This window comes from Paracoccus fistulariae (genome assembly GCF_028553785.1).
Classification (GTDB): Bacteria; Pseudomonadota; Alphaproteobacteria; order Rhodobacterales; family Rhodobacteraceae; genus Paracoccus; species Paracoccus fistulariae.
Map to the genome: position 1 here is coordinate 3,474,970 of NZ_CP067136.1, position 56,876 is coordinate 3,531,845.

The 56,876-nt window shown below is 63.7% G+C and carries 52 protein-coding genes and 2 tRNA genes (2 of these 54 only partly in view); 33 read left to right on the top strand and 21 right to left on the bottom strand.

What is annotated here, in order from left to right; genetic code table 11:
• Window positions 1–261: the 5' portion of an ATP phosphoribosyltransferase regulatory subunit gene (locus JHX87_RS17160; protein WP_271883576.1), read on the bottom strand. The gene continues 801 nt to the left of window position 1, outside the view; the window shows 261 of its 1,062 coding nt (coding positions 1–261); it begins with the start codon at window positions 259–261; its stop codon lies off the left edge, out of view.
• Window positions 258–1,739 (bottom strand): histidine--tRNA ligase, encoded by a 1,482-nt coding sequence (gene hisS / locus JHX87_RS17165; RefSeq protein ID WP_271883575.1) that lies wholly within the window; start codon window positions 1,737–1,739, stop codon window positions 258–260. The genes JHX87_RS17160 and hisS overlap by 4 nt, the downstream gene beginning before the upstream one ends.
• A 52-nt stretch (window positions 1,740–1,791) precedes the next feature.
• Here hisS and JHX87_RS17170 point away from each other — a divergent pair, with 52 nt between their 5' ends.
• From JHX87_RS17170 to JHX87_RS17195, 6 genes are all read left to right on the top strand, one after another.
• Window positions 1,792–2,025 (top strand): SlyX family protein, encoded by a 234-nt coding sequence (locus JHX87_RS17170; protein ID WP_271883574.1) that lies wholly within the window; start codon window positions 1,792–1,794, stop codon window positions 2,023–2,025.
• Between the two features lie 182 nt (window positions 2,026–2,207).
• On the top strand, window positions 2,208–3,500 hold the full coding sequence (locus JHX87_RS17175; RefSeq protein WP_271883573.1) for an adenylosuccinate synthase: 1,293 nt from the start codon (window positions 2,208–2,210) through the stop codon (window positions 3,498–3,500).
• A 96-nt stretch (window positions 3,501–3,596) separates the two neighbouring features.
• Entirely contained in the window at window positions 3,597–3,809 is a 213-nt protein-coding gene (locus JHX87_RS17180; RefSeq protein ID WP_271883572.1) for a DUF2842 domain-containing protein, read from the top strand.
• Window positions 3,806–4,471 (top strand): thiamine diphosphokinase, encoded by a 666-nt coding sequence (locus JHX87_RS17185; RefSeq protein ID WP_271883571.1) that lies wholly within the window; start codon window positions 3,806–3,808, stop codon window positions 4,469–4,471. The genes JHX87_RS17180 and JHX87_RS17185 overlap by 4 nt, the downstream gene beginning before the upstream one ends.
• Before the next feature lie 77 nt (window positions 4,472–4,548).
• Window positions 4,549–5,676: a flavodoxin-dependent (E)-4-hydroxy-3-methylbut-2-enyl-diphosphate synthase gene (gene ispG, locus JHX87_RS17190; RefSeq protein WP_271883570.1), complete on the top strand. Its 1,128-nt coding sequence runs from the start codon at window positions 4,549–4,551 to the stop codon at window positions 5,674–5,676.
• 69 nt (window positions 5,677–5,745) lie between these two features.
• Window positions 5,746–6,084, top strand: a complete 339-nt coding sequence (locus JHX87_RS17195) for a hypothetical protein (RefSeq protein WP_271883569.1) — start codon at window positions 5,746–5,748, stop codon at window positions 6,082–6,084.
• Between the two features lie 17 nt (window positions 6,085–6,101).
• Here JHX87_RS17195 and moaA read toward each other — a convergent pair whose 3' ends face one another.
• Window positions 6,102–7,115 (bottom strand): GTP 3',8-cyclase MoaA, encoded by a 1,014-nt coding sequence (gene moaA / locus JHX87_RS17200; RefSeq protein ID WP_271883568.1) that lies wholly within the window; start codon window positions 7,113–7,115, stop codon window positions 6,102–6,104.
• 120 nt (window positions 7,116–7,235) lie between these two features.
• Here moaA and JHX87_RS17205 point away from each other — a divergent pair, with 120 nt between their 5' ends.
• On the top strand, window positions 7,236–7,754 hold the full coding sequence (locus JHX87_RS17205; protein ID WP_271883567.1) for a hypothetical protein: 519 nt from the start codon (window positions 7,236–7,238) through the stop codon (window positions 7,752–7,754).
• On the opposite strand, the gene JHX87_RS17210 is transcribed toward JHX87_RS17205, so the two are convergent.
• The gene (locus JHX87_RS17210) at window positions 7,742–8,416 is read right to left on the bottom strand and encodes a DNA alkylation repair protein (protein WP_271883566.1); all 675 of its coding nucleotides are present in this window, start codon (window positions 8,414–8,416) and stop codon (window positions 7,742–7,744) included. The genes JHX87_RS17205 and JHX87_RS17210 overlap by 13 nt on opposite strands.
• 115 nt (window positions 8,417–8,531) lie before the next feature.
• Here JHX87_RS17210 and aroA point away from each other — a divergent pair, with 115 nt between their 5' ends.
• Window positions 8,532–9,863 carry a 3-phosphoshikimate 1-carboxyvinyltransferase gene (gene aroA / locus JHX87_RS17215; RefSeq protein WP_271883565.1) on the top strand — a complete coding sequence of 444 codons (1,332 nt, stop codon included), beginning with the start codon at window positions 8,532–8,534 and terminating at the stop codon, window positions 9,861–9,863.
• Between the two features lie 6 nt (window positions 9,864–9,869).
• Here the strand turns inward: aroA and JHX87_RS17220 are convergent, their stop codons facing one another.
• Together JHX87_RS17220 and JHX87_RS17225 are read right to left on the bottom strand one after the other, a co-directional pair.
• Entirely contained in the window at window positions 9,870–11,759 is a 1,890-nt protein-coding gene (locus JHX87_RS17220) for a propionyl-CoA synthetase (RefSeq protein ID WP_271883564.1), read from the bottom strand.
• Window positions 11,760–11,883: 124 nt separating this feature from the next.
• A complete protein-coding gene (locus tag JHX87_RS17225) occupies window positions 11,884–14,163 on the bottom strand; it encodes an NADP-dependent malic enzyme (RefSeq protein ID WP_271883563.1) in 2,280 nt (759 codons plus the stop codon).
• A 127-nt stretch (window positions 14,164–14,290) separates the two neighbouring features.
• On the opposite strand from JHX87_RS17225, the gene JHX87_RS17230 reads away from it, so the two are divergent.
• The 6 genes from JHX87_RS17230 (at window position 14,291) to JHX87_RS17255 (ending at window position 19,808) form a co-directional block, all read left to right on the top strand.
• A complete protein-coding gene (locus JHX87_RS17230) occupies window positions 14,291–14,683 on the top strand; it encodes a cytidine deaminase (RefSeq protein WP_272833943.1) in 393 nt (130 codons plus the stop codon).
• The gene (locus JHX87_RS17235) at window positions 14,683–15,963 is read left to right on the top strand and encodes a thymidine phosphorylase (protein ID WP_271883561.1); all 1,281 of its coding nucleotides are present in this window, start codon (window positions 14,683–14,685) and stop codon (window positions 15,961–15,963) included. Before JHX87_RS17230 ends, JHX87_RS17235 begins: the two co-directional genes overlap by 1 nt.
• A gap of 9 nt (window positions 15,964–15,972) precedes the next feature.
• A complete protein-coding gene (locus JHX87_RS17240; RefSeq protein ID WP_271883560.1) occupies window positions 15,973–17,160 on the top strand; it encodes a phosphopentomutase in 1,188 nt (395 codons plus the stop codon).
• The gene (locus JHX87_RS17245; protein WP_377775983.1) at window positions 17,157–18,116 is read left to right on the top strand and encodes an adenosine deaminase; all 960 of its coding nucleotides are present in this window, start codon (window positions 17,157–17,159) and stop codon (window positions 18,114–18,116) included. Before JHX87_RS17240 ends, JHX87_RS17245 begins: the two co-directional genes overlap by 4 nt.
• Before the next feature lie 53 nt (window positions 18,117–18,169).
• Window positions 18,170–18,745 carry a uracil phosphoribosyltransferase gene (upp, locus tag JHX87_RS17250; protein WP_272833944.1) on the top strand — a complete coding sequence of 192 codons (576 nt, stop codon included), beginning with the start codon at window positions 18,170–18,172 and terminating at the stop codon, window positions 18,743–18,745.
• 67 nt (window positions 18,746–18,812) lie between these two features.
• Window positions 18,813–19,808 (top strand): SPOR domain-containing protein, encoded by a 996-nt coding sequence (locus JHX87_RS17255; protein ID WP_271883558.1) that lies wholly within the window; start codon window positions 18,813–18,815, stop codon window positions 19,806–19,808.
• Between the two features lie 68 nt (window positions 19,809–19,876).
• On the opposite strand, the gene JHX87_RS17260 is transcribed toward JHX87_RS17255, so the two are convergent.
• Complete coding sequence (locus JHX87_RS17260) at window positions 19,877–20,029, bottom strand: hypothetical protein (protein WP_271883557.1); 153 nt, start codon at window positions 20,027–20,029, stop codon at window positions 19,877–19,879.
• Between the two features lie 124 nt (window positions 20,030–20,153).
• Window positions 20,154–21,398: a tyrosine--tRNA ligase gene (tyrS, locus tag JHX87_RS17265; RefSeq protein WP_271883556.1), complete on the bottom strand. Its 1,245-nt coding sequence runs from the start codon at window positions 21,396–21,398 to the stop codon at window positions 20,154–20,156.
• A gap of 59 nt (window positions 21,399–21,457) precedes the next feature.
• On the opposite strand from tyrS, the gene JHX87_RS17270 reads away from it, so the two are divergent.
• The 4 genes from JHX87_RS17270 to JHX87_RS17285 all read left to right on the top strand — a co-directional run bounded on the left by JHX87_RS17270 (window position 21,458) and on the right by JHX87_RS17285 (window position 24,429).
• Window positions 21,458–22,552, top strand: coding sequence for an anhydro-N-acetylmuramic acid kinase (locus tag JHX87_RS17270; protein WP_271883555.1), 1,095 nt, complete (start codon window positions 21,458–21,460; stop codon window positions 22,550–22,552).
• A 126-nt stretch (window positions 22,553–22,678) separates the two neighbouring features.
• Window positions 22,679–22,755: transfer RNA gene (locus JHX87_RS17275), tRNA-Asp, on the top strand.
• 27 nt (window positions 22,756–22,782) lie between these two features.
• A tRNA-Asp gene (locus JHX87_RS17280) sits at window positions 22,783–22,859 on the top strand.
• A gap of 304 nt (window positions 22,860–23,163) precedes the next feature.
• A complete protein-coding gene (locus JHX87_RS17285; RefSeq protein ID WP_271883554.1) occupies window positions 23,164–24,429 on the top strand; it encodes a glutamate-5-semialdehyde dehydrogenase in 1,266 nt (421 codons plus the stop codon).
• Here JHX87_RS17285 and JHX87_RS17290 read toward each other — a convergent pair.
• The 11 genes from JHX87_RS17290 to JHX87_RS17340 form a co-directional block, all read right to left on the bottom strand.
• Window positions 24,426–25,967: a PhnE/PtxC family ABC transporter permease gene (locus JHX87_RS17290; RefSeq protein WP_271883553.1), complete on the bottom strand. Its 1,542-nt coding sequence runs from the start codon at window positions 25,965–25,967 to the stop codon at window positions 24,426–24,428. The genes JHX87_RS17285 and JHX87_RS17290 overlap by 4 nt on opposite strands.
• On the bottom strand, window positions 25,948–26,610 hold the full coding sequence (locus JHX87_RS17295; protein WP_271883552.1) for an ATP-binding cassette domain-containing protein: 663 nt from the start codon (window positions 26,608–26,610) through the stop codon (window positions 25,948–25,950). The genes JHX87_RS17290 and JHX87_RS17295 overlap by 20 nt, the downstream gene beginning before the upstream one ends.
• 4 nt (window positions 26,611–26,614) lie before the next feature.
• A complete protein-coding gene (locus tag JHX87_RS17300) occupies window positions 26,615–27,430 on the bottom strand; it encodes a putative selenate ABC transporter substrate-binding protein (RefSeq protein ID WP_473087570.1) in 816 nt (271 codons plus the stop codon).
• A 217-nt stretch (window positions 27,431–27,647) separates the two neighbouring features.
• A complete protein-coding gene (locus JHX87_RS17305) occupies window positions 27,648–28,703 on the bottom strand; it encodes a Gfo/Idh/MocA family protein (RefSeq protein WP_271883550.1) in 1,056 nt (351 codons plus the stop codon).
• A complete protein-coding gene (locus JHX87_RS17310) occupies window positions 28,703–29,488 on the bottom strand; it encodes a ThuA domain-containing protein (protein ID WP_271883549.1) in 786 nt (261 codons plus the stop codon). Before JHX87_RS17310 ends, JHX87_RS17305 begins: the two co-directional genes overlap by 1 nt.
• Window positions 29,489–29,568: 80 nt before the next feature.
• Window positions 29,569–30,576, bottom strand: a complete 1,008-nt coding sequence (locus JHX87_RS17315) for an ABC transporter ATP-binding protein (RefSeq protein WP_271883548.1) — start codon at window positions 30,574–30,576, stop codon at window positions 29,569–29,571.
• A 4-nt stretch (window positions 30,577–30,580) separates the two neighbouring features.
• Entirely contained in the window at window positions 30,581–31,414 is an 834-nt protein-coding gene (locus tag JHX87_RS17320; protein ID WP_271883547.1) for a carbohydrate ABC transporter permease, read from the bottom strand.
• Window positions 31,414–32,373: a carbohydrate ABC transporter permease gene (locus tag JHX87_RS17325; protein ID WP_271883546.1), complete on the bottom strand. Its 960-nt coding sequence runs from the start codon at window positions 32,371–32,373 to the stop codon at window positions 31,414–31,416. Before JHX87_RS17325 ends, JHX87_RS17320 begins: the two co-directional genes overlap by 1 nt.
• Window positions 32,374–32,464: 91 nt before the next feature.
• Window positions 32,465–33,730, bottom strand: coding sequence for an ABC transporter substrate-binding protein (locus JHX87_RS17330; RefSeq protein ID WP_271883545.1), 1,266 nt, complete (start codon window positions 33,728–33,730; stop codon window positions 32,465–32,467).
• Between the two features lie 164 nt (window positions 33,731–33,894).
• Window positions 33,895–34,923, bottom strand: coding sequence for a LacI family DNA-binding transcriptional regulator (locus JHX87_RS17335; RefSeq protein WP_271883544.1), 1,029 nt, complete (start codon window positions 34,921–34,923; stop codon window positions 33,895–33,897).
• 230 nt (window positions 34,924–35,153) lie between these two features.
• Window positions 35,154–36,050, bottom strand: a complete 897-nt coding sequence (locus JHX87_RS17340; RefSeq protein WP_271883543.1) for a lipase family protein — start codon at window positions 36,048–36,050, stop codon at window positions 35,154–35,156.
• Window positions 36,051–36,638: 588 nt separating this feature from the next.
• Here JHX87_RS17340 and JHX87_RS17345 point away from each other — a divergent pair.
• Window positions 36,639–39,215 carry an Rne/Rng family ribonuclease gene (locus JHX87_RS17345; RefSeq protein ID WP_271883542.1) on the top strand — a complete coding sequence of 859 codons (2,577 nt, stop codon included), beginning with the start codon at window positions 36,639–36,641 and terminating at the stop codon, window positions 39,213–39,215.
• 131 nt (window positions 39,216–39,346) lie between these two features.
• On the opposite strand, the gene JHX87_RS17350 is transcribed toward JHX87_RS17345, so the two are convergent.
• The gene (locus tag JHX87_RS17350) at window positions 39,347–40,111 is read right to left on the bottom strand and encodes a hypothetical protein (protein WP_271883541.1); all 765 of its coding nucleotides are present in this window, start codon (window positions 40,109–40,111) and stop codon (window positions 39,347–39,349) included.
• Between the two features lie 161 nt (window positions 40,112–40,272).
• On the opposite strand from JHX87_RS17350, the gene JHX87_RS17355 reads away from it, so the two are divergent.
• Together JHX87_RS17355 and JHX87_RS17360 are read left to right on the top strand one after the other, a co-directional pair.
• Window positions 40,273–41,016 carry a cytochrome c biogenesis CcdA family protein gene (locus tag JHX87_RS17355; RefSeq protein WP_271883540.1) on the top strand — a complete coding sequence of 248 codons (744 nt, stop codon included), beginning with the start codon at window positions 40,273–40,275 and terminating at the stop codon, window positions 41,014–41,016.
• 101 nt (window positions 41,017–41,117) lie between these two features.
• Window positions 41,118–41,990, top strand: coding sequence for an urea carboxylase-associated family protein (locus JHX87_RS17360; protein ID WP_271883539.1), 873 nt, complete (start codon window positions 41,118–41,120; stop codon window positions 41,988–41,990).
• Here the strand turns inward: JHX87_RS17360 and chrA are convergent.
• A complete protein-coding gene (gene chrA / locus JHX87_RS17365; RefSeq protein ID WP_271883538.1) occupies window positions 41,976–43,157 on the bottom strand; it encodes a chromate efflux transporter in 1,182 nt (393 codons plus the stop codon). The genes JHX87_RS17360 and chrA overlap by 15 nt on opposite strands.
• A gap of 175 nt (window positions 43,158–43,332) precedes the next feature.
• On the opposite strand from chrA, the gene ftsW reads away from it, so the two are divergent.
• From ftsW to recN, 12 genes are all read left to right on the top strand, one after another.
• Complete coding sequence (gene ftsW / locus JHX87_RS17370) at window positions 43,333–44,496, top strand: putative lipid II flippase FtsW (protein WP_271883537.1); 1,164 nt, start codon at window positions 43,333–43,335, stop codon at window positions 44,494–44,496.
• On the top strand, window positions 44,496–45,581 hold the full coding sequence (gene murG, locus JHX87_RS17375) for an undecaprenyldiphospho-muramoylpentapeptide beta-N-acetylglucosaminyltransferase (protein ID WP_271883536.1): 1,086 nt from the start codon (window positions 44,496–44,498) through the stop codon (window positions 45,579–45,581). Before ftsW ends, murG begins: the two co-directional genes overlap by 1 nt.
• Window positions 45,578–47,005 (top strand): UDP-N-acetylmuramate--L-alanine ligase, encoded by a 1,428-nt coding sequence (gene murC / locus JHX87_RS17380; RefSeq protein WP_271883535.1) that lies wholly within the window; start codon window positions 45,578–45,580, stop codon window positions 47,003–47,005. The genes murG and murC overlap by 4 nt, the downstream gene beginning before the upstream one ends.
• On the top strand, window positions 47,002–47,271 hold the full coding sequence (locus JHX87_RS17385) for a DUF2484 family protein (RefSeq protein WP_271883534.1): 270 nt from the start codon (window positions 47,002–47,004) through the stop codon (window positions 47,269–47,271). Before murC ends, JHX87_RS17385 begins: the two co-directional genes overlap by 4 nt.
• A gap of 591 nt (window positions 47,272–47,862) precedes the next feature.
• Window positions 47,863–48,810, top strand: a complete 948-nt coding sequence (gene murB / locus JHX87_RS17390) for a UDP-N-acetylmuramate dehydrogenase (protein WP_271883533.1) — start codon at window positions 47,863–47,865, stop codon at window positions 48,808–48,810.
• Window positions 48,811–49,043: 233 nt separating this feature from the next.
• Window positions 49,044–49,979, top strand: a complete 936-nt coding sequence (locus JHX87_RS17395) for a D-alanine--D-alanine ligase (RefSeq protein WP_271883532.1) — start codon at window positions 49,044–49,046, stop codon at window positions 49,977–49,979.
• A complete protein-coding gene (locus JHX87_RS17400) occupies window positions 49,967–50,902 on the top strand; it encodes a cell division protein FtsQ/DivIB (protein ID WP_271883531.1) in 936 nt (311 codons plus the stop codon). The genes JHX87_RS17395 and JHX87_RS17400 overlap by 13 nt, the downstream gene beginning before the upstream one ends.
• Before the next feature lie 4 nt (window positions 50,903–50,906).
• A complete protein-coding gene (gene ftsA, locus JHX87_RS17405) occupies window positions 50,907–52,241 on the top strand; it encodes a cell division protein FtsA (RefSeq protein WP_271883530.1) in 1,335 nt (444 codons plus the stop codon).
• 220 nt (window positions 52,242–52,461) lie between these two features.
• A complete protein-coding gene (gene ftsZ, locus JHX87_RS17410; protein WP_271883529.1) occupies window positions 52,462–54,084 on the top strand; it encodes a cell division protein FtsZ in 1,623 nt (540 codons plus the stop codon).
• A 230-nt stretch (window positions 54,085–54,314) separates the two neighbouring features.
• Entirely contained in the window at window positions 54,315–55,244 is a 930-nt protein-coding gene (gene lpxC, locus JHX87_RS17415) for a UDP-3-O-acyl-N-acetylglucosamine deacetylase (RefSeq protein WP_271883528.1), read from the top strand.
• 163 nt (window positions 55,245–55,407) lie between these two features.
• On the top strand, window positions 55,408–56,253 hold the full coding sequence (locus JHX87_RS17420) for an outer membrane protein assembly factor BamD (protein WP_271883527.1): 846 nt from the start codon (window positions 55,408–55,410) through the stop codon (window positions 56,251–56,253).
• Between the two features lie 38 nt (window positions 56,254–56,291).
• Window positions 56,292–56,876, top strand: the start of a protein-coding gene (recN, locus tag JHX87_RS17425; protein WP_271883526.1) for a DNA repair protein RecN. 1,092 nt of this gene lie beyond the right edge of the window; 585 of the gene's 1,677 nt are visible here — the first part of the coding sequence; it begins with the start codon at window positions 56,292–56,294; its stop codon lies off the right edge, out of view.

A 56,876-nucleotide genomic window follows, 5' to 3' on the forward strand; every position in this document is an offset into this window, starting at 1 on the left:
CAGATAGCAGTAGCGGGCAGGCTCTGCCCCGCTTTCCATATGCAACTGGACCACGGGAACGGTGAAATCCGGGCGCAGCATCACCTCGCCCCGGATCGGGTCCAGCGTGACATAGGCGCGGGCGCGGATATCCTCGCCGTAAACATCCAGCATCGTCCCGGCGGGCAAAAGCAGATCGGGCGCAACCTCCTGCGCCCCGGCGGCGCGGAACCCCTCCAGCAGCCTCTGACCGATCAATTGCTTGTCGCGCTTGGCGATCATCCCAGGATCCGCCGGACTTCGGCCACCAGATCGGCGCGCGCAACCTCGGTCTGGGCGGGTTGCGCCTTCCATTCCTCATGGCTGGCCTCGGCGGCGATCTTTGCGCCAAGGATCAGATCCTTGACCTGTACCACACCGCGCTCTGCCTCATCCCCGCCCTGAATGATGGCCACCGGCGCACCGCGCTTATCGGCATATTTCAACTGGTTGCCGAAATTCTTGGGATTGCCCAGATAAACCTCGGCCCGAATGCCAGCGGCGCGCAGATCCGCGGCCATCGCCTGATAATCGGCCATCCGGTCGCGATCCATGACGGTGACGACCACCGGCCCTTGCGTTTCCTGCCCGGCCAGCCCCTTGGCCCGCAGCGCCGCCAGCAACCGGTCAACGCCGATGCTGATCCCCGTCGCGGGCACCTTCTGTCCGGTAAACCGCTCGACCAGCCCGTCATAGCGCCCACCGCCGGCGACGCTGCCGAACTGCCGCTTGCGGCCCTTTTCATCCAGAATGTCAAAGGTCAGTTCGGCCTCGAAGACCGGACCGGTATAATAGCCAAGCCCACGCACGATGGACGGGTCGATCACCACCCGATCCGCGCCGACCTGCATCGCCGCCAGCATCTCCGCGATCTGGGCCAGTTCCGAAACCCCGTCGCCGCCAATGGCCGAGCCGCCAACAGCCGCCCGCAAATTCGCCAGCGTCGCCGCGTTATCCGCGCCTTTCGAGGTCAGAAAGGCCAGAACCGGCGCCGCCTGCGCCTCATCCAGCCCGATCCCGTCGATAAAGGCGCCGCTCTCGTCCTTGCGCCCCTTGGTCAGCAGCGCCAGAACGCCGTCGCGACCGACCTTGTCGAACTTGTCGATGCTGCGCAGAACGTCATCGGCCTGATCGGGCAGGATCTGCGCGGCCTCCAGCACACCGTTCAGAACCTTGCGGTTGTTGATGCGGACCAGATAATCGCCGCGCGCAATGCCCACGGCCTCCAGCGCATCCGCCAGCATCGCGCAGATCTCGGCATCGGCGGCAACCGAGGCGCTGCCCACCGTATCCGCATCGCATTGATAGAACTGCCGGAACCGCCCCGGCCCGGGCTTTTCGTTGCGCCAGACGGGTCCCATGGCATAGCGCCGATAGGGGCTGGGCAGATCATTGCGGAACTGCGCGGCTACGCGCGCCAGCGGCGCCGTCAGATCATAGCGCAACGCCAGCCAGTCGCCCGAACCGCCGCCCGGCACCGCCTCTTCCTGCCAGGCAAATACACCGGCATTCGGCCGGTCCACATCAGGCAGGAATTTCCCCAGGGCATCGACCGTCTCGACCGCACTGGTTTCCAGCGGATCGAAGCCGTGGCGATGATAGACTGCGGCGATCCGATCCAGCATCTGCTTGCGTTCGGTGACATCCGCGCCAAAATAGTCACGAAAGCCCTTGGGCGTTTCCGCCTTGGGGCGGGGCTGTTTTTTCTGATCTTTCGCCATGGTCCTGCGCCTCTCCGGCCAATCCGTGGCTGCTCTAGCGGAAGGGGGCGCAATGAACAAGAACCCGGGGGAAAATGACGATGCCCAAATCCGGCAACTTCAGGAGACGGTGGCCCATCTGACGCGCCTGACAGAAGAGCTGAACGAGGTCATTGCCCGTCAGGATGGCGAGATCGCCCGCCTGACCCGCCGCGTCGACATGCTGTGGCGCCATGCCGCCGAACAACAGGCCGATGCGGAATCCGGCGCGATCCCTCTGGCCGACCAGCGCCCGCCGCATTGGTGACCTCTCCCCCATCTTGTGTGTCAAAATATCCCGGGGGAAGCCCAGTCGCCCCCATCGAGGGGGCGGCTGGGCTGGGGGCAGAGCCCCCTTTTGCCGTCGCGCTTTGAATTCCCCGCTTTTCCCCGACTGCCCATTGCGCTAGATCATTCCGCGGACGTTTTTCGGGGAATGGAAGGACCGTCATGGCCAATGTGGTGGTAGTCGGCGCGCAATGGGGCGACGAGGGCAAGGGCAAGATCGTTGACTGGCTCAGCGAACGTGCCGATGTGATCGCGCGGTTTCAGGGCGGGCATAATGCGGGCCATACGCTGGTCATCGGCGACAAGGTGTTCAAGCTGTCGCTGCTGCCCTCGGGGATCGTCCGCGAGAACAAACTTGCGGTGATCGGCAATGGTGTCGTGCTGGATCCCTGGTCGCTTTTCGCCGAGATCGACAAGCTGTCCGGTCAGGGCGTCAAGATTTCGACCGAGAATCTGATGATCGCCGAGAATACGCCGCTGATTCTGCCCTTGCACCAGGATCTGGACAAGCTGCGCGAAGAGGCAGCAGGCAAGGCCAGGATCGGCACTACCGGGCGCGGCATCGGCCCTGCCTATGAGGACAAGGTCGGCCGCCGCACCATCCGTGTCGCCGATCTGGGCGATGAAGAGACGCTGGACGCGCGTCTTGACCGCCTGCTGGCGCATCACGATGCCCTGCGTCAGGGGCTGGGCGCCGAACCGATCGACCGCGCCGCGCTGAAAGCGAAGCTGCAGGAGATCGCGCCGAAGCTGCTGCCCTATGCGCAGCCGGTCTGGAAGATCATGGCCGATGCGCGCAAATCGGGACGCCGCATCCTGTTCGAGGGCGCACAGGGCAGCCTGCTGGACATCGATTTCGGCACCTATCCCTATGTGACCAGTTCGACCACGATGTCGGGCATGGCGGCCTCTGGCACAGGGATGGGGCCGGGCGCGATCGATTTCGTGCTGGGCATCGTCAAGGCCTACACGACCCGCGTGGGCGAAGGGCCTTTCCCGACCGAGTTGAACGATGCCGACGGGCAGCGTCTGGGCGAGCGGGGGCATGAATTCGGCACCGTGACCGGGCGTCAGCGCCGCTGCGGCTGGTTCGATGCGGTTCTGGTGCGCCAGACCTGTGCGATTTCGGGCGTGAACGGGATTGCGCTGACCAAGCTGGACGTGCTGGACGGTTTCAAGACGCTGAAGATCTGCGTCGGTTACGAGATCGACGGACAGCATTACGATTACCTGCCCACGGCCGCCGCATTGCAGGCCAAAGTGACGCCGATCTATGAAGAGATGGATGGCTGGTCCGAATCGACGGCCGGGGCGCGCAGCTGGGCCGACCTGCCCGCCGCCGCGATCAAATATGTGCGCCGCGTCGAGGAATTGATCCAGTGCCCGGTCGCGCTGCTATCGACCAGCCCCGAGCGGGACGATACGATTCTGGTGACCGATCCTTTCGCGGATTGACCGGGCGCCAAGATCACTCACCCGCTTTTCCTGAAACCGGGGTTTCGGGCATCGAGCCTGGATGGATATTTGAGCAAAGAAGAAAGGCGGGGGCGCTTGGATCTGAAAACGAAGAAGCGATTGTCGCTGTTGATTCTGGTTCTGGGGCTTCCGGCCTATATCGTTGTGGCGGTGAGCCTGGTGAATTGGATGGATGCCCGTTGGGGGCGGCTGCCGATCTGGGCTGAGCTGCTGGTCTATGTCGGGCTTGGGATTCTGTGGATTCTGCCGCTGAAGCGCATCTTTACCGGGATCGGGCGCGGCGAATGAGTGAGATCATGGTCACCTCGGATCGCGGTGTGACCGTGGTCGGGGGGGGGCCGGTCGCGCGTCGTGATCTGGAAGATGCAATGGCCGTCGCGCCGCTGGTGGTCGCGGCGGATGGGGGCGCGGATCATCTGCTGGATCTGGGACTGATGCCCGATTGGGTGATCGGCGATCTGGACAGCCTTGGCGGTAAGGCGCGCGCGGCGCTTGCGCCCGGGCGGATTGTCGAGGTCGCCGAACAGGACAGCACCGATTTCGAAAAATGTCTCAGCCGGATTTCGGCCCCCTTCGTCATTGCGGTTGGTTTTACGGGCTTGCGGCTGGATCACACGCTGGCGGCCTTGACCGTGCTGGTCCGGCAGGAATGGTCATCTGTGCTGATGCTGGGGTCGGATGATCTGGTATTTGTCGCGCCGCCCCGGATCGAACTGCCGCTGGAAGAGGGGACGCGGGTGTCGCTGTACCCGATGGGCCCGTCGCGGGGGCGCAGCACCGGGCTGTTCTGGCCCATAGACGGGCTGGACTTCGCGCCCGACGGGCGGGTTGGAACCTCGAACAGGGCCGAGGGACCTGTTGCCCTGGAGATCGAGGGGCCGATGCTGGTCATGCTGCCGCGCGATTGCCTGCCTCTGGCCATGGCGGCCCTGGGATTGGGCGCGGGCTGAGCAGATCAAAGAGCCGTGGGGCGGTTGCCGTGCCTGCCCTGATGGCTTATCTGCAAGGCCGAACCCGGAGGTCGTCCATGTCGCTGAACCCGATCCGTCCCTGGCGCAATATCGAGCGGCGGAAATCCCGCCAGATCATGGTGGGCAATGTCCCTGTTGGGGGGGATGCGCCGATTTCGGTGCAGACCATGACCAATACGAATGGTCATGACGTGCGCGCCACGCTGGATCAGGTGATCCGCGCGGCCGAGGCCGGGGCGGATATCGTGCGGATCTCGGCCCCTGATCAGGAGACGACACGGGCGCTGCGCGAGATCTGTCGCGAAAGCCCGGTGCCGATCGTGGCCGATATCCATTTCCACTATAAACGCGCCATTGAGGCCGCCGAGGCTGGCGTCGCCTGTTTGCGGATCAATCCGGGAAATATCGGCGACGAGGCGCGCGTGCGCGAGGTGATCAAGGCGGCGCGGGATAATGGCTGCTCGATGCGAATCGGTGTGAATGCCGGATCGCTGGAGCGGCATTTGCTGGAAAAATACGGCGAGCCCTGTCCTGACGCGATGGTGGAATCGGGGCTGGATCACATCAGGATCCTTGAGGATAACGATTTTCACGAATTCAAGATCAGTGTGAAAGCCTCGGACGTGTTTCTGGCGGCGGCGGCCTATCAGCAGCTGGCCGAGGCGACGGATGCGCCGATCCATCTGGGAATCACCGAGGCCGGCGGTTTTGTCGGGGGGACGGTGAAATCGGCGGTCGGTCTGGGCAATCTGCTGTGGATGGGGATCGGGGACACGATCCGCGTCAGCCTGTCGGCCGATCCGGTCGAAGAGGTCAAGGTCGGCTATGAGATCCTGAAATCTCTGGGGTTGCGGACCCGGGGGGTGCAGATCATTTCCTGCCCGTCCTGCGCGCGGCAGGGGTTCGACGTGATCAAGACCGTCGAAAAGCTGGAACAGCGGCTGGAGCATATCAAGACCCCGATGAGCCTGTCGATCATCGGCTGCGTTGTGAACGGGCCGGGCGAGGCGCTGATGACCGATATCGGTTTTACCGGCGGCGGTGCGGGCAGCGGCATGGTCTATATGGCGGGCAAGCAGAGCCACAAGATGTCCAACGATCAGATGATTGATCACATCGTGGAACTGGTGGAAGAGCGGGCGCGCCAGATCGAAGCGGAAGAGGCGGCGACGGCGGCGGAATAAGCCGGGGGCTGTCTGCCCCCGGACCCCCGAGGATATTTTTGCAAAGAAGAAATTCTAGGCGGAGCATATATGCAGAAACTTCTTCAATTGCTGATTGCTGCCGCTTGCATGATGATCTTGGCGGTCGGGTTCGTTTTTCTGAACGGCGAACGAAAATCTTACCTGGCCGACAAAGAGCGCGAGCAGGCGGCGGAAATGGTTCGTGACTCTGAGGCCGCAGCCTGGGTCGAGGTGCAAAAACGGAAGATCGCCGCAGAGATCGCCGAATGCAAAAGCGGTCTTCAGCGATACGATCTGTATAATGAAACGGCCGCTTTCATTCGTCGCGTCGAAGCATCAGGGCAGGCCCTGACAGGCGAGAGCCTGCAAGCTGCCGTTGCCCAATGCCGTGAGATTGTTGGAGAATAGTCTTTTGGTCGGTAAGGCTAGCCGCCGGTATGGCTCATATGGCGGGTCATCTGGCCGCTGACGGTCTGGCGGGAATAGTCGAAATCATGGCCCTTGGGCTTGCGGGCGATGGCGGCGCGGATGGCATCGCGCAGCGGCTGATCCTCTTCGCTGCTGCGCAAGGGGGCGCGCAGGTCGGCGCGGTCTTCCTGGCCAAGGCACATGTAGAGTTCACCGGTGCAGGTCACGCGGACGCGGTTGCAGCTTTCGCAGAAATTATGGGTCAGGGGCGTGATGAAGCCGATCTTCTGGCCGGTTTCGTTCAGCCGGACATAGCGTGCCGGGCCGCCCGTGCGCTCTGCCAGATCGACGAGGCTGTAGCGGGTCGCAAGCTGGTTGCGCAGATCAGAGAGCGGCCAATATTGGTCGAGGCGGTCCTCATTGCCCAGATCGCCCATCGGCATGACCTCGATGAAGGTCAGGTCGTGGCCCTGATCGCCGCACCATGTCACCAGATCGAACAGTTCGTCATCATTGACGCCTTTCAGCGCGACGGCGTTGATCTTGACCCGCAGCCCGGCCTCTTGCGCCTTGCTGATGCCGTCGAGCACCTGCTGAAGGCGTCCCCAGCGGGTGATCCGGGCGAATTTGTCAGCATCGAGCGTATCGAGCGAGACATTGACCCGACGCACCCCGCAATCGACCAGTTCGGTGGCGAAACGGCCCAATTGGCTGCCATTGGTCGTCAGGGTCAATTCGTCGAGCCCATCGCCCAGATGACGGGAGATATTGCGAAAGAAGCCCATGATGCCGCGGCGGACCAGCGGCTCGCCCCCGGTGATGCGCAGCTTGCGCACGCCCAGACCGATGAAGGTGGTGCAGAGGCGGTCAAGCTCTTCCAGTGTCAGCAATTCGGCCTTGGGCAGGAACTGCATATGTTCTGCCATGCAATAGACGCAGCGGAAATCGCAGCGATCGGTCACCGAGACCCGAAGATAGGTGATCGGTCGGGCGAAAGGGTCGATAAGCGGGGCGGCGGCTGCGTGATCCATGGGCTTTATATAGGGGGTGAGGGGGCGCGGGCACAAGTTCCGCCGATCACGCGACTGCCAGTGGCGCTGTCTTGTCGCAGGGGTTAGGCTGGCGGAAATCGCGGATCTGAGAGGATGAAGATGCGAAGACTAAGCACCGGGCTGGCGATGGCGGCTGTTGCCGTGGGTCTTGCTGCCTGTACGCCGGGGGCGACCACGACTGCCAGCCGTCCTGCCACGCAGAAAGCGGCGGCAGCGCCGAAAACGGATCTGACGCCCGAGCAGGTGGCGGCTGCCACGGCGATCACCCGCGCGCCCGCGCCGCGACCGGCCGCGCGCGCGACGGCGGCGCAACTGGATACGACCACGGCCGAGCAGCGCGCGGCGGCGGCAAAGCCCGCCGAGGTGGCCGAGCGCAAGCTGGGCAGCACGGTTGCATCGCTTGGCAATCCCAGTGAGGGCGGCTTCTGGATCAAGACGCCGTTGGTCAAGGAGCGTGGCATCGGGCGGATCGTCAATCCGGCCAATGGCAAGTCGGCCAAGGTCGATCTGATCCCGCTGGAGGGGCAGGGCAGTGGCTCGCAGGTGTCTCTGCCAGCGCTGCAATTGCTGGGCGTATCGCTGACAGATCTGCCGACGATCGAGGTTTACCGGTCCTGAATCAGCCGCGCGGCCTCGCGCCGGGCGAAGGGTTTCATGCGCGCCCCGTATTCGGCCAGAAAGGCCGTCACGCGGGGCGCGTCGCGTTTCGAGAGATCGCGCAGCCACCAGGCGATGGCTTTCTGGATGAACCAGTCGCGCTGATCCACCAGCGACGCCGCCCAGCCAAGGATGCGGTCACGCCGCGCCAGATCGTCCGGTTTCGGGTTGTTCATCTTGGCCCAGGGCAGCGTGCCGACCAGCGCGGCGCGGCGGATCCACATGTTGTCGCTTTGTAACCACGTTTCGACCTGATCCAGACGGGCCGGATCGGCGACCAGCCGTTTCTGCCCCGCGCTCATCACGCTGTCGGCGATGGCCCAGCTGTCGAAATCGGGCAGCCATGACCGGATCAGCGCCCATGCGTCCTCATCCGGTCTGATCCGCGCCTGTGTCAGCAGCTTGGCACCGGCGATGCGGGCCTCGTGGATGTCGCTGCGCCACAGACTGTCCGCCAGATCCAGCCGCGATGGCAGGTCACGCTGCGCGCGCCATGTCCGGGCCAAGTCGTCGATTTGCGGCGTGGTGACACCCAGATAGCGGCGCGGGATCTTGTGATATTGCGCCATCTGTTCGGCCCGCTGCTCATCCGCCAGCGCGATCAGCGCGTCCAGTTCTGTCATCGCTTTCCCGTCCATCATGGTGGCGTTTTAGGCGGTGGCTGCGGAAGGCTCACGAAGGTGGTGGCGGCAGGCGGGTGGTAGCGATAAAAGGCAGGGGCAAATACGAGGTGTCGCCATGTCCCATTCCGATCAGCCCATTCCCATGACCTCTCGCCGCTCCGGTCCGCTGACCGGGATCGCGCAGGTGCCGGGCGACAAGTCCATCAGCCATCGGGCGCTGATTCTGGGGGCGCTGTCGGTGGGAGAGACGAAGATTACCGGCTTGCTGGAAGGGCAGGACGTGCTGGATACGGCCAAGGCAATGGCGGCTTTCGGCGCGAAGGTCGAACGCCACGGGCCGGGGGAATGGACGGTGAATGGCGTGGGTGTCGGTGGGTTTTCGGACCCCGAAGGCGTGATCGATTGCGGCAATTCGGGAACGGGTGTGCGGCTGATCATGGGTGCGATGGCGACCACCGGCATCACGGCGACCTTCAGCGGCGATGCCAGCCTGTCGCGTCGGCCGATGGCGCGGGTCACCGATCCGCTGGCGCTGTTTGGCGCCCAGATCACCGCGCGAGAGGGCGGGCGCCTGCCCATCACCATCAGGGGGGCGGCCGATCCACTTCCGCTGACATATCGAACGCCGGTCGCCAGCGCCCAGATCAAATCCGCAATCCTGCTGGCCGGGCTGAACGTGCCCGGCGATATCGTGGTGATCGAGGCCGAGGCCACGCGCGACCATTCCGAACGGATGCTGGCGGGGTTCGGCGCCCGGATCCGCACGGAGACCACGGAAGAAGGCCATGTCATCACCCTGAGCGGACGGGCAGAGCTGACCGCGCAGCCGGTGGCGGTGCCGCGTGATCCTTCCAGCGCGGCCTTTCCGGTGGCGGCGGCGCTGATCGTGCCGGGATCTCAGATCCGCGTGCCGGGCGTCAGCCGCAACCCGACGCGCGACGGTCTTTATACGACCTTGATCGAAATGGGGGCCGATATCACCTTCGAGAACCAGCGCGATGAGGGTGGCGAGCCGGTGGCCGATCTGATGGTCCGCCACAGCCCCCTGAAAGGCGTCAGCGTGCCCGCCGATCGCGCGGCCAGCATGATCGACGAATTTCCCATCCTGTCGGTGATTGCTGCCTTTGCAGAGGGCAAGACGGTGATGAACGGCGTGGCCGAATTGCGGGTCAAGGAAAGCGACCGGATCGATGCCATGGCCCGCGGGCTGGAGGCGAATGGCGTCACGGTCGAGGAAACTTCCGACAGCATGACCGTCCACGGCATGGCAAAGGTGCCGGGCGGCGGTACGGCGGTCACGCATCTGGACCATCGCATCGCCATGTCCTTCATGGTGCTTGGCCTTGCGACCGAGCAGCCGGTCTCGGTCGATGATGGCGGACCCATCGTCACCTCTTTCCCCGACTTCATGCCGCTGATGCAGGGGCTGGGTGCCGATCTGGGCTAAGCGGCTTCAGCCTGCCGGATAGCCGACCGAGTTCAGGGCCGATCTGATCTCATCCAGAATCGCCGGATCGTCGATGGTGGCGGGGGTTTTCACCTCCTCGCCATCTGCGATCTTGGCCATGGTAGCACGCAGGATCTTGCCGGATCGGGTCTTGGGCAGGCGGTCCACCACGCAGGCGGTCTTGAAGGCCGCGACCGGGCCGATCTTGTCGCGCACCATCGTGATGACCTCTTGCACGATCTGGTCATGGGGCGTCTGCGAACCGCTTTTCAGGCACAGAAAGCCCAGCGGAAGCTGGCCTTTCAGGTTGTCCGCCACGCCTATCACCGCGCATTCGGCCACATCGGGATGGCTGGCCAGAACCTCTTCCATCGCGCCGGTGGACAGGCGGTGGCCCGCGACATTGATCACGTCATCGGTGCGCGCCATGATATACAGATAGCCATCCGCATCGATATAGCCTGCATCGCCGGTTTCGTAATAGCCGGGGAACCGGTCCAGATAGCTTTTGCGGAACCTGTCTTCCGCGTTCCACAGGGTCGGCAGGGTGCCGGGAGGCAGGGGCAGCTTGATGGCCACGGCGCCCAGCGTGCCGGGGGGCACGGGCTGGCCGCTTTCATCCAGGATCTGCACGTCATGTCCCGGCATCGGGACCGAGGGGCTGCCGGGTTTCGTCGGCAGAATCTCGATCCCGATGGGATTGGCGGCGATGGCCCAGCCGGTTTCCGTCTGCCACCAGTGATCGACCACCGGCACGCCCAGATGCTTTTGCGCCCATGTCACGGTTTCCGGATCGGCGCGTTCACCGGCCAGAAACAGCGCCTGCAACTCGTGCAGCTTGTAGCGGCGGATCCATTCGCCATCCGGATCCTCACGCCTGATCGCCCGTAGCGCCGTGGGGGCGGTGAAAAAGCTTTTGATCCGGTGATTCTGAATGATGCGCCAGAAGACGCCCGCATGGGGCGTGCCGACGGGCTTGCCCTCGAAGACGACCGTGGTGGCACCTGCCAGCAGCGGGCCATAGCAGATATAGCTGTGCCCCACGACCCAGCCGACATCCGAGGCCGCCCAGAACCGGTCGCCTTCGTGGATGTTGTAGATATTGTTCATCGACCAGTGCAGCGCGACCAGATGGCCCGCCGTGTGTCGGATCACGCCCTTGGGCTGGCCGGTCGTGCCCGATGTGTAGAGGATATAGGCCGGGTGGTTGCCTTCCACCGGCACGCAATCTGCCGGTTCAACCCCGTACTGAAACCCGTGCCAACTGAGATCTCGCCCCTCGACCAGACCGGCGACCTCTTCTTCGCGTTGAAAGATCACGCAGAATTCTGGCTTATGCGCCGCCTGATCAATGGCCGCGTCCAGCAGGGGCTTGTAATGCACCACGCGCCCCGGCTCGATCCCGCAAGAGGCCGCGATGATCGCCTTGGGCTGGCAATCGTCGATCCGGACCGCAAGTTCATGCGCCGCAAATCCGCCGAAAACCACGGAATGCACCGCGCCCAGACGGGCACAGGCCAGCATCGCCTCTAACGCCTCGGGGATCATCGGCATGTAGATGATCACCCGGTCGCCCTTGCCGATGCCCTGTTTGCGCAGCGCCCCGGCCAGCAGGGCGACACGGTCGCGCAACTGGCGAAAGGTGATCCCCTTGGTGGACAGCGTCACCGGGCTTTCATGCATGATCGCGATCTGATCGCCGCGCCCGGCCTCGACATGGCGATCGACGGCATTCCAGCAGGTATTGAGCAGCCCATCGGCAAACCATTCCCCCACCGGCCCCTGATCGAAATAGGCGCGGCTGGGCCTGCGGTCCCAGTCGATCAGATCGGCCTGTTCCATCCAGAACGCTTCCGGATCGGCCTGCCACGCGGCATAGATATCGCTGTAACTCATGCGCCCTGTCCCCCTGTTGCGAAGATAATCCGCAAGCAGGCGGGCTGGCGCAACCCGTCTTTGCGCGGGCGGGGGCTTTTCGCCCGGCGGGCGGGGGCGATCCGTCACCGCCCCATCCGCTGTCTTAGCTGTAATGCGCGACGGGGGTGCCGGCGATGGCGCTCATGTTCAGCAGGCCGCGCGTGGTGATCGAGGGCGTGACGATATGGGCGCGGTTGCCCATGCCCATCAGGATCGGCCCGACCTCCAACCCGTTGGCGCGCATCTTCAGCGCGTTGCGCACGCCGGATGCCGCATCGGTGCCCGGGAAGACCAGCACATTCGCCACCCCCTCCAGCCGCGATCCCGGGAAGATCCGTTCGCGCAGGGCCGGATCCAGCGCCGCATCGACATGCATTTCGCCGTCATACATGAAATCGACATTGCCCTGATCCAGCAGCGCCATCGCATCACGCATCTTGCGCCCGGTATAGGTATCCAGATTGCCGAATTGCGAATGGCTGCACAGAGCGATTTTGGGGGTCACGCCAAAGCGGCCGACATGGCGCGCGGCCCCGACCACCGTTTCCATGATCTGATGCGGGGTGGGATCGTTGTGGCACTGGGTATCGGCGATGAAAAGCGGGCCGTCTTCCAGAATGATCATCGACAGCGCCCCGACCGGGTGCAGACCGCCCCGTGCCAGGATCTCGCGCACATAGCGCAGGTGCCAGCTATATTGGCCAAAGGTGCCGCAGATCAGGCTGTGCGCCTCGCCACGATGCACCATGACCGAGGCGATGGCCGTGGTGTTCGTGCGCATGATTGCGCGGGCAATATCCGGGCTGACGCCCTGACGGGCCATCAACTGATGATAGGTTTCCCAATAGTCACGATAGCGCGGATCGTTTTCGGGGTTCACGATCTCGAAATCGCGCTCGGGCCGGATCGGCAGGCCCGCGCGTTCGGCGCGCACGCTGATGACATCGGGACGGCCGATCAGGATCGGCACATCGGTGGTTTCCTCCAGCATCGCGTTGGCGGCGCGCAACACGCGTTCATCCTCGCCTTCGGCAAAAACGATGCGGCGTTCGACGGTGGCGGCGGCCTCGAAGACCGGGCGCATGATCATGGCCGAGCGGAAGACCGAGCCATCAAGGGTGCGCTTATAAGCATCCACATCGGGCAGGGGCCGCATGGCCACGCCCGATTCCATCGCCGCGCGCGCCACGGCCGAAGAGACGACGCCCATCAGGCGCGGATCGAAGGGTTTCGGGATCAGATATTCCGGCCCGAAGGTCAGCGTCTCGCCGCGATAGGCTGCCGCGGCCTCGGCCGCGGTGGTGGCACGCGCCAGCGCGGCGATGCCTTCGATGCAGGCCAGTTCCATCTCGTCATTGATGGTCGTCGCGCCCACATCCAGCGCCCCGCGGAAGATGAAGGGGAAGCACAGGACGTTGTTGACCTGATTGGGAAAATCGCTGCGGCCCGTTGCGATGATCGCATCCGGTTTCACCGACCGCGCATCGTCGGGCAGGATTTCCGGCGTCGGGTTCGCCAGCGCGAAGATGATCGGCCGGTCGGCCATCTTGGCCACCATCTGGCTGGTCAGCACGCCCGGCCCCGACAGCCCAAGGAACAGATCCGCATCGCCGATCACCTGATCCAGCGTGCGCAGATCCGTATCCTGCGCATAGGCCGCCTTCTGTTCAGTCATGTCTTCGTGGCGTCCCTTGTGGACCAGCCCGTGAATGTCGCAAAGCCAGACATTTTCGCGCTTCACGCCCAGCTTCAGCAGCATGTCCAGACAGGCGATCCCCGCCGCGCCGCCGCCGGTCGAGACGACCTTGATCTCGTCGAATTTCTTTTTGGCGACATGCAGCGCATTGGTGGCCGCCGCGCCCACCACGATGGCGGTGCCGTGCTGGTCGTCATGGAAAACCGGGATATTCATCCGTTCGCGGCACAGGCGTTCGACGATAAAGCAATCGGGGGCCTTGATGTCTTCAAGGTTGATGGCGCCGAAAGTGGGTTCCAGCGCGCAGACGATCTCGGCCAGCTTTTCGGGATCGGATTCGTTCACCTCGATATCGAAACAGTCGATATTGGCGAATTTCTTGAACAGGACCGCCTTGCCCTCCATCACCGGCTTCGAGGCCAGCGCACCGATATTGCCAAGCCCCAGAACGGCAGAGCCATTGCTGACCACCGCCACCAGATTCCCGCGTGAGGTGAAGCGCGCTGCATTGGTGGGGTCGGCCTTGATTTCCAGACAGGCTTCAGCGACGCCCGGCGAATAGGCACGGCTGAGATCGCGGCCATTCGCCATCGGCTTGGTCGCCCGGATCTCCAACTTACCCGGGCGCGGGAATTCGTGATAATCAAGCGCATCCTGTCTGGCGCTGTCCTGCCTGCGGTCTTCCATGATTTGCCCCTCCGATTTCACTTTAGTTCACCGTTAAACCATTTCTCCGGCGGGGAACAGGCGGGTTCGGCTTGCGTTCAACAGGGCCAGCGCGCAAAACTCATTCAACAGGACAGGGAGAATGGCATTGTCACTTCTGGATACCGCCCGCGATGTGCGCGAGGCTGCCTATGCGCCCTATTCCCGGTTCAAGGTGGGGGCCGCGATCCGTGGTGCCTCGGGCGCAGTCTATCGCGGCTGCAACGTGGAAAACGTGGCCTATCCCGAGGGTACCTGCGCCGAGGCGGGCGCGATTGCCGCCATGGTCGCCGCCGGTGAAACCACGCTGGTCGAGGTTGCGGTGATCGCGGATTCGCCCAGCCCGGTGCCGCCCTGTGGCGGGTGCCGCCAGAAACTGGCGGAATTCGGCGCGGGCGATACGCCGGTGACCTTGGCCACGACCGGGGGCGCGTTGCTGGAAACGACGATCGGCCAGCTTTTGCCGGGGCGCTTCGATCAAGATCACATGAGCAAGGTCTGATGAGCGATCCGCGACATGTCATCGCGGCGGTGCGCGATGGGCGTGGATTGGACGGGCCGGGGGCTGCGCTGATCGCCGAGGGGCTGGCGAACGGTCAGGTCAGCGACGCGCAGGCAGCGGCATTCGCCATGGCGGTCCTGCTGCGCGGCACGGGCGAGGATGGGCGGGTCGCCCTGACGCGGGCCATGCGCGATTCGGGGCATGTGCTGCATTGGGATCTGCCGGGCGCGGTGGTGGACAAGCATTCGACCGGCGGTATCGGCGATACGGTCAGCCTGATCCTGGCGCCGCTTCTGGCCGCCTGCGGGGTCTTTGTGCCGATGATCTCGGGTCGTGGGCTGGGCCATACCGGCGGCACATTGGACAAGCTGGAGGCGATTCCCGGCTTTGACTGCGACCTGACCGAGGATCGTTTGCGCAAGGTCGTGCGGCAGGTGGGCTGTGCCATCGTCTCGGCCACGGGGGATCTGGCCCCGGCAGATCGCCGCCTTTACGCGATTCGGGACGAATCCGGCACGGTCGGATCGATTGACCTGATCACCGCCTCGATCCTGTCGAAGAAGCTGGCGGCGGGGCCGGATGCGCTGGTTCTGGACGTCAAGGTGGGATCCGGCGCGATCATGCGCAGCCCGGATCAGGCCCGCGACCTGGCGCAGGCGCTGGTCACGACGGCCAATGGCGCGGGATGCCGGGCGGCGGCGCTGATGACCGATATGGATCAGCCGCTGGCGCGCAGCGCGGGCAACGCGCTGGAAGTGGCCGAGGCGATTGCCGTCTTGCGGGGCAAGACCGGCGCCTTGCGGGATCTGAGCCTTGCGCTGGCGCAGGAATGCCTGACGGTGGCGGGGCAGGGGACACGGGATCTGGTCACGCTGCTGGAAAATGGCCGCGCGGCAGAGATTTTTGGCCAGATGGTCACGGCGCAGGGCGGTCCCGCAGGTCTGGTCGATGATCCGGAGACCCATCTGCCCCGCGCGCCTGTCGCGCGTCCGGTGCCCGCCCCTGATGGGCATGTGACCCGGATCGATGTCACGGCATTGGGGCATGCGGTCGTGGCCCTTGGCGGCGGTCGGGTCAAGGCGGGCGAGCGGATAGATCCCTCGGTCGGCCTCTCCGATCTGGCAAAACTGGGTGAGCCTGTCGGTCCCGACCGGCCCCTTGCCATTGTCCATGCCGCCGACGATATCGCGGCGGATATCGCCATCGCCGCGGTTCAGGCAGCCTATCAGACCGGTGAGCGCTGTCAGCCGGGACCGCTGGTCCGTGCGAAAATAACCTGAGGATATGACATGACCTCTGCCAGAGCCTTCTTGATCGTCATGGACAGTGTCGGCATTGGCGGCGCGCCGGATGCCGACCAGTTCTTTTGCGGCGATGTGCCCGATACCGGCGCGAATACCGTCGGCCATATCGCCAGGGCCCGACCCTTGCTGATGCCCAATCTGGACCGTCTGGGGCTGGGCGCGGCGATCGATCTTGCCTCCGGGGCCACGGCGCCGGGCCTTGGCGCCACGCCGCAGGGCATCTGGGGCGCCGCGACCGAGATCTCGCCGGGCAAGGACACGCCCTCGGGCCATTGGGAGATGGCGGGCGTGCCCGTGCCCTGGGAATGGCATTATTTCCCCGATACCACGCCCGCATTTCCCGATGAGGTGACCCGCCGGATCTGCGAACTGGCCGGGACCGAGGGGATTCTGGCCAATTGCCATGCCTCGGGCACGCAGGTGATCGAGGATTTCGGGGCCGAACATATCCGCAGCGGCTGGCCGATCTGCTATACCTCGGTCGACAGCGTGTTGCAGATCGCCGCGCATGAAGACCATTTCGGCCTGCAACGCCTGATCGATCTGTGCCAAGGCATCGCGCCCATGCTGCATCAGATGAAGGTCGGTCGCGCCATCGCGCGCCCCTTTATCGGCGAAAAGCCGGGCGAGTTCACCCGCACCTCGAACCGTCGCGATTTCGCCATCGCGCCGCCGCAGGACACGATTCTGGACATTGCCAGCGCCGCCGGACGCGTGACCCATGCCATCGGCAAGATCGGCGATATCTTCAGCCATCGCGGCGTGACCCATCTGCACAAGGGCAAATCCGACGCCGATCTGGGCGAACATCTGATCCGTCTGGGCAAAGAGGCAGAGTTCGGCAGCCTGACCTTTGCCAATTTCGTCGAATTCGACACGAATTACGGCCACAGGCGCGATGTGGCAGGCTATGCCGCGCAGCTGGAATGGTTCGACGGCGTGGCCGGCCGCTTTCTTGAGACGCTGGGCCCCGGCGATCTGGCGATCTTTACCGCCGATCATGGCAATGATCCCAGCTGGACCGGCACCGATCACACCCGCGAACGCGTCCCGGTTCTGGGGCATGGTCTGGGCGCGCGCGACATCGGTCATGTTGCGTTCAGCGATATCGGCGCCTCGGTCATGGCGCATCTTGGCCTTCCTGCGACCTACAGGGGAACATCATTCCTATGAAGAAAATCGAACTGCATCTGCATCTGGAAGGCGCGGCGCCGCCAGATTTCATCCGCAGCATCGCGGCCGAGAAGAGGATCGACCTCAGCGGGGTGTTCGACGCGCAGGGCCATTATTCCTACAGCGATTTCGATGATTTCCTGCGCTGTTATGACGACGCCACCAGCGTGCTGAAAACGCCGCGCGACTATGCCCGCCTGCTGACAGAGGTTCTGGCCCAAAGCGCCGAGGAAGGCGTGATCTATACCGAGCTTTTCGTCTCACCCGAGTTCTGCGGTGGCGGCGATTTGCAGGCATGGCGCGACTATCTGGCCGCCATGACCGAGGCGGCAGAGGCCGGCCGGGCTCAGGGCGTCGACAGCCGAGCCATCGTCACGCCCCTGCGCCATCTGGGGCATGAACGGGCCAGGAAAACCGCCATCTGCGCGGCGGAAACCGCAGGGGACTGGGTGACCGGTTTCGGGCTGGCAGGTCAGGAAACCAATGGCAAGGCCACCGATTATCAATGGAGCTTTGATTGCGCCCGCGAGGCCGGTCTGGGCCTGACCTGCCATGCCGGCGAATGGGTCGGCCCCGAAAGCGTGCGTCAGGCGCTGGATCTGGGCGTCAGCCGCATTGGCCACGGCGTCCGCGCCATCGAGGATCCGGCACTGGTGCGCGAATTGGCGCAGCGCGAAATCACGCTGGAGGTCAATCCCGGCTCGAATATCGCGCTTGGCGTTTATCCGGATCTGGCCAGCCACCCGATCGCGCGGCTGGCGGATGCGGGGGTGCGGGTCACCGTCTCGACCGACGATCCGCCCTTTTTCCACACGACCTTGCGTCAGGAATATGACCGGCTTGCGGAAACCTTTGGCTGGGGCGATACCGAGTTCGTGCAAATCAACCGCTGGGCCGCCGAGGCGGCCTTTTGCGACGAGGCAACGCGCGACCGGCTGAGAAAGGAATTCCCGTGACCAACCACCTGACCGTCATTGACCACCCGCTTGTTCAGCACAAGCTGACGATCATGCGCCAGAAAGACGTCTCGACCGCGGGGTTCCGGCGGCTTCTGCGCGAAATCAGCCTGCTGCTGGCCTATGAGGTCACGCGCGAATTAGAGCTGACCACCACCCGCATCGAAACCCCGATGACGGAAATGGACGCGCCCACGCTAGAGGGGAAAAAGCTGGCCCTGATCTCGATTCTGCGCGCAGGGAACGGCCTGCTGGATGGCATTCTGGAACTGATTCCCTCGGCCCGGGTCGGCTTCGTGGGGCTGTATCGCGATCCCGAAACGCTGCAGCCGGTGGAATATTACTGCAAGGTTCCGGGCGGGCTGGATGCGCGCATGACCATCGTGGTCGATCCGATGCTGGCGACGGGAAATTCCTCGGTCGCGGCCATCGACATGCTGAAACAGCGCGGCGCCAAAAACCTGCGTTTCCTGTGCCTTCTGGCCGCACCCGAAGGCGTGAAGCGCATGCAAGAGGCCCATCCCGACGTGCCGATCTTCACTGCCGCTTTGGATGATGGGCTGGACGATCACGGCTATATCGTGCCCGGTCTGGGCGATGCGGGCGATCGTATGTTCGGCACCAAGTGACGGATTAACCGGCGCTTCAGCATTCCGCCTTATTCCTGTCACCCACGGGACGATTCGAAGGTGGGTGATGCGGGCGTTGATGGTGTTTCTGGGGGCGGCGCTGTGGCCATTGCTTGCATGGCCGCAGGATGTGCCGCTGTCGTACCGGGGCACACAGTTCATCGACGCGCAGGGCTGTGTCTTTCTGCGCGACATGGGCAAATGGCAGCCCCGTCAGGATCGCGACGGTCACCAGATCTGCGGCTTTCCCCCCACACCGCTTGCGGATGCCGAGGAAGTGGCGCCTTCCAAAAGCCTGGAAGAGCTGTTGCAGACCACCCTTGCAGAAGGGCTGCGCGATGGCGATCTGACCTCGGATCGCCGCGACATGCCGGAACGCAAGGATCCCCTCATCGAACCGGCGCAAACCGCCCTGCAGGATCGCGTGACCCGGCAGGTTCAGGCGATGGAGGCCGTCAGGGCCGCGGTTGCCGCGGCGGGGCCGCAATCATCCCAGCTTTGCGCAAAGCTGGGCTATGTGCCAAGCACGTCCTCCTCTCCGATCATCGGGGCGGATGTGACGCAGGGTCTGTGCCCCGGCATGCGCGCGCCGCTGCCCAAACGGCGGCTTTTGACGGAACATCAGACCGCCATGGCCGAGATGGCAGATCCGAAGACCGGGGGGGCGTCGACAGCAAAGGAAAAGGCGCAAGGGGCGGCAAAGCATGCCGGACCGGCGGTCAGCCCCGAACGGCCGGCGCGGCGGGCACCGGCGAAAAAAGCCAGTGAATCCGTTGTCGCGGATCGGCGTGTCGCAAAGACCGCGCCGCAAAAGCCTGATCCCGAAATGATCCCTCCCAATGCGCGCTTTGTTCAGGTCGGCGCCTTTGCCGATGATCGCAATGCGACCATCACCATCCGCAACCTGTCGCAGCTTGGCTATCGCGTGGCACAGGGCCGGATACGCGATCAGGATCAGCCAAAGCGCCTGATCATGGCCGGCCCGTTCCGGGACCGGCGGGCGCTGATCCTGGCGCTGAACCAGCTGCGCGCCAATGGCTATCCGGGCGCATTCGCGCGGTGATGCGGGTGCAGAGCAACAAAAAGGGGGCGAAAGACGCCCCCGGAAATCCTTGTGATCCTGCCCGCCGGTCAGGCGGCGTAAGGGGCATCATATTCGGTCTTGACCGCGCGCGGGGATTCCTCGCGCGCATAATAACCAAACATCTGCGCCAGAATCGCATCAGCCTCGGCCTGTGCCTTGCGTTCGGCGATGCTCAGCGGTTTTTTCTGGTCCTGTGACATATCCTGTGTCTCCGGGTCGAGTTTGTGGTCCTCTCCCATGCCCGGAACTTAGGAATTCTGCGCCCGCAATTCCAGCGGCGGGACGCAGCGTCACGGCCTTGCAACGCGGCCATTTCGCAGGCGCTTAGCCGATCCGCAGCATCCGATGCTTTTTCTTGCCGACCGAAACTTTCAGACCGTCACCGATCAGAGCCGCATCCACCGGGTGCTGCGGGTCGGAAACGGGTTCGTTGTTCAGCCGCAGCCCGCCTTCGGCGATCAGGCGCTTGGCCTCTTTCCCCGACGAGGTGATCCCGGCCTGAACCAGCATCTGGGCGACCGACAGCCCATCCTGTAACGCCGAGGCGGGAAGGGTGGCGACCTCCAGATCGCGACCTGCGCCGCCCTGTTCGAACACCTCGCGTGCGGTGGCCTCGGCGCTGGCGGCAGCCTCGGCACCATGCAGAAGTGCCGTCACCTCATTGGCCAGACGGATCTTGGCGTCGTTGATCTCGGATCCCTGCAACTGGCCCAGACGTTCGCATTCCTCCAGCGGCAGTTCGGTATACAGTTTCAGGAAGCGGCCGACATCGGCATCGGTCGTGTTGCGCCAGAACTGCCAGAATTCATAGGGCGACAGCATATCGCCATTCAGCCAGACCGCGCCGCCCGCCGATTTGCCCATCTTGCGCCCGTCGCTGGTGGTCAGCAGCGGCGAGGTCAGACCCCAGATCACCGTATCATCCACCCGCCGGGTCAGGTCGATCCCGTTGACGATATTGCCCCATTGATCCGAGCCGCCCATCTGCAACTGACAGCCGTAACGGCGGTTCAGTTCAAGGAAATCATAGGCCTGTAGGATCATGTAGTTGAATTCCAGGAAGGACAGCGATTGTTCGCGATCCAGCCGGGATTTCACCGATTCGAAAGACAGCATCCGGTTGACGCTGAAATGCCGCCCGATGTCGCGCAGGAAGGTCAGATAGTTCAGATCGTCCAGCCATTCGGCATTGTTCAGCATCCGCGCGGCATCCGCGCCGTAATCCAGATAGCGCGCGAAAACCTGCTGCATGCCGTCGATATTGGCCTGAATCGCGGCCTCATCCAGCAGGGGGCGTTCGTCCGAGCGGAACGAGGGATCGCCCACCTTCGTCGTGCCTCCGCCCATCAGCGTAATCGGGCGGTTGCCGGTTTTCTGGAACCAGCGCAGCATCATGATGTTCAGCAGATGTCCCACATGCAGGCTGGCCGCGGTGGCATCATAGCCGATGTAAGCCGTCACCGGTCCCGCCAGCAGGGCTTTGTCCAGCGCCTCGTAATCGGTGCAATCGGCGACATAGCCGCGCTCGATCATCACGCGCAGGAAATCGGACTTGGGCTGATAGGTCATGGGCTGTTTCCTTCTGATCGGGGCGGATATACCGGCTGCAGAGATGAAGGGAAAGCACGATGATTGCGCTTGGGATGATGTCCGGAACCTCTTTGGATGGGGTGGATGCCGCGCTGATCGATACGGACGGGCAGCGCATTCATGGTTTCGGCCGCAGCGCCTTTCGACCATATTCCGACAATGAGGCGGCGGTTCTGCATGCCGCGCTTGGGCAGTGGCCGGGTGAGGAGGGGGTTCAGGATGCCGCCGATATCTCGGTCGCCAGCCATGCGGACCTTGCCTCGGATTTTCCCGAAGCGGAGGTCATCGGCTATCACGGTCAGACCCTGGCGCATGATCCTGGCGGGCGGGGCACCCATCAGGCGGGCAGCGGCGCGGTTCTTGCGCAGACCCTGCGGCGCCCTGTCATCTGGGATTTCCGGACCGAGGATGTGCGGCAGGGGGGCGAGGGCGCGCCGCTGGCCCCGTTCTTTCATTGGGCCTGCGCGCAATGGGCTGCGGAAAGCGGCAGATTGCCTGCCGCGCCGGTGGCCTTCCTGAACCTCGGCGGCGTCGGGAATATCACCTGGGTCGATCCGTCCGCCCCGGCGCCAGAGGCCGACGGCGCCTGCCTGGCCTTTGACACCGGGCCTGCCAATGCGCCGATCAATGACCTGATGCGCAGTCGGCTGCGACAGTCCCGGGATGAGGGTGGCGCATTGGCCGCCGCCGGGCGGGCGGATTGCCAGATCGTCGCGGATTTTCTGCGGCATGACTATTTCGCGCGCCGCCCCCCGAAGTCGCTGGATCGCGATCAGTTTGACGGGCTGGCGCGGGCGGTGGCGGCACTGCCCGATGCGGATGCGGCCGCGACGTTGGTTCTGGCGCTGGCCGAATCCGTCGCGGCAGGCATGACATGGCTGCCCTCACCGCCCGAAACCGTGCTGGTCTGCGGGGGCGGACGGCATAACCCGGCCATCATGGCGGCGCTGCGGGCAAGTTTGCCCTTGGCGGTCGAGCCTGTCGAGGCCGCCGGGCTGGATGGCGACATGCTGGAGGCGCAGGCCTTTGGCTGGCTGGCGGTGCGGGTGCTGCGCGGATTGCCCACCTCGGGGCCGATGACGACCGGGGTGGCGGCGCCCTGCTGCGGCGGCCGGATCAGCTCTCCGCGCTAGGATCGGCGGGGCGCGCATTTTCCGCGTGGTTTCGCGCGAATTTTTGTGACGCGCCCTTGACGGGGGCGCAGTGTCTGCGTAAACCGCCCCTCACCCGGCGGGCGATCAGCCGGGTAAGGTGAGTGTGCGGTTGTAGCTCAGTTGGTTAGAGTACCGGCCTGTCACGCCGGGGGTCGCGGGTTCGAGCCCCGTCAACCGCGCCACTTGCACCTGTCGCCCGACGATATAGCGCGGTTGTAGCTCAGTTGGTTAGAGTACCGGCCTGTCACGCCGGGGGTCGCGGGTTCGAGCCCCGTCAACCGCGCCATTTCCACCCAAGCTCACAATAATCTCTGGTAGCCATCGACGATGCGCCCACCCTGCGAATATCCGCAGTGACCATGGCGGGCCGAGGTCAGGATCACGGGCGAAAGCTGTGGCCCCGGGTGGCAAATCACTGGCATCGTGCCCACCTTCACGATGCAAGGGGGGTGCGATTTGCGGTTAGATCGCAGCACAGCGTATCGTCAATTTGGACTCCTGTTTCGGTGCAAAGCTGTTTAAGCAGAGCGCCGACCCTTGCAGGCCGTCGAAACGGGCGTTTGACGCGGCGCCAGACTGAGGAGAGCGACATGAAGGATGAGATCGAGGCACAGGCGCTGGTGACGCAGATGGGCGAAGCCGCCCGAATCGCGGCCATCGAGCTTGCACAGGCACCTGCCGAGGCGAAAGCGGCGGCCCTGACCACTGCCGCCGATCAGATCCGCGACCGCGCGGCTGAGATCCATGCGGCCAATGCGAAGGATATGGAATTCGGACGCCAGAAGGGGCTGTCCGATGCGATGCTTGACCGGCTGATGCTGGACGAGGCGCGGCTGCGCGGGATCGAGGATGGCCTGCGTGCCGTCGCGGCGCAGCGCGATCCGGTGGGCGAGGTCGTCAGCGAATGGGATCGTCCCAACGGGCTGAAAATCCGCCGCGTGCGCACGCCCATCGGCGTGATCGGCGTCATCTATGAAAGCCGCCCGAATGTGACCGCCGATGCCGGGGCGCTGGCGCTGAAATCCGGCAATGCGGTGATCCTGCGCGGGGGCTCGGAAAGCCTGCACAGCTCTCAGGCGATCCATGCCTGCATGGTCGAAGGATTGCGGCAGGCGAAGCTGCCCGAAAGCGCGATCCAGCTTGTGCCCACGCGCGACCGCGCCGCCGTCACGTCGATGCTGCAGGCTCAGGGGTTGATCGACGTGATCATTCCGCGCGGCGGCAAGGGGCTGGTCGGGCTGGTTCAGCGCGAGGCGCGCGTGCCGGTCTTCGCGCATCTTGAGGGGATCTGTCACATCTATGTCGATGCCGATGCCGATGCGGAAAAGGCGCGCAAGGTGGTGTTGAATGCCAAGACGCGGCGCACCGGGATTTGCGGTTCCGCCGAATGCCTGCTGATCGACCGGGGCTTTTATGACAAGAACGGCGCGGCGATCATCGACGACCTGCTGCAAGCTGGGGTCGAGGTTCGGGCCGACGGCGATCTGGCCGCCATTTCGGGCACGACTCTCGCGCAACCCGATGATTTCGGGCGCGAGTTTCTGGACATGATCATTGCGGCAAAGCTGGTCGATGGCGTGGATGAGGCGATCGGCCATATCCGCCGCTATGGCAGCCAGCACACCGAATCGATCCTGACGGAAAATGACGCTGTCGCGGATCGCTTTTTCCGTGGGCTGGACAGTGCCATCCTGATGCGCAACGCCTCGACCCAGTTCGCGGATGGCGGTGAATTCGGGATGGGGGCAGAGATCGGCATTGCCACCGGCAAGATGCATGCGCGTGGCCCGGTCGGGGCCGAGCAACTGACCAGCTTCAAATATCTGGTGATCGGCGACGGGACGATCCGCGCCTAGCAGCGGTTGGTGGCGGCGTGGCTGGACAGCCGGTCCAGCCCAAGCCGCGCGCGCAGCCGTTGCGAGATCACGTCGATCGCCAGCGTGACCAGCACCGTCACCAGCAGCAGGAACACGGCCCGGTCGATGCGCAGTTCCTGAATCGCAGTGCCGATGTAAAAGCCGATGGTCGAGATGCCCAGAAGCCCGACGATCGCGGATTCGCGGATGATGATTTCCCAGCGATAGAAGCAGAGCGCCAGGAAATTGCCGTAGGTCCGCGGCAGCAATTCCCACAGGTAGAGGCTGATCCCCCTGGGCGCATCGGGACGCAGCCCGGTCGCCAGATGCTGCGATTGCTGGCCCATCAGATGTGCAATGATGGCGCCGTTATGCAGCCCAAGCGCGACTACGGCAGGCAGCATCGACGGCCCGAAGACCTGCAGCATGATATAGGCCAGCATATATTCCGGCGTCGATCGCCCGATCACCAGCATCAGATGGCCCAGCAGCGCGCCAAATCGCCCGGTGATGGGGCGCAGGATCAGCGGAAGACCGATCAGCGCCACGATCCCGGCCAGCACCAGCGACAGCTGGGCCACGATCAGCGTCGCCGCCAATCCCGGCAGCGCCTGATCCACGCTCAGCATCTGCAGCCAGTCGCCAAGACTCTGCCAGGTCGCGGGCTGGGCAAGGTCTGCATTTCGCAGCGGGGCGGGAACGATATCCTGCGTCAGAAACCGGATCAGCGCACCCTGTCCCATTGGTGGCGTGTGCAGCGTCGCCAGAAAGCCGACAGCCGCGACCAGATAGACCGGCACCAGCTTGCGGCGCATCCAGATCCGCATGGTGCCGATCAGCAGGTAATAGATGATCAGCACGGCCGCGACCGCCCCGTAGATCCCCTGTTTGAAGAATGTATCCAGTTGAAAGCCCAGCGTCGGCAGCCCGACAAAGCCCAGCACCGCGCTGGAGCGCAGCGCGCATTCCAGCCGATAGCGGGTATAGGTGCCGAATTCCCGTGCCGCCAAAGGCAGCCGGGCGTAGAAAAAGCGCGATATCGCATCGCTGCACGGGGATATGGCGCGGGCGGGCCGGGGGTCGGCCTCATCCAGATATTCGGCGAAAACCTTGGCGAAAATGCCGGTATAGGGGATGGCGATGGCCAGAATGCCGGTCGTCGCGGACAGTCCGGTCACCTGCATCAGCAGCAATGCCCAGAACAGCTCGTGAATCGCGCGGATGGCGACGCAGATCAGCCGGACGGGCGCTCTGTGATAGAACGGTGCCAGCAGAAATCCCGCCGTCGCGCCCGCGGCCACGCCACAGATGGCAAAGGCGACGGTCAGCGCGGCAGTATAGGCCAGCGCGGTGATGGCCCCGAAATCCGGCGACAGCAGCCCCGCGCCCATACGCGACAGCGCGCCCCAGGGGTCGTGCCCGGCAATGCCCAGATCCGCCACAGGCAGCAGCGCGATGGCCAGCAGCAGGAAGCCCAGCGAAATGCCCAGCCGTCCGGGCCGCCACAGGGCGCGGGAATCAGGGACGGTAGAGGGCATCAAGCTCTTCCCCCGACAGCTCGGCGGCGGGTTTGTCGATCATCAGCCGCCCGGCCTTGATGCCCACGATGCGGGTCGCCACCCGGCGGGCCAGCGCGACATCGTGCAGCGACAGAAGCATGGTGCCGAAACGCGTGGCCAGAGTGTCGATCAGCTGCGCGGCATGGCGTTCATCGACGGCGGAAACGGGCTCATCCGCCACCAGAATGCTGCCGCCGCGATGGATCGCGCGGGCCAGCGCCACCCGCTGCTTCTGCCCGCCCGACAGGGCGGCGACGGGTTGGCGGGACAATCCCTCAAGCCCGACCTGCTGCAGGATCTCGTCAATCTGTCGCCGCTGCGCCTTTTGCGGCCAGATCAGGTTCAGCAGGTTATAGCCCGCGCCATGGGCGTCCAGCCGACCCATATAGACATTGTGAAAAACCGAAAGCTGCGGCACCAGCCCGGTTTCCTGCGGGACCAGCGCGATCTGTTCGGACATCTGGTCGGCCAGCCGTGCATAGGCCGCGCTCAGCAGCGTGGTCTTGCCGCTGCCGCTGCGGCCCAACAGGACGACGCGCTCGCCCGGCCGCAGGTGGAAATCCACCTGCGACAGAACGACCGTCTTGCCATAGGCAAGGGTTTCGCCATCCAGATGCAGCATCGGGTCAGTCCAGAAGGCCCAGTTCCCGGCCCGTCTGGACGATGGGCTCATAGGCCTCGTTCGAGGTCGCGACAAAGGCGCGCCGCGGGAATGAGGCCAGCAGGTCGGGATCATCCATACCGATCAGCGCGGCCTTGACCTTCTGGGTGAAGCCCTCGCCATAGCGGGCATCGACATCGCCGCGAATGGTCCAGTTGTAATCGGGATAGGGCGGTGTCTTCCAGATGATCCGGGTCGTCTCGACCTCGGGCAGGCCCTGCGCCACGGCGTCGTCATAGACGGTATAGTTCAGCGCGCCGAGCTGATAGGCACCGGTCGAGACCAGCCGCAAGGTCTGGGCGTGATCGCCGGAAAAGCCGACCTTGGCAAAGAAATCCTCGGGCGCTTCGCCGGTTTCCTTACGGATGTAGAAATCCGGAAACAATCGGCCAGAGGTCGAGGTCTGCGCGCCGAAGGTAAAGCTCAACCCCTTGGCAGACATCGGAAATTCATCGCTTTCCTCCAGCCCGGTGCTGTCATGGGCAATGAAATAAGAGACGAAGGACGTATCCTCATCGCCCTGTGCGATGGCCTGCGATCCGGGCACGGCCAGCCGCGCCTGAACGCCGGTCAGGCCGCCGAACCAGCCCAGCTGGATCTGGTCATTGCGAAACGCCACGACCGAGGCCGCATAATCCTTGACCGGGATATATTCGACCGGAACGCCCAGTTTTTCCTCAAGATAATCCGCGACACCGGAAAAGCGCTCGGTCAGCTTGGTCGCGTCATCATCGGGAATGGCCGAGAAATAAAGCGTGGGGATGTCACTGTTCTGGGCCATCGCGTCATCTGCGGCGAATGCGGCAAGGCCCGTCAGGGCCAGCGCAGCGCAGGTGTGACGCGTGAATTTGGCCATGCCGACACTTACCTTGCCAGACGTGGTCAGTTTCATTGTCTCTATCCTGTCCATGAAATACGCCGCCCCGAAAGGGGCAGCGCCGTGACCTTATCCAAGGCCGTCATGCGACACAACGCAAAGCCGCACCGGGCCTGACCCGTCAGACCTGCAGCAGAAGGCCGTTCTGATGCGCCGAATCCTCGGCTCGGTCCAGCAGGCGTTGCAGCGCCGCGCCACGGGCGAAATCGGGCTCGGCCGGGCCTTCGCCGCGAATGGCGGCGATAAAGCGCGGATAGATCGGCTGGACCTCCGGCGTGTCGATCTCGTGCCAGTCGGCGGTTTGCAGGTCGGGTTCAAGGCTGGCGCGCAGGCGGCTGACGCCCTTTTCAAAGCTGACCTCAAGCCCGCCCGTGTCACCATAGATCCGCAGCCGCAGATCGTTCAGATGGCCGCTGGCAAAGCGGGTGGCCGCGACCGTGCCGATGGCGCCGTTTTCCAGCACGATCTGCATGGTGGCAGAGTCATTGGCATCCAGCCTATATTCGCCGATCTTGCCGCCGGGCGCCTTGTCGAAAGTCTTCAGCAGGCAGGAAACCTGCACGGCATCCTCGCCCGCGATGAAAGTCGCGAAATCAAGGATATGGATGCCGACATCGCCCAGAACGCCCTTGGATCCATGGGCGGTGGACAGGCGCCACAGCCATTGGCTTTCGCTGCGCCATTCGCCCCAGGCGGGCTGCGTCAGCCAGCTTTGCAGATAAGAGGCTTCCAGATGCCGGATCGTGCCGATCTGCCCTTCGCGCACCATCTGCGCGGCCTTTTGCAGCGCCGCGACATTGCGATAGGACAGGTTGACCATATTGACCACACCGGCCCGCCGCGCGGCCTCGGCCATCTCGGCGGCGTGATCGGCCTGCGTGGCCAGTGGCTTTTCGCACAGCACATGCTTGCCCGCCGCCAGCAGCGGCATGGTCGTGGGATAATGCGCGGCATCAGGCGTCACATTGGTCACGGCATCGAATTCGCCCCAGGCCAGCGCCTCATCCAGCGTCGCAAAGCCGTTCGGGATGTCGAAATCCGCGCAGAAGGCGGCCAGCTGTTCCGGCCGCGTGTCCACGCCCGCGACGATCTGGACGCCGGGGATCCTGCCAAAGCCCTCGGCATGGTTGCGCGCCATGCCGCCGGTACCCAGGATCAGAAGACGAACGGGATCCATTACCGGTAACCCTCTTCGCCGTCCTGATGCAGCCGGGGGCCGCGTTCCTCGATCGGCTCCAGCGCCTCGGTCACGGGAACATTCGGCGCGACATTCGGATCGCTGAGGCGCGGGGCCGGGTTATAGGCCCATTTCGCGGCATTCAGCAGCACCCGCTGCACATTCTGGTCGTGATAGGTGGGATAGGTTTCGTGACCGGGGCGGAAATAGAAGATATTGCCCGCACCGCGCTTGTAGGTCAGGCCAGAGCGGAAAGCCTCCCCGCCCGAGAACCAGCTGAGAAAGACGGTTTCCAGCGGTTCCGGCACGCCAAAGGGCTCGCCATACATCTCTTCGTTCTCCAGTTCGAAATGCGTGGGCAGGCCGGCGGTGATCGGATGGTTGCGCGAGGTAACCCAAAGACGCTCGCGCTCACCCGCTTCGCGCCAGGTCAGGTTGCAGGGTCCGCCCATCAGCCGCTTGAACGGCTTGGCGAAATGGGCCGAGTGCAGGAAGACCATGCCCATGCCCGACCAGACGGCGTTGCACACACGCTCGACCACCTGATCGCTGACATCACCATGCGCCTTGTGACCCCACCAGAACAGCACGTCGGTTTCGGCCAGCTTTTCTTCGGTCAGCCCGTGTTCGGGCTCCTGCAGAGTCGCGGCGCTGGCCGAAATCCCGGCGTCGCCGTTCAGCGCCGTGACGATCGCGCCGTGAATCCCGTCGGGATAGACCGAGGCGACGATCTTGTTTTCCTGCTCGTGGAGGTTTTCGTTCCACACTGTCACGCGAATTGCCATGAAGCACTCCTATAGAATGCCCCGCGGAAATAAGCCCGCGGGGAGATTGCCGTGATAAGCCTGTCAGCGGATCGGGAAGATCAGCGGATAGGCGCGTCGTTATAGTCGAAACGGTGCAGATGCTCGGGCCTTGGCTGCAAAGAGACATGGCTGCCAAGCCTGATCTGCAGCTTGCCGGGCTGTCGCACGACAAGCGGTTCTTCGGCCCCGATCTCGACGAAGAGGAAGTTGTCCGAGCCAAGATCCTCGGCATGGACGACCTCGCCGCTCCATTCGCCCGAGCCTTCGGCGACGACATCGATATGCTCTGGCCGGATGCCCAGCGTCTTGCAGTCCTTCGCCTCGGCGAATTTGCCGGTCAGGAAGTTCATCTTGGGGCTCCCGATAAAGCCCGCGACAAAGATCGAATTGGGGCTTTCGTAAAGCTCGGCCGGGGTGCCGACCTGTTCCAGCAGACCGTCGCGCAGAACCGCGATCCGGTCAGCCAGGGTCATGGCTTCGACCTGATCATGCGTCACATAGATCATGGTCGTGTCTTCCATGCTGTGATGCAGCTTGGCGATTTCCAGACGGGTCGCGACCCGCAGCCCCGCATCCAGGTTCGACAGCGGTTCGTCAAACAGGAAGACACGCGGATCGCGCACCAGCGCCCGGCCAATGGCCACACGCTGACGCTGGCCGCCCGAAAGCTGCTTGGGCAGGCGATCCAGCAGGTGGTCGATCTGCAGCATCTTGGCGGCTTCGCGGACGCGGCGGTCGGTTTCCGCCTTGTCGGCCTTGGCCAGTTTCATCCCGAAGGCCATGTTGTCATAGACCTTCATATGCGGGTACAGCGCGTAGCTTTGGAACACCATGGCGATGCCGCGATCGGACGGGACCAGGTTGTTCACCAACTCGTCGTCAAAGCGCATATCGCCCGAAGTGATCTCTTCCAGACCGGAAATCAGCCGCAGCAGCGTGGATTTGCCGCTGCCCGAGGGGCCGACAAAGACCATGAATTCACCTTTGCGGATCTCAAGGTCCACGCCCTTGATCACATCGACGGCGCCATAGGATTTCTTGACGTTTTTCAGCTCAATTTTGGCCATGGGTTCAGCCTTTCACACCGCCGGCGGTCAGGCCCGCCACGATCTTGCGTTGGAAAATAAGGACGAGGACGATCAGCGGAACGGTCACGATGACCGAGGCCGCCATGATCGGACCCCAGGGAATTTCTTGTGCAGAGGCACCTGACAGCATGGCGATGGCCACGGGCACGGTGCGCTGCGATTCCGAACTGGTAAAGGTCAGCGCGAACAGGAACTCGTTCCAGGCGCCGATAAAGGCCAGCAGCCCGGTCGTTACCAGCGCGGGCCACAGCAGCGGCAGGAAAACCTTGCTGATGATGATCCAGGGGCTGGCACCATCGACGATGGCCGCCTCTTCGATCTCGACCGGCAGATCGCGCATGAAGGTGGTCAGCACCCAGACCGTGAAGGGCAGGGTAAAGATCACATAGGATACGATCATTGCCCAGGGCGTGTTGAAGATGCCCAGAAAGCGGACCAGTTCGAACAGACCGGCCAGAACGGCGATCTGCGGGAACATCGAAACCGCAAGGATGGTCATCAGCAGCAACCCGCGTCCCCGGAACCTGACCCGCGCCAGCGCATAAGAGGCCGTCACGGCCAGCAGCAGCGAGAAGGCGACCGTCGTGCTGGCGATGAAGACAGAGTTCAGGATGGCCCGCGGGAAGGTGCGGTTGCCCAGAACGGATTCGTAATTGGTCCAGTTGAAGGATTTCGGCCAGTAATTCACCTGGAACAGCTGCGAGCCGGTCGCGAAGCTGGTCACGATGGCATAGTAGAACGGAAAGACCGAAAACAGGATGATGACCAGCACCAGCGCGTAAAAGCCGATGGTTTTCAAAAGCTTGTTCTGTTGCATCAGTTGCGCCCTCCGGACAGGTCGACGCGGCCCAGCCAGATATACAGGCTGACGAAGATCGCGATGATGGCAAAGAGCAAAGTCGATTGCGCCGCGCCATAGGCGAATTTGTCAAAATCGATCATGTTTTCGCGGCTGATCACCGACATTGTCTTTGTCGCCGAGGAATTCGGCGTCAGCACATAGACCAGGTCAAAGATGCGCAGCGCATCCAGCATGCGGAAGATGATGGCGACCATCAGCGCGGGCCGGATCAGGGGCAGGGTGATCTTGAAGAACACCTTGACCGGATGCACGCCGTCGATGCGGGCGGCCTCATAGATATCGCGCGGCACCATCTGCAGCCCGGCAAGGATCAGCAGCGCCATGAAGGGCGTGGTTTTCCAGATATCCACGATCAGCACCGCCGTCATCGCGGTATCCGGGCTGGCCGTCCAGGCGATCTTCTGGCTGATCAGGCCCAGGCTCAGCAGGATATCGTTGATGATCCCGAACTGGTCGTTCAGCATCCAGCCCCACATCTTCGCCGAAACGATGGTCGGGATGGCCCAGGGGATCAGGATGGCCGCGCGGACGATGCTGCGGCCCTTGAACTCGGCATTCATCACCAGGGCGACGATCAGGCCGAAGACGGTTTCAAACGCGACCGAGACAAACGAGAAGCGAACGGTATTCCAGACCGCATTCCACCAATCCGGATCGACCAGCGTACCGCGATAGATCGTCCGGCCCGAGGACAGCGTGCGAACCTGAAGGTAATTGTCGAAGCCGATCCATTCGGCCCCGTATAGATTGGACAGCGTTGCATCGGTCAGCGAAAACCAGATTGTGCGCAGCAGCGGCCAGGCAGCCACCAGAAACAGCGCGAAAAGCATCGGTGCCAGGAACCAGAAGGCTGCCCGTTGCCTGCGCTGTTGCAGGCTTGGACCGCTGGCACCGGCCAGGGTTTGATCGGTCATTGAAAATCTCCTCGACATGGCCGTGTGTGGCCGATGACGGTCGGGCGCGAGGAACGCCCGACCGAATGCGCAGAGCTATCAGATGGTCAGATTACCACTCTGAGCCTTTGACATCCTCAAGATCGAGTTCAAGGATTTCAAGGTTCTCGGCGGCAGAGCCATTGCCAGCCAGCGTATCATGGACTGCCGACCAGAATTTCGCCGAAACTTCGTTATACTTGCCCTTCGTCGGGGCAGACGGACGCGGCACGGCGCTTTCGAACACTTCTTTCCAGCGCGGGATCAGCGGGGTTTCCTCGGCAATCTCTGCGTCGTCATAAAGCGTTGCGATGGTGGGCAGGTGGCTGCTTTTCAGCGCGCGAAGCTTCTGACCCGCGGGGCCTGCCAGATACATGGCCAGGCTGATCGCGGCCTCCTGATTGTCCGAATATTTGGACACGGCAACGTTCCAGCCGCCCAGCGTCGCGGCGGGGCCTGCATCGCCTGCGGGCAGGGGGGCCACGTCGAACTTGCCCTTCACCGCGCTGTCATCGCTGTTGGACAGCGAATAGGCATAGGGCCAGTTGCGCATGAAGACGGCATTGCCGGTCTGCCAGACACCGCGGGCTTCCTCTTCCTGATAGGATAGGACACCTTCGGGGCTGATCGTGCCGACCCAGCTTGCCGCCAGATCAAGCGCCTTGGCCGCAGCCTCGTTGTTGATCGAGATGGTGCCGTCAGGCTCGACGATCTGGCCGCCGCCAAAGGATTTCACCCATTCCAGCGCGTCGCAGGTCAGACCTTCATAGGCATTGCCCTGCCAAACATAGCCCCACATGTTGTTATTGCCCTCGGCGCGCTCGGCATCCTGGATTTCCTGCGCGGTCGCGGTCAGCTCTTCCCATGTTTTCGGGACTTCCTTGCCGTATTTTTCCAGCAGGTCGCTGCGGTAATACAGCGCGGCTGCGTCGGTATAAAGCGGCATGGCGACCAGGCGGCCATCCACGGTCTGGCTTTCGATCACGGCCTGGAAATGGTCGGGCAGCACGTCTTTCGCCGCCTCGCTGAGATCGACAAAGTGATCGGCCAGCTGCGGTGCCCAGATCACATCGGTCTGATACAGGTCGATATCGGACGTGCCGGCCGCCAGCCACAGGCGGTACTGCGCGAACTGGTCCGAGGTCGAGGACGGCATGGTCACGATCTTGACCGTATGTCCGGTTTCCTCTTCCCAGGGCTTCACGGTTTCCTCAAGCACCTCGATGGCATTGCCGACCACGCCCATCACGTAGTTGATTTCATCGGCCATGGCCGAACCGCCAAGGATGGTGCTCATCGCCAGGGCAGACAGACCGGTCTTGCAGAATTTATTCATCATTCGGATTTTTCCTCCCAGTATGGCCCGGCTTAAAGTGCCTGGCCCTCTCTCCTCGATCCGATTTCACGGATCACTCGATAATCTTCAAAACGCTCCCGAAACGTTTCGGAGCTGTTAGCGGGAACAGCGTAACCGGTCAATAAATATTCTCGCAGAGGGTGAGTTTACTGACAAGGGGGCGCCGTAGAGTGGCGCAGAATCGTGCGGTGCGATCCGATCACCTGCAGGTCCGATAGCGGCGCACCCGAAATCGCGCCATCCAGACAGGCCGCCAATGGTTGCCAGCTTTCCCGCATCGGGGCATCCGTCACGCTGAGCGCAGGATAGAAAGCCTCTGTTTTCATTTGCGCAATATGGTCGTCATGGGCGAAAACGGAGACCTGATCGGGGATTGAAAGCCCAAGCCCCTGCAGCGCCTGATAGACGCCTTTCGCGATCCGCACGCTGCCGCAGATGATCGCAGTGGGCCGGTTGGCCGGGTCCGAGAAAAGCTCGACAGTCGCGATCAGCCCAAGCGATTCCGTCATCGCCCCGCCCCGGATGATCGCGTCACTGGGGGGGATTCGCGAATCGGTCAGCGCCCTGAGATAGCCGCGCGTCCGGGCCGCCACATAGGTGCGCCCCTCGACCCCGTTCAGCAGCGCGATCCGGCGATGACCCAGATCCGTCAGGTGCCGCGTGATGTCGTGGAAAATCGTTTCGTTATCAATGTCGAAATAGGCATGCCCGGGATCGCTGCCGATGCGACCATGGACGACAAAGGGCACTTTGGCCTTGCTGAGGAACGCGGCCCTCTTGTCGTCATGGCTGGGGTCGATCAGCACGAACCCATCCAGCGCGCCATTGCCGACCAGACGCTTGTAAACCGGGATGATCGGTTCATCCTCCTGCGCGACATGCAGCACGCATTGCATGTCGCGGCGCGCAAATTCGCTCGACAGGCCCGAGACGACCTCGATGAACATGCTGTCCGAGGCCAGGTCATAGGTGCGCGGCACCACCAGCCCGACAAGGCCCGATCGGCCTGAAACCAGCTTGCGGGCCGACAGATTGGGGCGGTATTGCAGGGATCGGGCGATATCTTTCACCCGCTCTCTTGTGGCGACGCTGACATCAGAGTGGTCGTTCAGCGCCCGGCTGGTCTGGGTGACAGACAGCCCTGCCTCTTTCGCCACATCTTTCAGGGTCGCCATTGGATTTGACCTCCTCCGCCACATCCGAAACCTTTCGGTTTTCTTTTTTACAACAGTTCTGCCCCCGGTAAAGGCCGAGTTCGTGCCGCCAAGGTGTTTACGAACAGTAACCCGCACCCTGCAAGCGCCTTGGGCCGAGGGATGCGCCTTTGGAGGGACAGTTTTCGGCGGATGGGAAAGGCTTTGCAGATCCGGCGGCGTGACGGTGTCGCAACCTGTCTGACGCCGATCTACGCGCGCAATCCGCTGATCTGCGACGGGCGCGCAAGCAACCGGGACCAGCGTGGCGCGACAGGGCCGGGCAGGCGATGGCGCAGCATGGGCAGCGGCAGCGCCCAGGGCTGACGCAGGGCGGTGCGGTAGAAGTCGAACAGGCCGCGGCGCAGATAAGGGGTCCAATGCGACAGCCGCATGGGTTCGGTATCCACGTCAAAGCCCATCTGGCAAAGCATCTTCAGGTTTTCGGGACAGTCGATCTGCACATCGACCCAATTGCGTCTGGGCTGTTCCAGGCCAAAGCCAAGCGCATGGCGGCGCCCGCCACCCAGCCACATCTCGATCCCGAAATCGAAAAGATCGTTTTCACGCGACGTGACATTGATCACCTCTGCCCGTCGGCCGGCGGGGCTGTCCAGCGCCGCTGCGGCCTCATCCGCGAATTCGGCGCCGGTCAGCAGGATGATCCGCCCGACGCTTCCGGGTGTCGCCCGATACAGCGATTGCAGCGCGACCCGCGCACCCATCGAATGGCAGATGATCGACACCGGGCGTCCCGCCGCTGCCGACAGGTCGGAAAGATAGTCGCCCAGCCAATGCCCGGCCTCTGCCGCGCGGCCGAATGCGGCACCCAGGCTGCCCCGCGCTTCCCATCCGCAGGCGATGGCCAGCCCGTCGCTGCGGCCTTCCTTGCCAAAGCCAAGGGCGCGCGGCCAGGAAAAGGGGCGGGGGCGGTCCGGCACGGGATCCAGCGCCAGCAGGTGGCGATGCGGATCGTGCTTCGGAATGCTGGGAGAGTAGCGATAGCCATGGATCATCACGATGATCTGCGCATTGTCAGACAGGGATCCGGCCAGGTCGAAGGCCCGGTTCGGCGGCGTCTGCTGTGCGTTGATCCTGATCACGGTCATGATCCTGCCCTTGCTGAAGGCCCCTTTGGCTGCTGGTTAGTCCGATGATGCAACAGAAGGGTGAAAGCAGCGTTAAGCGACCGTGACGGCACCGTTAGAGGGTGTTGCGTCCAGCAAATGCGACGCGATGCCGGGCCTGACATGGCGCAATTGTGCAGATTAAATTGCAGCCGGAATCTGCCCATATCGTCAGAACATGTTTTCGGCATTGAATTTTCCTGGCAGCAACCTCTATGTTAGGTCTATGCGCAGCGTCACTCAACCGTGAGTTGCATTGCGCCAACAGTTTCGTAGCGGGGTTCACCGGGTCCGGCCTGTATGGCGGATCGTGACGGCCCTGCGGGAAAGCCCGCCCAGGACGCGATCTTCTGCGACCGGGCGATGACATCAGCGGCCCGGCAGGCAATTGCCAACGGGTCATATAAGGAACAGACGCGATGGCGCGCGCACAGAACGGATCACGGCGGAGGGGACATGGCACAGGCCATGCCATCCGCGATCCCTTGCAGGCAGCGGCGCCCGTGTCCCCATCAAATCGCAACCTGATATTGGCTTTGCCCGATGGCAGGCGGCGTGAAAGATATAACAATGGCAAAAAAAATGCTGATCGACGCGACCCATGCCGAGGAAACTCGGGTGGTCGTGGTCGACGGAACCAAGGTCGAAGAATTTGATTTCGAGACCATCAACAAAAGGCAGATTTCGGGCAATATCTATCTGGCAAAGGTAACGCGGGTCGAACCCTCGCTGCAGGCAGCCTTTGTCGATTATGGCGGGAACCGTCACGGGTTTCTGGCCTTTGCCGAAATCCATCCCGATTATTATCAGATCCCCGCAGCCGATCGCGATGCGCTGATCGCCGAAGAGCGCGCCTATGCCGAAGCGCAAGAGGCCGAGGAAGCCAAGCAGTCCACGCGCCGCAAATCGAAGCGCGCCAAGGCTTCGGCCAGCGCGGATGAAGACGAGGTGACCACCTCGGACGATCATACCGTCACCGATACCGATGCCGCCGATGCCTTGCTGGAGGGCGAAACCGGGACCGATGACGCGGACGATGCCGCCGGGGCGAAAAACGGCGACGATGACAGCGGTGATCAGCCCGAGGACAAGGACGACAACATCGAGTCCGTGGCCGAGGAAGACGTCGCCGAAGAAATCCGCATCACCAAGAAGCCGCGCCCGCGCCGCTACAAGATCCAGGAAGTGATCAAGGTCCGCCAGATCATGCTGGTTCAGGTCGTCAAGGAAGAGCGCGGCAACAAGGGCGCTGCCCTGACCACCTATCTGTCGCTTCCCGGGCGTTATTGCGTGTTGATGCCCAACACCGCGCGCGGCGGCGGGATCAGCCGCAAGATCACCAATGCGGCCGACCGCAAGAAGCTGAAGGACATCGCCGGCGAGCTTGACGTTCCCAAGGGCGCCGGTCTGATCATCCGTACCGCTGGCAGCCAGCGCACCCGGACCGAGATCCGGCGCGATTACGAATATCTGCTGCGCCTGTGGGAACAGATCCGCGATCTGACTTTCCAGTCGGTCGCGCCCGCGCCGATCTATGAGGAAGGCGATCTGATCAAGCGCAGCATCCGCGATCTTTACAGCAAAGAGATCGACGAGGTGCTGGTCGAAGGCGATCGCGGCTATCGCGTGGCCAAGGACTTCATGAAGATGATCATGCCGTCCCATGCCAAGAACGTGAAGCATTACCACGATCCGATGCCGCTTTTCGCGCGCTATCAGGTGGAGAGCTACCTCTCGGGCATGTTCAACCCGGTCGTGCAGCTGAAATCCGGCGGCTATATCGTGATCGGCATTACCGAGGCGCTGGTGGCCATCGACGTGAACTCGGGTCGTGCGACCAAAGAGGGCAGCATCGAGGATACCGCGCTGAAGACCAACCTTGAGGCCGCGGACGAAGTCGCACGGCAGGTGCGTCTGCGCGACCTTGCCGGCCTGATCGTCATCGACTTCATCGACATGGAAGAGCGCAAGAACAACTCTGCCGTCGAAAAGCGCCTGAAAGACAAGCTGAAATCGGACCGCGCGAGGATCCAGGTCGGCCGCATCTCTGGCTTTGGGTTGATGGAGATGTCGCGCCAGCGTCTGCGCCCGGGCATGCTGGAAAGCACGACGCAGCCCTGCGCCCATTGCCACGGCACCGGCCTGATCCGCAGCGATGACAGCCTGGCGCTGACCATCCTGCGCGCCATTGAGGAAGAGGGCACGCGCAAGCGCTCTCGTGAGGTGCTGGTCAAGGCGCCGGTGGCTGTCAGCAATTTCCTGATGAACCAGAAGCGTGAACATGTCGCCATGATCGAGGCGCGCTATGGCATGTCGGTGCGGATCGAGGCCGATCCGGTACTGATCTCGCCCGATTTCGCCATCGAGAAGTTCAAGACCGCGACCCGCAACGTCCCCGAACTGGCCGCACCCGTGCTGGGCGTCGATGCCGATCTGATGGCGCAGATCGACGATGAGGACGAGGACGATCTGGACACGGTCGCCGACGATGGCGACGAGGCGCAAGAGGAAGCCGAGAAGGCCAGCGGCAATAATGGCGATGAGGAAAGCGGCGATGGCAGCCGCTCGCGTCGCCGCCGCCGTCGCCGTCGCAAGAAGAATGGCGACCGCGCCGAAGGCGAGGGCGCCGATGCCGAAGACAGCGCCGAGCCCAGCGAAAACGCGCCCGAAGAGGTTGCCGCCGAAGAGGGTGAAGCTCAGGGCCGCAAGCGCCGCAGCCGGTCGCGCGGCAAGAAGAAGGACGGCGATGCGCCCGCCTTGCCCGAGGCCTCGGGACTGCCCGATGTGGTCGATCTTCGCGATCACAACGAAGGTGAAGGCCGTGCCGAGGAACTGCCGGGCGTCAATGCGCGTCCCGAAGCGGCGCCTGTCGCCGATGAGCCCGCCGAGGCTGCTGCACCAGAGGTCGCCGCCAATGTGAACAGCGCACAGGTGGATCTGACCGTTGTGGAAACCGTTGAAGCCGAAACGGCAGAGGCGGAACCGGCAGAGGTCGAAACCGCCGAGGCCGACGCCACCGTGACCGATGTCCGGCAGGAAGCGCAGCCCGATCCCGCGCCGGAACCTGTGGCAGAGACAGAGGCCGAGGTTGAAGTCGAGGAAACCGCCCGGCCCAAGCGCCGTGGCTGGTGGTCCGCCGGAAGCTGATCCGTCCACCGGAAGCTGATCCGTCCACCGGAAGCTGATCCGTCCACCGGAAGCTGATCCGTCCACCGGAAGCTGATCCGTCCGCCGGAAGCTGATCCAAGACAGGGCGCGGTTCTTGCCGCGCCCTTTTTCTATCTGCGCCCGAGGTTTTCGGGGGGCTCTTTCCGCTCTCTCTCGCGCAGTATCCGCAGCTGGTCTTTCGCAAAACGACATGCGGGCGGGATCGTGTCGCCCCCGGTCTGACCGGCGCCAAGGGCGCATGCCCGACCAAATCGCGCCCGTGCTTCTTGCGGATCGACGGGACCACCTTCGCCAAGGCGCAGCGACTGCCCCTCCATCGCGCATCCCCATGCAATCCCTTCCGCGCAGGCCAGCGCAAAACTGCGTCGCAGGCAGCGCAAGCTGTCGGGAGTGCGCCGATCGGAAAGCTCATCCGAAGCGAGCGGAGAATTCCTGAGGCCCGCGGCCCTGTTGATGCAGCCCGAGGCCCGTCCAAGGGCGCAGGTCAGCGCAAAGGCCTGGCGGCTCTGCAGATCGAAGCGCCCGGCCTGATCCGTCTCCAGCACCCGCGCCGCCGCGAAACAGGCCGAGCTGTTCAACTCGTCCGTGCAGGCCCTTGCACATTTTGCGATCTGGTCGCGGCATTGCTCGCTGCGCCAAAGTCCTCTGGGGCCGACCATCCGCTGGCGCAGCGATTGACGTGTTCGCCAGATATCGGCGGGACAGTGCCGCATCAGGGATTGCATATCCGGGACCGTCGCCAGCTTCTCGACAAGAATGCCAAGATTGTCCGGATCCGCCCCCTGGGCCTGAAGCGGTGCGGACAGAGCGATGAAAAGACCGATTGCGACAATCAGTCCCGGCGGGCAGATCCGTGCGAAAAAGCTGGTGGCCATTGATAACTTTCTCCTCGTGAGATCGGGTCCGTCGTCCCTGCAAATTCCCTGTGCGGGCGGGCCACCACCGGATACCAGCGGCCCGCTTTCGCCCAAGGCCCCACGAAGGCGTGACATCATGGCACCTGTCAAGTTGAGATATTGGCGCTAAGGTGCCGCCCATGTTGGGAATCGATCTTGCCGCCGCCGCCTTTCTGCCCGCCGCCTCTGTCGCGCTGCTTGCGGGTATCCTGTCCTTCCTGTCGCCCTGCGTGCTGCCGATCGTGCCGCCCTATCTGGCCTATATGACCGGCGTGGGGGTGAACGGACTGAAGGCGCGGGAACGCAGCGCGGTCGTGCCCGCGCTGTTTTTCGTCATGGGCCTGTCCACGGTGTTTCTGGTCATGGGCTTTGCGGCTTCGGCCTTCGGGCGCGCTTTCCTGCAATATCAGGATGTGCTCTCCAAGGTCGCCGGTGTCATGGTCATCGTCATGGGGCTGCATTTCCTGCACGTCATCCGCATCCCCTTTTTGGATCAAGAGGCGCGGATCAATGCGGGCAAGCAGGATGGCGGGGCGTTCGGGGCCTATATTCTGGGCCTTGCCTTTGCCTTTGGCTGGACGCCCTGTATCGGGCCGCAACTGGGCATGATCCTGACCCTTGCCGCCACCGGAGGCGAATTGTCACGCGGCACCGCGCTGCTGGCGGTTTACGCGATCGGATTGGGCATCCCCTTCCTGCTGGCGGCGATCTTCATCAACCGCTCGATCGCGCTGATGAACCGGATCAAGCCCTGGCTCAAAACCATCGAGCGGGTGATGGGCGGGCTGCTTCTGACGGTGGGGATCATGCTGCTGACGGGGGCCTTCTCGACCTTCAGCTTCTGGCTGGTCGAGACCTTTCCGGCGCTTGCCGGTCTGGGCTGAGACTGTCGGGCGCAAAAACCTGTCGGGCGGCGGCTGACGCCCTTCTTCCGCGTTGATTCCGGCACGAAACCGGACAAGATAAGCGCAGGACAGGAGGCCCGATGAAACCCGAATTTCCCGCGCATGACGCCCCCGACGACGCCCGGAGCCGACGTCAGATCGCGCCCGTGATCTGCTATCCGGTCGATGCTCTGCCGCCACCCGATCTGCCCGCCCTGCACAAGGCGCGCGACGGTTGGGAACAGATCAGTGAAACCCTTGTGCCGCCGCGCGATGCGCGCTGTTTCGATGTTCCGGCGGGCCATTTCTGCCGCATCGTCAGTGTCGAGGGGCCGCAGGTTGGCGATCTGAACCTCTGGTCCGCTGATCTGTCCGAGCGGTTCTTCTCCAGCAAGACGCGCGCCCTGCATGGCACGCATCTGTCGACGGGCGACCGGCTGTGGTCTTCGTTCCCGACGTTGCGGCCGATGGCGACGATCACCGATGACACGCTGGACTGGTATGGGTTCGATGGCGACGGGCTGTCGGTCCATGACGTGATCGGCTCTCGCTGCGATCCCTATACGCATAACCTGCTTTCGGACGGCGGGCAGTATCACCATTGCTGCCATTCCAACCTGACCCGCGCGCTGGCGAAGGCGCGCGATCTGCCTTTGGATCGGGCCGAGGCGCTTGTCCATGACGTGCTGAATGTCTTCATGTGCACCGGGTTTTCGCGTCAGACCGGGCAATATCTGATGAAGGCAAGTCCGGTTCGACCGGGGGATTACCTTGAATTCTTCGCCGAGATTGACCTGCTCGGGGCCTTGTCGGCCTGTCCGGGCGGCGATTGCGGGACGCTGCATTCCTCGGATCAGGCGGCCTGCCACCCGCTTTTGGTGCAGGTGTTTCGCCCGGTCGCGGCGCCAGAGGGCTGGCGGGCACCGGATGTGAACGGCTATGACCGCAGCCATGGCGGCTTACAGCACCGCTAGGGCAATCCCGCCAATCCCGCCTGTGATCACCACCTGCCAGGCGGGTCTGCGGGCGGGGCGCAGCATCACGAACAGCGCCACAGCCAGCGCCAGATCATCCGCCCCCCTGATCGCGCCGGTATAGACCGGATCGTAAAGCGCATAGGCCAGCAGCCCGACCACCGCCGCATTGGCCCCGGCCATCGCATGGCGCGCGGCGGGCAGGGCGGAAAGCCGCGACCAGAAGGGCAGCGCCGCCGCCATCAGCAGAAAGCCGGGCAGGAAGATCGCGATCAGGGCCGTGATGGCGCCCGGAAACCCCTCGGCGACCTGTCCCAGCCATCCGGCGAAGGTGAAAAGCGGTCCGGGCATTGCCTGTGCCGCGCCGTAACCAGCCAGAAAGCTGTCATTTGACACCAGCCCCGGACCGACGACCCCCGCATCCAGCAGCGGCAGCACCACATGCCCGCCGCCAAAGACCAGCGCACCGGCGCGGTAAAACACATCTGCAATTTGCGTCAAGCCTCCGGTCTGCGCCAGAAGGGGCAGGCCCAGCAGCAGTATGGTGAACAGGGCCAAGCAGCCAAGGGCCACGCCCTTTGTCGGGCCGTGCAGGGTGACGGTGGCGCTGTCATGGGCATTTCCGATCCGCGCGATCAAGGCGATTCCCGCCCCGGCAAGGATGGCGCAGACCTGCGCCGCCGCGCCGAATGGCATCACCGCCAAAACCGCCACGGCAAGCAGGGCGATGGCGCGACGCGGCAGGTCGGGTGTCAGCTTGCCCGCCATCCCCCAGACGGCATCGGCCACCACCGCGACGGCGGTGATCTTCAGCCCCGCGATCAGCCCGCCAGCCCAGCCGGGGCCGGGCGGCGCCGTCCCGATCCACGCGGCCAGCGCGATCATGATGACCGCCGATGGCAGGGTAAAGCCCAGCGTCGCCATCATCGCGCCCGCAGATCCGCCGCGCTGCCAGCCCAGTGCAAAGGCCGTCTGAGAGGATGCGGGCCCCGGCAGAAACTGGCTGAGCGCCAGGATCTGGGCATAGGTTTCGTCGCTGACCCATTGCCTGCGCTGGACCAGCTCTTTGCGGAAATAGCCCAGATGGGCGATCGGGCCGCCGAAACTGGTCAGGCCAAGTTTCAGAAACGTCACAAAAATCTCGAACAGCTTGTGGTTGCCTTGCATGCCGGTATCCCAATGCTATCGCGACGCGGGGCTGCCCGCGCACCCCTGACCAGCGCAGGCTGTCATTCAAGCCAAGGTCATGCAATCCATAGTAGCGCAGCAGTGTTTTTCGCGTTATATTGTGGTCAGACGCGGGCAAACCGCGCGAAGCAGAGGCAGTGACGGCGGTATTTCCATGACCGAGATGGTCTTTGGCGCAACGCCCGCGCGGGCGGGCGACCCGATTCTACCACGTTGGTGGCGGACCCTGGACAAATGGTCCCTGGCATGTGTGCTGGGGCTGTTTTCGATTGGTCTGTTGCTGGGGCTTGCGGCCTCGGTTCCGCTGGCGGAAAAGAACGATCTTCCCCGCTTTTACTATGTCGAGCGTCAGGCGATCTTTGGCGGTCTGGCGCTGCTGGTGATGCTGGTCATCTCGATGATGTCGCCCCGGCAGGTCCGCAGGATCGGCGTCATCGGATTTGTCGGCGCCTTTGTCCTGATTCTTGCCTTGCCCTTCATCGGGACAGATTTCGGCAAGGGCGCGACGCGCTGGCTGAGCCTTGGCTTCGTCTCGATCCAGCCATCCGAATTTCTGAAACCCGCTTTCGTCGCGCTTTGCGCCTGGTTCATGGCGGCAAGCCAGGAGGTTGGCGGCCCGCCCGGCAAGATCTATTCGTTCCTCGCGGCATTCATCGTCGTGCTGCTCTTGGCGCTGCAGCCCGATTTCGGGCAGGCCTCGCTGGTGCTGTTCGCCTGGCTGGTGATGTATTTCGTCGCCGGCGCGCCGATGGTCCTGCTGCTGGGCGTCGCGGGGCTGGCAACGATGGGTGGCTTCTTCGCCTATGGCGCCTCGGAACATTTCGCACGCCGGATCAATGGCTTCCTGTCCCCGGACGTCGATCCGCGCACCCAGATCGGCTATGCCACGAAGGCCATTCAGGATGGCGGCTTCTTTGGCGTCGGGGTGGGCGAAGGCTCGGTCAAATGGTCGTTGCCCGATGCGCATACCGATTTCATCATCGCCGTCGCGGCCGAGGAATATGGCACCATCATGGTGCTGGCGATCATCGCGCTTTACTGCACCATCGTCGTCCGCTCGCTGCTGCGGATGCTGAAGGAACGCGACCCCTTTGCCCGGATCGCGGGTACCGGGCTGGCCTGTGCCTTTGGCGTGCAGGCGCTGATCAATATGGGCGTGGCGGTGCGGCTGTTGCCTGCCAAGGGCATGACCTTGCCCTTTGTCAGCTATGGCGGCTCTTCGGTCATTGCCTCGGGCATCGCGATGGGCATGCTGCTGGCCCTGACGCGGACCCGGCCACAGGGCGAATTCGCGGAAATCCTGCGGCGGAGCCACTGATGCCCGGCAAACTTGCCCTGATCGCAGCCGGCGGGACCGGCGGACATATGTTTCCCGCGCAGGCGCTGGCCGAACTGCTGCTGGCCGAGGGTTGGCGGGTCAGGCTGTCCACCGATGATCGCGGCGCCCGCTATGCCGGCGGCTTTCCCGATGCCGTTCAGCGCAGCGTGGTGACATCTGCCACGACTGCGCGCGGCGGTCTGATGGGCAAGCTGACCGCGCCGCTGAAAATCGCCGCCGGGGTGGTCGAGGCGCGCAAGCAATTCAAGGCTGACCGTCCCGCAATCGTGATCGGCTTTGGCGGCTATCCGACGATCCCCGCCATGTCGGCGGCGGTGTCGATGGGCATTCCCTGCATGATCCATGAACAAAATGGTGTCATGGGCAGGGTGAACCGGCTGTTCTCGCATCGCGTGAACCGGATCGCCTGCGGCACATGGCCCACGGATCTGCCGAAGGGCGTGCAGGGTATCCATACCGGCAATCCCGTGCGCGCTGCGGTGCTGGACCATGCCGCCGCGCCCTATGTCCCGCCCGGGCAGGGCGATCTTCGCCTTCTGGTCATCGGCGGCAGTCAGGGCGCGCGCGTCCTGTCGGACGTCGTGCCCGCCGCCATTGCCGCGCTGCCCGATCAGATGCGCAGCCGCCTGCGTGTCAGCCATCAGGCCCGGGCCGAGGATGTTGAGCGGGTCAGCACGGCCTATGCCGATGCCGGCGTGCAGGTCGATGTGCAGCCCTTCTTTTCCGATGTGCCGCAGCGCCTTGCAGAGGCGCAACTGGTCGTCAGCAGGTCGGGTGCTTCCTCGGTCGCGGATATCACGGTGGTCGGACGTCCCGCGATCCTGATCCCCTATGCGGCGGCGACGGGCGATCACCAGACCGCCAATGCAAAGGCGCTGGCCCACAGCGGCGCGGCCCTTGTCAGGCCGGAATCCACGCTTGACCCCGCAAGCCTGACGCGCGACATGCACGAAATTCTGGACAATCCTGCGCAAGCCACGGCCATGGCTTCCGCCGCGCTGTCCCTAGCCCGTCCTGATGCCGCCCGGCGGCTCTATGAAATCGTCACGGAGATTGCGCGATGAACGCTGCGACCAAACTGCCCGGAGAGCTTGGCCCCATCCATTTTGTCGGGATCGGCGGCATCGGCATGTCCGGCATTGCCGAGGTGCTGCTGACGCTGGGCTATCAGGTGCAAGGCAGCGATCTGAAGCGCAGCAAGATCACTGACCGGCTGGAAACGCTTGGCGCCACCGTCTTCGAAGGCCAGCGGGCCGAAAATATCGGCGAGGCGGGGGTCATCGTCATCTCGACCGCGATCAAGAAGGGCAATCCCGAACTGGAAGAGGCGCGCCGCCGTGGCCTGCCCGTCGTCCGCCGGGCCGAGATGCTGGCCGAACTGATGCGGATGAAATCCAACATCGCCATTGGCGGCACGCATGGCAAGACGACGACCACCACGATGGTCGCCACGTTGCTGGATGCGGGCGGCATCGATCCGACGGTGATCAATGGCGGCGTGATCCATGCCTATGGTAGCAATGCCCGCGCGGGTGCCGGCGAATGGATGGTGGTCGAGGCGGATGAATCCGATGGCAGCTTTAATCGCCTGCCCGCCGATATTGCGATCATCACCAATATCGACCCCGAGCATATGGAGCATTGGGGCAGCTTCGACGCGCTGCGTCAGGGGTTTTACAATTTCGCGTCCGGCATTCCCTTCTACGGTCTGGCCGTCTGTTGCACCGATCATGCCGAGGTGCAGGCTCTGGTCGGCAAGCTGAGCGACCGGCGCGTCGTCACCTTCGGCTTTAACGCTCAGGCCGATGTCCGTGCCCTGAACCTGCGCTATGAAAACGGCATCGCGCATTTCGATATCGCGCTGCAGGGCGAAGGCCCGAACGAGAATGGCGAGGTCGATGTGATCGAGGGCTGCACCCTGCCCATGCCCGGCGATCACAACGTCTCGAACTGTCTGGCGGCTGTCGCCGTGGCACGCCATCTGGGCATGAAGAAAGCCGAGATCCGCGAGGCATTGGCCAAATTCGGCGGGGTCGGCCGCCGCTTTACCCGCGTGGGCGAGGTGAACGGGGTCACGATCATCGACGATTACGGCCACCACCCGGTCGAAATTGCCGCCGTTCTGAAAGCTGCGCGTCAGGCCAGCACCGGGCGCGTGATCGCCGTCCATCAGCCGCATCGCTATTCCCGCCTGTCGAGCCTGTTCGAGGATTTCTGCACCTGCTTCAACGAGGCTGACGTGGTCGCCATTGCCGATGTCTATGCGGCGGGCGAGGATCCGATTCCGGGCGCATCGCGCGATGATCTGGTGGCGGGGCTGATCGCGCATGGCCATCGCCATGCCCGCGCGATCCTGGATCAGGACGATCTTGCCCGACTGGTGCGCGAACAGGCGCGACCGGGCGATATGGTCGTCTGTCTTGGCGCCGGCACGATTTCCACCTGGGCCAATGCACTCCCCGCGAAACTGCAAGGGGCCGCTGCGTGACGCTGCCCCATCTTTGCTCATTGATCGGTTTTGGGGGCTGGCTGCTGCTGGTGATCCTGGCGCATTGGCTGCCTGCGAAATACAGGCAACAGGCTTTCTGGGGCCTTGTCGCGATTGGCGTGCCCATTCTGGGCGTCATCACCCTGCATTGGGGTCCGGGAGCAGGCATCGCCTCTTTCGCCGCCGGTGTCTGCGCCCTGTTCACGCGCCCGTTGCGAGCGGTCACTCCGACGTCAGACCAGCGGTCCGAAAGCATCCATCCCTGACGGCAAGATAACAGCGCTAAATCGCGGGCTGACGCAATCTGATCACGGTTCCATGGCGATGGTGTCAGAGTTCTTCGCGGGCAAATAAAGGTCGCTGCGACTGCGGTATCTAAAAAACTGGGTCGTTTCGGTTTAGGTCGATACATATCCGCTCAGCCTGCCTGTCGCGCCAGCGGCAGGCACGCGTCCGTCCGCCACATGGCGGGCGCGTTCCGCTCCCGCCCGGGCAGACGCTCAACGCGAAGCAAGACTGCCTCAACCTTAACTCGAAACGCTTTAGGTCGGCGGCGATGGCGCGCCACCTTCCGCAGCCGTCCAAGAGCTTGCCACTGATGATCCTGCCGACCTCGTTTTTCGCTGACACGCGATTTGCTGCGGCACTTCGGGACAAAACGTGACAAGCGTGACTGCCTACTCGTCGGCCAGTCTTTTGATGACGCATATGGCACCGCTCGGTTCTTGAAGCCGCGAGATGCGCGGTATGGTGAGGTTTGTCCTGCTCAGCCTGACCCACCCGCCAATCGTCCCGCTGCGGCACCGCATCCTGCGCCTGATGTTGACGCCCTGCTTGGCTCTGGTTACCAGCGTGGCATGAGCATCGACCTTCCCACTCCGCGCGGCACGCTGACCGCAGATCGTTCCCTTGACAGCCTGACATGGCTGCGTGTCGGAGGGCCGGCCGATTGGCTGTTCCAGCCTGCCGATGTCGAGGATCTGGCCGATTTCCTGCGTGATCTGGATGCGGATGTGCCGGTTTTCCCGATTGGTGTCGGATCCAACCTGATCGTTCGCGATGGCGGCATCCGGGGTGTGGTGATCCGGCTGGGGCGGGGGTTCAACAATATCGTGGCCGATGGCGAGACGGTGACGGCGGGCGCTGCCGCGCTGGACGCGCATGTGGCGCGGCGGGCGGCCGATGCGGGGCTGGATCTGACCTTTCTGCGCACCATTCCGGGGGCCATCGGGGGTGCGGTGCGGATGAATGCGGGCTGCTATGGCAGCTATGTTGCCGATCATCTGCTGCAGGTGCGCGCTGTGACGCGGGACGGGCGGCAGGTCACGCTGACGCCCGATGATCTGAACTTCGGCTATCGCCATTCCGACCTGCCCGAAGGTTGGGTTCTGACCGAGGCCGTCTTTCGCGCGCGTCGCGGCGATCCCGATGCGCTGCATGCCAGGATGGCCGATCAGCTTGCCAAGCGCGACGAAACCCAGCCGACCAAGGATCGCACTGCGGGATCGACCTTCCGCAATCCGGCGGGGTTCAGCTCGACCGGGCAGGCCGATGATACGCATGAGTTGAAAGCCTGGTCGCTGATCGACAGGGCCGGGCTGCGTGGCCACAGCTGGGGCGGGGCGCAGATGTCTGAAAAGCACCCCAACTTCCTGCTGAACATGGGCGGCGCGACTGCGGCCGAGCTTGAGGCCCTGGGCGAATTGGTCCGTCGCAGGGTGCTGGAAGACAGCGGCCATGACCTGCAATGGGAGGTGATCCGCGTCGGCGAACCGGGCGAGGCCCCGGAGGCCGACCAGATCTGACGACCCGGCATTCGGCGCATCTTCTGCGGACGGGGCCGGAAACCTCATACAGCTTCTGCGGCAAGCCTATCCTTTGAAAGGATATATTTCGCCGAGGCAGCATAAATGCTCTTTTGTGATTCGCGCTTTGCGTCTAAGATTGTCAACATAGAGCAAATCAGTGCCGTGAAGGACCGTCAAAAAGGTCAGCACGGCAAGAAAATCCCGGGTCAACCGGGGATGGAAGGCGAAACGTGGCGGGCAGGTCGAGCAGGACAGCCCACTCGGTAGCGGTCCTGATGGGTGGCCCCTCGGCTGAGCGTGAGGTGTCCCTGTCGTCGGGCCGTGACTGCGCGAAGGCGCTGCGGGTGGCGGGTTATGACGTAACCGAGATTGAACTCGGGGCAGGGCACGGCGATGAAATTGTCCGGCGCCTGACCGAGCTTGCCCCTGATGTGGTGTTCAACGCCCTACATGGCCGCTGGGGCGAAGATGGTTGCGTGCAGGGCATTCTGGAATGGCTGGGCCTGCCCTATACCCATTCGGGCGTGCTGGCATCCGCATTGGCAATGGACAAAACCCGCGCGAAGGATGCTTTTCGCGCTGCGGGCCTGCCGGTTCTGGAAAGCGTGATCGTCGATGCCGATGAGGTGCGTCGGCGGCATGTGATGCCCGCGCCCTATGTCGTCAAACCGAATTGCGAGGGCTCCTCGGTCGGGATCTATATCGTGCATGAGGGCACCAATCAGCCGCCGCAACTGGCCGAGACCATGCCCGACAGCGTCATGGTGGAAACCTATGCGCCGGGCCGCGAACTGACCGTCAGCGTGATGGGCAATCGCCCGCTGGCCGTGACCGAGATCTTTGCCGAGGGCTGGTACGATTATCACGCGAAATACGCGGTGGGCGGGTCGCGCCATGTGATCCCCGCCGAAATCCCGGCAGAGATCGAAAAGGCCTGTCTGGATTACGCGCTGCGTGCGCATCAGGCGCTTGGCTGCAGCGGCTTGTCGCGGTCCGATTTCCGCTGGGATGACAGCCGGGGTCTGGACGGGCTGTTCCTGCTGGAGGTGAATACCCAGCCGGGCATGACGCCGACCTCGCTTGCGCCCGAACAGGCGGCACATTGCGGCCATGACTTCCCGGCCCTGATGCGCTGGATGGTGGAGGATGCGCTGTGTCGTCCGTGATCGATCACCGCCCCGGCAAGCAGCAGGCACCGCGTCCCCGGCGGGATCCGGCACCCTCGCGGCTGAAATACCGGCTGGAGCGGATGTGGCTGAAACCGCTTTATCGCCGCGTCGTGCGCATTGGCGGACCGGCCTTTCTGATCGCGATGACCGCCGGGATCTGGCTGTCGGACGAAGATCGGCGCGCCGCACTGAACACCAGCTTTACCGCGCTGCTGGACAAGGTGCAGAGCCGCGAGGAATTTCAGGTGCGGATGATGACGGTCGAGGGCGCTTCGCCGGTCGTGGACAAGGCGTTGCGGGCGATGCTGCCGGTGGATCTGCCGGCCTCCAGCTTCGATATCGACCTGCCCGCGCTGCGTCTGCAGATCATGCAGCTTGATGCGGTGGAATCCATCGATCTGCGGGTGAAGCCCGGCGGCGTGCTGGCGGCGGTGGTGACCGAACGACAGCCGGCGATCCTGTGGCGTCATGCGCGCGGCATCGAGATTCTGGACAAATCCGGTCATCGCGTCGCCAGCGTCACCTCGCGCGAGGTGCGTCCGAACCTGCCGCTGATCACGGGCGAAGGCGCGGATCTGGAGGTCGAAGAGGCACTGAAGCTGTTCGATGCCGCCGGTCCGATCCTGCCGCGTGTGCGCGGTCTGGTGCGCAAGGGTGAGCGCCGCTGGGATCTGGTGCTGGATCACGGGCAAAAGATCATGCTGCCGGAAACCGGCGCGCTGATTGCGCTAGAGGCTGCCGTGGCACTTGACCGGGCGCAGGATCTGATGGGGCGCGATGTCACCGTCGTCGATCTGCGCAACCCGTCGCGGCCAGTGCTGCGTCTGGGCATCGACGCCCGCAATACCATTCGCGCCGCGCGCCACATGCCATTGCTGGCGCCGGACGGAACCATTCTGGAAGAGCAAAAGGGGGGCTAGGACGATGCCAGAGCTGTATGAAACTCAACGCGCGATGCGCAATATCCGTCGTGCCGCCCTGCAACGCGGCGTGATCGGGATCCTGGATATCGGCACCTCGAAAATCGCCTGTCTGGTGCTGCGCTTCGATGGCACCGGGACCTTTCGCGAAACCGATGGCGTCGGCCCGATGGCGGGGCAGGCGAATTTCCGGGTGATCGGGGCGGCCTCGACCCGCTCGCGTGGAGTGCGCCGGGGCGAGATCGAGACGATGGGCGAAACCGAACGCGCGATCCGCACGGTGGTGACGGCGGCGCAAAAGGTTGCCGGGGTCCGCGTGGATCATGTGATTGCCTGCCTGTCGGGCGGGCGGCCCTCGTCTTATGGGCTGGACGGGGAGATCACGCTGGCGACGGGCAAGGTGCATGACCATGACATCGCCTCGGTTCTGGCCGCCTGCGACGCGCCGGATTTCGGGCGCGGGCGCGAGGTCCTTCACGCGCAGCCGGTGAATTTCGCCGTCGATAACCGCACCGGTCTGGCCGATCCGCGCGATCATTCGGGCAACAAGCTGGCCTGCGACATGCATGTGCTGACCGTGGATGGCGATGCCATCGGCAATCTGGTGCAATGCATCCGGCGCTGCGATCTGGAACTGGCGGGCATCGCCTCGGCCTCTTACGCGGCGGCGCGGGCCAGTCTGGTCGAGGATGAGCAGGAACTGGGCGCGGCCTGTATCGACTTTGGCGGGGGCGGAACTGCTGTTTCCATTTTCATCAAAAAACACATGATCTTTGCCGATAATGTTAGAATTGGCGGCAACCTGATCACGCAGGATATTGCGCAGGGTCTGCGGGTGTCGCTGCCGGTTGCCGAGCGGTTGAAGACCCTCAATGGCGGGGTCGAGGCGACCGGCCGCGATGATCGCGACATGATCCAGGTCGGCGGCGATACCGGCGATTGGGAGGCGGATCGCCGCACCGTCAGCCGGGGCGATATCATCGGCGTGATGCGGCCACGGGTCGAGGAAATTCTGGAAAACGTGCGTGAAGTCCTTGATGCGGCTGGATTTGACTCGCTTCCCAGCCAGCAGATCGTGCTGACCGGCGGCGGCAGCCAGATCCCGGGTCTGGACGGGCTGGCCGCGCGCATCCTTGGCCCGAATATCCGCTGCGGGCGCCCCCTGCGGATCGACGGGCTGGCCCATCAACTGACCGATCCCAGCTTTTCAAGCGCGGTCGGGCTGGCGCTGTTCGCCGCCCATCCGCAGGACGAATGGTGGGATTTCGAGGTGCCCGCCGACAGCTATCCGACGCGCAGTTTGCGCCGGGCCTATCGCTGGTTCCGCAACAACTGGTGAGGGGCCGAATATCGTGGAATGTGTGGGCAAGGCGCTTGCCCACCATATTCTGCGGTGATGGCAAGATACCGCCTAGAAAAGGGTTGCGACACGCCAGATTTTGCGGTCAAAGCCGTTTTTCAGGATGACGGACAAGCCCATAATCGTTAGGATTGTTTTAATTTCGGGGATTCGGTCGGGCCGCATTGGTTCGACGACATAGTAATAAACAGGCGGAACCATGAATCTCAATCTGATGATGAACGAGGAAGACGAGCTGAAGCCGCGGATCACCGTGTTCGGTGTGGGCGGCGCTGGCGGCAACGCGGTCAACAACATGATCGAGAAGCAGTTGGACGGCGTTGAATTTGTCGTGGCCAATACCGATGCGCAGGCTCTGACCGGGTCGCGATCAAACAACCGTATCCAGATGGGTCCGAAAGTGACCGAGGGTCTGGGCGCGGGCGCCAAGCCGATCATCGGCGCCAAGGCGGCGGAAGAGACCATCGAGGATATCGTCGATCATCTGATGGGCGCGCATATGTGCTTCATCACCGCCGGTATGGGCGGCGGCACGGGCACCGGCGCGGCGCCGATCATCGCGCAGGCCGCGCGTGAGATGGGCATCCTGACCGTCGGCGTCGTCACCAAGCCCTTCCAGTTCGAAGGCAGCAAGCGGATGCGCCAGGCCGAAGAGGGCGTCGAAGCCCTGCAGAAGGTCGTGGACACGCTGATCATCATCCCGAACCAGAACCTGTTCCGTCTGGCCAACGAAAAGACCACCTTCACCGAAGCCTTCGCGATGGCTGATGACGTGCTGTATCAGGGCGTCAAGGGCGTGACCGATCTGATGGTCCGTCCGGGCCTGATCAACCTGGACTTCGCCGATGTGCGCGCCGTCATGGACGAGATGGGCAAGGCGATGATGGGCACCGGCGAAGCCGCTGGCGAAAACCGTGCGCAGGAAGCTGCGGAACGCGCCATCGCCAACCCGCTGCTGGACGAAATCAGTCTGAACGGCGCGCGCGGCGTGCTGATCAACATCACCGGCGGCTACGACATGACCCTGTTCGAGCTGGACGAAGCCGCGAATGTCATTCGCGACAAGGTCGACTCGGATGCGAATATCATCGTCGGTTCGACGCTGGATCCGGATATGGACGGCTCGATCCGCGTCTCGGTCGTGGCGACGGGCATCGATGCCAGCGCCGCTGTTGCCGAGGATCCGGCCCCGCGCCGCAGCATCGCCGAGCCGCTGACCCAGAACCCCTCGGTCGCCGGCCGCAAGGACGACGTGGCCGAGCAGGACGATGTGCCGCCGCGCCGCAGCCCGGCGCCTGTCGCGGAAACCCGTGCAGAGCCTGCCGCCGCGCAGCAGAAAAGCCTGATCGAGGACGATATGCCCCAGCCGGCCTATCAGCCCAAGGAACAGGCCCGCGCTGCCGCTGTCCGGATCGAGGATGACTCGAATGACTTCATCGCCCCGCGCCCCTCGGCCGCTGCGCGTGGTCAGGCCGCGCCGGAAGTGATGGACCGCCTGCGCCGCGCCGTCGAGCATCGTGAAGAGCGTCAGCAGACCGCCCGTCAGCCGCTGCAGCCCGAAACCAGCCGTGCACCCGCAGGTCACGCGGCGGGGCAGGGCCGCATGGCCGGTCTCAGCCGGATGCTGGAACGGATGGCAGGTCACGGTAACGATCAGGCACCTGCGCCCAAGCCCGCGGCCTCGTCGATCTCTGAACGTGTCAGCGACCGTGTCGCCGCCCGTGCGCGTCAGCAGGACGCCGATTTCGACGATCTGGCCAGCCCTGACGCGGATCAGGACAATGTCGAAATCCCGGCCTTCCTGCGGCGTCAGGCGAACTAAGGCCGTTCACGTTCCTGATACAAACTATCTGATGAAGGGCCGCCCGATGCGGCCCTTTTCTATTTTTAATCAATTATTTGCAGGGCGTCGGCCATCGCTTGCCGAAACCGTGCCGCCGAATGTTTCATCCCGTTACAATTCGTTAATTGAAGCAATGCAACGGCAAGCCTAGCTCCTGTGTTAGCGGAGCAACCGATTCCGTAAAACAAGGTTAAGAAAGCAGGCAGGCTATGCAGGCAACGATCAAAGAAAAGGTGACATTCACGGGGACGGGCCTTCATTCGGGGGCCGCCGCGCGAATGGTTGTGCATCCCGCGCCCACCGGTCACGGCATCGTTTTCCGCCGCGTGGATCTGAAACCGGCTGTCGATATTCCGGCGCTGTGGCACAATGTGACGCCCTCGAAACTCTGCACGCTGATGGATGACGGTCAGGGCACGACCCTGTCGACCGTCGAACATATCATGGCGGCGCTGGTCGGGACCGGTGTTCAGAACGTGCTGATCACCGTCGATGGCCCCGAGGTTCCGATCCTTGACGGCTCGGCCGCGCCCTTCGTGCGGGGTATCCTGCGCGCGGGCATCGAATTGCAAGCCGCCGACCTGCGCGCGATCCGGGTGCTGCGCCCGGTCGAGGTGCGCGATGGCGACGCCTATGCCCGCCTGGAGCCGGCCGATCATCTGGAAATCGATTTCGAGATCGATTTTGCCGATGCCGCGATCGGTCATCAGGAAAAGAAGCTGGACATGGCCAATGGCGCCTTCCTGCGGGAACTTGCCGACAGCCGCACCTTCTGCCGTCAGTCCGATGTGGACATGATGCGCAAGAACGGTCTGGCACTTGGCGGCACCTATCTGAACGCCGTCGTCGTGGATGGCGCCAACGTCCTGTCGCCGGGCGGCCTGCGCCACCGTGACGAGGCCGTGCGCCACAAGATGCTGGACGCCATGGGCGATCTGGGCCTGGCCGGTGCGCCGCTGCTGGCGCGCTATACCGGGCACCGCGCGGGGCACGCCATGACGAACCGCCTGCTGCGGGCGCTGTTCGCCGACCCGACCGCCTGGACGTGGGAGCTGTGCTCGCCCGCGTTGGAAAACCGTCTGCCGGGGGCGGGCGTCGCGAATTACGTCGTCGACGCATCGGATTGGGCGGTCGCCTGACACTGGCGACCGTCTTCCCGAACTCGTGACAATTCTTTCTGAAAAACGCCTGCCGAAATCAATGGATTGCCATTTTGCGCCCCCTGATATTCTGTGCTAGGAGGTCTCGGCAGGCGTGCCGGAAACGGGTGTCCGCACAGAAGAATCGTATGGCAGGGTGAATATGGCGCGCTCGAAAATCTCGGCAACCATGATGGCTGCGCTGGTCGCGACGGTGACGCTGGCAGGCTGCGGCGGATCGAAAGATTCCGAACGGGAAAACCTTGACCGGTTTAATGCTCAGCAGATCTACACCCGTGGCGAATATGAGCTGGAAAACAGCCGCAAGCCTGAAGACGCGGTCTTTTATTTCAGCGAAGTAGAGCGGCTTTACCCCTATTCCGAATGGGCCAAGCGGGCGCTGATCATGCAGGCCTATGCCAATCACAAGGCCGAGAATTACGAAGAGGCGCGCGGCGCGGCGCAGCGGTATCTGGACACCTATCCCGGCGATGAGGACGCGGCCTATGCGCAATATCTGCTGGCGCTGTCCTATTATGACCAGATTGACGAGGTCGGCCGCGATCAGGGCCTGACCTTCCAGGCGCTGCAGGCCCTGCGCAAGGTGATCGAGGAATATCCCGACAGCGAATATGCGCGCAGCTCGATCCTGAAATTCGACCTGGCCTTCGACCATCTTGCCGCCAAGGAGATGGAGATCGGGCGCTATTATCTGAAGCGCGGCCATTACGCCGCCTCGATCAACCGCTTCCGCGTCGTGGTTGAGGAATTCCAGACCACGACGCAAACGCCCGAGGCTCTGTTGCGTCTGGTCGAGGCCTATCTGGCCCTTGGGCTGAATGATGAGGCGCAGACGGCGGGGGCCATCCTGGGCTATAACTTCCGCTCCTCGCCCTTCTATCTGGACGCCTATCAGCAACTGCGCGGCCGGGGTCTGGTGCCGGAAGCACGCGGCAGTAGCTGGCTGGCCAATGTCTATCGTCAGATGATTCAGGGGAAATGGCTCTAGCGTCCGGCCCGGTGGGCTAGACGCGGCCGTCATGCGCGATGCTGCGATCGCTTGAAATTCGGGACATGCTGCTGATCGACCGGCTGGAGCTTGGCTTTGGCGCGGGCCTGAATGTGCTGACCGGCGAAACCGGGGCGGGCAAGTCGATCCTGCTGGATTGTCTGGGCTTCGTGCTGGGCTGGCGCGGTCGGGCCGATCTGGTGCGGCAAGGCGCCTCTCAGGGTGAGGTGACGGCGGTTTTCGATCTGCCTGCTGGGCATCCCGCGCGTGGCCTTCTGTCCGAGGCAGGGATCGAAACCGACGAGGATGAGCTGATCCTGCGCCGCGTGAATGGCGGTGATGGCCGCAAGACCGGCTATGTGAATGATCGCCGCGTCTCGGGCGAGGTGCTGCGCCGGTTGTCCGAGGTTCTGGTCGAACTGCACGGACAGCATGACGATCGCGGGTTGCTGAACCCGCGCGGGCATCGGTTGCTGCTGGATGCCTTTGCCGGGCTGGATCCCGGCCCGGCGCGCGATGCCTGGGCGGCGCGTCGGGACGCCGCGCGCGATCTGGCCGAGGCCGAGGCGCAACTGGCCGCCGCGCGCAGCGAAGAGGAATTTTTGCGCCACGCCGTGAAGGAA

What these genes read in the sequence shown, in the direction of transcription:
- JHX87_RS17235 (WP_271883561.1), top strand. Translation starts at nt 14,683, where the DNA reads ATGAGCGATCCGCGACATGTCATCGCGGCGGTGCGCGATGGGCGTGGA.
- JHX87_RS17340 (WP_271883543.1), bottom strand. Translation starts at nt 36,050, where the DNA reads ATGACCGTGATCAGGATCAACGCACAGCAGACGCCGCCGAACCGGGCC.
- murB (WP_271883533.1), top strand. Translation starts at nt 47,863, where the DNA reads ATGAGCATCGACCTTCCCACTCCGCGCGGCACGCTGACCGCAGATCGT.
- JHX87_RS17285 (WP_271883554.1), top strand. Translation starts at nt 23,164, where the DNA reads ATGAAGGATGAGATCGAGGCACAGGCGCTGGTGACGCAGATGGGCGAA.
- JHX87_RS17310 (WP_271883549.1), bottom strand. Translation starts at nt 29,488, where the DNA reads ATGGCAATTCGCGTGACAGTGTGGAACGAAAACCTCCACGAGCAGGAA.
- JHX87_RS17330 (WP_271883545.1), bottom strand. Translation starts at nt 33,730, where the DNA reads ATGATGAATAAATTCTGCAAGACCGGTCTGTCTGCCCTGGCGATGAGC.
- JHX87_RS17245 (WP_377775983.1), top strand. Translation starts at nt 17,157, where the DNA reads ATGAAGAAAATCGAACTGCATCTGCATCTGGAAGGCGCGGCGCCGCCA.
- murC (WP_271883535.1), top strand. Translation starts at nt 45,578, where the DNA reads ATGAACGCTGCGACCAAACTGCCCGGAGAGCTTGGCCCCATCCATTTT.
- JHX87_RS17225 (WP_271883563.1), bottom strand. Translation starts at nt 14,163, where the DNA reads ATGGAAGACCGCAGGCAGGACAGCGCCAGACAGGATGCGCTTGATTAT.
- JHX87_RS17335 (WP_271883544.1), bottom strand. Translation starts at nt 34,923, where the DNA reads ATGGCGACCCTGAAAGATGTGGCGAAAGAGGCAGGGCTGTCTGTCACC.
- JHX87_RS17205 (WP_271883567.1), top strand. Translation starts at nt 7,236, where the DNA reads ATGCGAAGACTAAGCACCGGGCTGGCGATGGCGGCTGTTGCCGTGGGT.
- JHX87_RS17195 (WP_271883569.1), top strand. Translation starts at nt 5,746, where the DNA reads ATGCAGAAACTTCTTCAATTGCTGATTGCTGCCGCTTGCATGATGATC.
- JHX87_RS17290 (WP_271883553.1), bottom strand. Translation starts at nt 25,967, where the DNA reads ATGCCCTCTACCGTCCCTGATTCCCGCGCCCTGTGGCGGCCCGGACGG.
- JHX87_RS17295 (WP_271883552.1), bottom strand. Translation starts at nt 26,610, where the DNA reads ATGCTGCATCTGGATGGCGAAACCCTTGCCTATGGCAAGACGGTCGTT.
- JHX87_RS17420 (WP_271883527.1), top strand. Translation starts at nt 55,408, where the DNA reads ATGGCGCGCTCGAAAATCTCGGCAACCATGATGGCTGCGCTGGTCGCG.
- JHX87_RS17320 (WP_271883547.1), bottom strand. Translation starts at nt 31,414, where the DNA reads ATGCAACAGAACAAGCTTTTGAAAACCATCGGCTTTTACGCGCTGGTG.
- ftsZ (WP_271883529.1), top strand. Translation starts at nt 52,462, where the DNA reads ATGAATCTCAATCTGATGATGAACGAGGAAGACGAGCTGAAGCCGCGG.
- ftsA (WP_271883530.1), top strand. Translation starts at nt 50,907, where the DNA reads ATGCCAGAGCTGTATGAAACTCAACGCGCGATGCGCAATATCCGTCGT.
- JHX87_RS17260 (WP_271883557.1), bottom strand. Translation starts at nt 20,029, where the DNA reads ATGTCACAGGACCAGAAAAAACCGCTGAGCATCGCCGAACGCAAGGCA.
- JHX87_RS17220 (WP_271883564.1), bottom strand. Translation starts at nt 11,759, where the DNA reads ATGAGTTACAGCGATATCTATGCCGCGTGGCAGGCCGATCCGGAAGCG.
- ftsW (WP_271883537.1), top strand. Translation starts at nt 43,333, where the DNA reads ATGACCGAGATGGTCTTTGGCGCAACGCCCGCGCGGGCGGGCGACCCG.
- murG (WP_271883536.1), top strand. Translation starts at nt 44,496, where the DNA reads ATGCCCGGCAAACTTGCCCTGATCGCAGCCGGCGGGACCGGCGGACAT.
- JHX87_RS17315 (WP_271883548.1), bottom strand. Translation starts at nt 30,576, where the DNA reads ATGGCCAAAATTGAGCTGAAAAACGTCAAGAAATCCTATGGCGCCGTC.
- JHX87_RS17170 (WP_271883574.1), top strand. Translation starts at nt 1,792, where the DNA reads ATGAACAAGAACCCGGGGGAAAATGACGATGCCCAAATCCGGCAACTT.
- JHX87_RS17300 (WP_473087570.1), bottom strand. Translation starts at nt 27,430, where the DNA reads ATGGCCCAGAACAGTGACATCCCCACGCTTTATTTCTCGGCCATTCCC.
- lpxC (WP_271883528.1), top strand. Translation starts at nt 54,315, where the DNA reads ATGCAGGCAACGATCAAAGAAAAGGTGACATTCACGGGGACGGGCCTT.
- JHX87_RS17325 (WP_271883546.1), bottom strand. Translation starts at nt 32,373, where the DNA reads ATGACCGATCAAACCCTGGCCGGTGCCAGCGGTCCAAGCCTGCAACAG.
- JHX87_RS17345 (WP_271883542.1), top strand. Translation starts at nt 36,639, where the DNA reads ATGGCAAAAAAAATGCTGATCGACGCGACCCATGCCGAGGAAACTCGG.
- JHX87_RS17210 (WP_271883566.1), bottom strand. Translation starts at nt 8,416, where the DNA reads ATGACAGAACTGGACGCGCTGATCGCGCTGGCGGATGAGCAGCGGGCC.
- JHX87_RS17255 (WP_271883558.1), top strand. Translation starts at nt 18,813, where the DNA reads ATGCGGGCGTTGATGGTGTTTCTGGGGGCGGCGCTGTGGCCATTGCTT.
- JHX87_RS17305 (WP_271883550.1), bottom strand. Translation starts at nt 28,703, where the DNA reads ATGGATCCCGTTCGTCTTCTGATCCTGGGTACCGGCGGCATGGCGCGC.
- hisS (WP_271883575.1), bottom strand. Translation starts at nt 1,739, where the DNA reads ATGGCGAAAGATCAGAAAAAACAGCCCCGCCCCAAGGCGGAAACGCCC.
- chrA (WP_271883538.1), bottom strand. Translation starts at nt 43,157, where the DNA reads ATGCAAGGCAACCACAAGCTGTTCGAGATTTTTGTGACGTTTCTGAAA.
- JHX87_RS17355 (WP_271883540.1), top strand. Translation starts at nt 40,273, where the DNA reads ATGTTGGGAATCGATCTTGCCGCCGCCGCCTTTCTGCCCGCCGCCTCT.
- upp (WP_272833944.1), top strand. Translation starts at nt 18,170, where the DNA reads ATGCGCCAGAAAGACGTCTCGACCGCGGGGTTCCGGCGGCTTCTGCGC.
- JHX87_RS17185 (WP_271883571.1), top strand. Translation starts at nt 3,806, where the DNA reads ATGAGTGAGATCATGGTCACCTCGGATCGCGGTGTGACCGTGGTCGGG.
- ispG (WP_271883570.1), top strand. Translation starts at nt 4,549, where the DNA reads ATGTCGCTGAACCCGATCCGTCCCTGGCGCAATATCGAGCGGCGGAAA.
- JHX87_RS17175 (WP_271883573.1), top strand. Translation starts at nt 2,208, where the DNA reads ATGGCCAATGTGGTGGTAGTCGGCGCGCAATGGGGCGACGAGGGCAAG.
- tyrS (WP_271883556.1), bottom strand. Translation starts at nt 21,398, where the DNA reads ATGACCTATCAGCCCAAGTCCGATTTCCTGCGCGTGATGATCGAGCGC.
- JHX87_RS17240 (WP_271883560.1), top strand. Translation starts at nt 15,973, where the DNA reads ATGACCTCTGCCAGAGCCTTCTTGATCGTCATGGACAGTGTCGGCATT.
- JHX87_RS17270 (WP_271883555.1), top strand. Translation starts at nt 21,458, where the DNA reads ATGATTGCGCTTGGGATGATGTCCGGAACCTCTTTGGATGGGGTGGAT.
- JHX87_RS17360 (WP_271883539.1), top strand. Translation starts at nt 41,118, where the DNA reads ATGAAACCCGAATTTCCCGCGCATGACGCCCCCGACGACGCCCGGAGC.
- aroA (WP_271883565.1), top strand. Translation starts at nt 8,532, where the DNA reads ATGTCCCATTCCGATCAGCCCATTCCCATGACCTCTCGCCGCTCCGGT.
- moaA (WP_271883568.1), bottom strand. Translation starts at nt 7,115, where the DNA reads ATGGATCACGCAGCCGCCGCCCCGCTTATCGACCCTTTCGCCCGACCG.
- JHX87_RS17350 (WP_271883541.1), bottom strand. Translation starts at nt 40,111, where the DNA reads ATGGCCACCAGCTTTTTCGCACGGATCTGCCCGCCGGGACTGATTGTC.